The sequence below is a fragment of the Streptomyces sp. NPDC002573 genome (genome assembly GCF_042889625.1).
Classification (GTDB): domain Bacteria; phylum Actinomycetota; class Actinomycetes; order Streptomycetales; family Streptomycetaceae; genus Streptomyces; species Streptomyces gibsoniae.
Window position 1 is genome coordinate 1 of the sequence record NZ_JBIARC010000014.1, and the last position, 56,503, is coordinate 56,503.

Consider the following 56,503-nt stretch of genomic DNA (forward strand, 5'->3'; position numbering starts at 1 on the left):
GCCCGCTCCACAGGCAGGGAGCGCAACCCGCGTGAGCACACGTCCCGGCGCACGCCCTCACAGTGATCGGCTGCACCAACCAGCGGGACACCATCGCTCGAAGTGCGGTTACGCACTCACTCCCGCTCTGGCAGCGCTCCCCGGCGTCCCACGCGGCGGCGCGGGATGCCGACGATCGGACGGCGCTGAAGACCGAGGGCATCTGCGATTTGTTCGAGCGGTTCCCCCAGGTGAAGGCCAAGGTGGACGCCGGCTACCGGGGCCTGGCCAAGCAGTTCCCCGACCAGGTCGAAGCCCCGCCGCAGAAGCCGAAGAAGGACGCCTCACCGGAGGAAATGGCCCACTGGGAGGCAGCCCGCACGAAACAGTCCTCCGAACGGATCCCAGTCGAGCACGCCAACGCCGAGCACAAGCAGTGGCGGCCCCTCCAGCGGTGGATCGGACGCCGCGAGTACTACGACGAGACCCACCTTGCCATCGCCGCTCTGCTCTCCGACCGCACAGCCATGCGGTAATCACCCACCAGCCAACCCTCCAGGCCAGCACGCCCCACCCTCAATCGCGCACCAAGTCGTAAGCCGTTTGCCTCCGAGGATGCGAGGGAGGCGACGCTCTCCCCGGAGGTGTCCACGTATCGATCGAATGCCTGAGCGGCGGCATCGGCCGCGTGGAAGGCGTGGACCCAGTCAGGGCTGATCCTTTTGGGGTGCCACCCTTCCGGGCCGCCTCGTTGCACCTCGACGCTGTACACCGACCGCTGTGTACGTGGACCTTCCACGGCTCCCTCTTCCGTTCAATGGCTGAGTGGTGCGGCGGCGTCATGAGAACTCCGAACAGTCTGCTGGAAGGGGCGTTGGGCTGTCTTGGGTACATCCGAGGCCGTCCGAGGCTGCCCGTCGTAGCTGCGCGACCCCTGACGGCCGGCCCTGGCTGAGGCGTCGACGGACGGCCGGTCCGTGACCGCCTATCATGACCGAATGTTCGTTCGGTGATGGGGTGGTGGAGTGTCATGACGCAGGTGCAGGGCTCCGGGATGTCCCCGGCGGAGGCCATGTTCGTTGAGGACAAGGCGTCCCGGCGGCTCGGGATGGAACTGGTGGAGCACGGGGTCGGGGTCGCCGTGTTGCGGATGACCGTGACCGAGGACATGGTCAACGGGCACGGGATCGCTCACGGTGGCTATCTGTTTCTGCTCGCGGACACCGCCTTCGCCTGTGCCTGCAACAGTCATGGACCCGTGACGGTCGCCGCTGCCGCAGATATCGACTTTGTGGCGCCGGCCCGGGAGGGGGACGTTCTCGTGGCCACGGCGCGGGAACGCACCAGGTACGGGCGTAGTGGCATCTACGACGTCAGCGTTCTGCGGGGTGGCGAGGTGATCGCCGAGTTTCGGGGGCGCAGTCGCGTCCTACGCACGGTGGAGGGGGCAGACAATTGACGGCTCGTCAGGTCTGCTGAGTCGGCAACGGTGGGGTGGTGCGCTGGTGCTGGGCCTCTGACCACTCGCGGAGTTCGTTCGTGCCGACCTCCTCGATCGCCGCGTGCAGGGTCGCCCGCGCCGTCGTGTCGCGTTCGGACGGGGGGAGCAGGAGATAGCGGTCGACGGACCGGCGCAGGGTCTCGCGTGACTGTGACGCGAGCACCCAGCGGGGCGCGGGGTTGAACAACTGGCGCATCCCGGTGAAGAAGACGGCGCTGCCGGCGATCAGTGCGGTGAGCCAGGCCGGTGCGTGCAGGCCCGCAGCCACGACCGTGGAGGACGTGGCGAGCAGGGCACCGATCTCCGTGACGTAGTGCTGCAGCCGGGCCCGGTCCCGCTGGCGGCCGTAGAACCCCAGGTCCTTCTGCGCCAGGGCCAGCAGGGGGTCCGCTTGTGAGGCCCAGTCCTCTTCGGCGTTCGCCTGTCGTCTCATCGGGCCATCATCGGATCTCGCTGCCTCGGCAGGGAAGTGATCCTGGGCAATGCCCGTCTTCGGACGAGGCGGTCAGTGGTGGCCCTCGTGCGCCCCGGTGTGTTCCCCGTGTCCGGTGTGGTCGGGGGCGCCGCCCATCATCTTCAGCATCGCGGGGCCGCCGGTGCGCAGGAAGCGTACGAGCAGGGCGGCGGCCAGCAGCAGGAACGCGATGTTGAGCCAGGTCGTGTAGTTCCAGCTGAGACCCTCCTCGGGGATCCTGGCGCGGGACTGGTCGGGGACCAGGCCGAGGCCGCCGAAGAGGAACTCGACCACGTACCCCGCGACCACCATCGCCGCGTAGAAGGTGACGAGGAGGAATCCGGCCATACGGGCCCCGTAGTACTTCCGGTAGATGTTCAGGATGGGCAGGATCAGCAGGTCGGCGTAGATGAAGGCGATCACCCCGCCGAAACTGATGCCGCCCTTCCACAGCACCACCGCGAGCGGGACGTTGCCGATCGAGCACACGAAGCTCGCGATCGCCACGAGCGGCCCGATGAGCGGTCCGATCAGCCGGGCCGTGAGCGGATGGTCCGTCAGGAAGAAGGCGCGCCAGAAGTCGTCGGGCACCCAGGCGGCGATCGCGCCGGCGATCAGCAGTCCGACCACCAGGTCCCGCAGGATCGCCGCCCACTCCATGACGAAGATGTGCGACACGGAGGTGAGGCCCCGGCGGGAGAGCAGCCGGCGCAGGAAGCCGCCCTGGCCACCCACCGACATGTCCATCGCCGCGTGCCCCTCCATCGACCCCGCCAGCCCCCGCTCGGCCTGCTCATGGGCCCCCCGCAACAGCCGTTCGCGCAGCAGGACGCGGAAGAGCACGGCGAGGACGACGATCATCACCGGTCCGCCGACGAACTCCGCGACCGTGAACTGCCAGCCCATCAACAGGGCCAGGATGACGCCGAGTTCGACCACGAGATTGGTGGAGGCGATCTCGAAGGCCATCGCCGCCGTGAAGTCGGCGCCCTTGCGGAACAGGGAGCGCGCCAGGGCGACCGCCGCGTACGAACACGAGGACGAGGCCGCGCCGAGCCCCGCGGCGAGGGTCAGTGTGCGGGGTCGGTCGTCACCCAGCAGCCGTACGACCGTCGAACGGCGCACCACCGCCTGCACCACGGCGGACAGGGTGAAGCCGAGGATCAGCGCCCAGGTGATCTCCCAGGTCATCGAACCGGTGATGGACAGCGCGTGCCTGATCGCGTCCCACATGCGGTGCCCTCTCCCTGGCGATCCGGAATGCGGGCACTATACCCCTAGGGGGTATTGAGCGCGAGGGGGCGCGCCACTGCGGACCGACGGTCTCTGTTCGAAACTGTGGCTTCCCGGTGAACCGGTCGGCATGCCGTCACGTATCACTCCCCGGGGATGGGCCCACGGCCGCGGGGACGGAAGGAGAGCAGTGTGTCGACACCGCCCGAACAGGTCCAGCCGGTGCGGCGCCCGGTACTGGAACCCACGTATGTGATGCGTCGTCGCCGCACGGAGGCGCTGGCCGAGTTGGTCAGACAGCTCCGCGAGGGCGACGCCCGTCCACCGGAGCCCGCATACGAACCGATCGTCGTCCATGTCGAGCCGAAACACACCGAGGACGCGACGGAAGAACTGCCCCCGGTGCCGGCCGCTCCCCGTCGGCAGACCCGGCCCCGGCGTGAGAGACCCGTGGACGACGGGCTCACCCTGCGCCGCGCGGCCATCACGGTCGGGGTGACCGCGGCCGCCCTGATCGGCTTCGGCGCCGCGCTTCTGCTGCCCGGAGCGGTGAACGACGGTGCCTCGGGCCGGGCGGCCGCCCCGGCCGCCCGGCCGCCCGGCACCGGCGCGTCCGCCTCGGCCTCCGCTCCCGTCCAGCAGCAGGGCACCGACCCCGACGGCGCCGGCACCCTGCGCGAGGGCGACAGCGGGCCCCAGGTGACCGATCTGCAGAAGCGCCTGCTGCGCATCCCCGACGTCTACAAGAACGGCTCCACCGACGGCCGCTACGACGCCACGCTCGCCGCGGCGGTCGCCCGCTTCCAGCTCTGGTACGGCATTCGCGGCGACGAGACGGGCGTCTACGGCAACGACACCCGCCGCGACCTCGAGTCCCGCACCCCGCTCTAGCGGGTGCGGCGGCGGGCACGGCAGGCGTACGGCGGCCGCTCACCCTTGAGCCGTACGCTTCCGTGCCCGCACACGCGGTACGGGCGTGTCGTGCGCTCCCCTCGCGCGACACGTCCGTCACCGTGCGGGGCCCGCCTACCGCTCGAGCAGCCGTACGGCCAACCCGTGGGCCGTGTACACCGGCACGGCCCGGTAGCAGTCCGACGCGACCGTCACGCGTCCGAACTGGCCCCGCAGCGACCGGGCCGCGATCACCGGGACCATGGCTCCCGGTGCCGGCGGCCGCTCCTCGTCCAGCCGGAGCGACAGCACGCTGCCGCGGTCGAGCACCACACGCCGCTCCACCGTCAGCGGAGCCGTGTGACCCGCTCGCAGCGTCACGTCGGCGGCCGCTGCCGCCTGCGTGTAGGAACCGCACACCCGGACGGCGCCGCTCGTCCGCAGCGTCCCGCCCGTCACCCGGACATCGCCGTGTCCCAGGGCGCCCGGCGAGGCGGCGACCAGGGTGCCGTCCTCGACCACGGTCCCGCCCGTGTAGCGGTTCGCCCCGGTCAGGGTCAGGGTTCCGGTGCCCCGCTTGGCCAGGGAGCCGCAGCCGTCGATGTCGTTGCGCCAGCTGTCGTGCGCGCCGAAGCCGCCGGAGCGCGCGTCGAGCGTGACGCACACGTCCGAGTCGAAGGAGCCGTAGCCGTCCGCCGCCGCGAACAGGTCGAGGCGCCCCCACTGCTCGAACCCGTCCAGCAGCACATAACCCGAGGGCAGGGCGGTCGTCCGCAGCACCTCGCGCCGCTGCGCCGCGTCGAGGTAGGGCAGGCGCGTCTCCAGCAGCACCTCCGCCCCCCTGGGCACGGTCAGGGCAGTGTCGCGACCGTGCCGGGTCAGCACATACGTCAACCTGGGCTGCACGGCACGGGCGTTGGCGGCCCGGTCGGCGTACGGGTCGGTGGCGGTGCCCGCCGAGTGCGCGAACGCGTACAGCGTGTCGGCCGTCGTCCCGGTCCGCGCCTCGAAGTAGGCGAGGGCCTGGGCGCGCGCCGCGGCCTTGAGCTCCGCGTTGGCCGGGTCGGCGAGGGTGGCGGCGGCCAGCGCGGTGGCCATGACGCGCCCGCCGATCACATCGACGGGGGAGTGCATGCCCGCCATGATCCGGGTGTGGCTGAGCTCCAGGGCACGGGTCACCAGCTCCTGGAAGCGCTCGGGTACGGCGTAGGCGTAGGCGAGGGCGGCCAGGTGGAAGGCGTTGGTGTGGCCGCTCGGGAAACCGCCGTCGTCGACCGGGGAGGTGCCGCGCTGTCGCAGCAGTTGCGGGACGACGACCACGTCGGACTCGTAGACCGGGTAGCCGAGCGTGTCGGTCCGACCGGTGTCGACGACCTCGCTGTCCTCGTTCATACGCCACGGACGCGGGTACTTGTAGGCGTACTTGGCCGGGTTGCCCGAGGCGAACGGACCGCGCACGGTGTCGACCAGTTCGGCCACCTTGCCGAGCGCGGAGTCGTGCGCGCCCGCGCCGAGCACGGACCCGGCGGGGGCGTCGGCGGGCACCGCGTCGTTGACGGTCGTCGCGGGTGTCCCGTCGGGCGCCTGGGTAATCGACGTGACCGCCTTGGCGCCCTCCCGGTAGTAGCCGGCGAGCGGACCCAGACCAGCGATCAGCGCGTAACTCTGGTGCTGCCGGTCGTAGATGAACGCCTCCTTCGCCTGCGCGTCGGAGCGGGCGGAGGTGATGTGCGCGCAGTAGCGCATGTTGGCGCGCAGCACCTCGGGCCGGAGCGGGGTGCCGGTGTTCCAGGCACCGCCCGTCTTCCACACCTGGCTCATACCGCCGAGCACCCGGACCACGGCGTTGGTCTCGGGCGTCAGGTTCGCCAGGACGTTGGTCCGGTAGTCGTCGACGAACGCGGGGGGCGCGGTGGCCGCCTTCGCGTCGGCGGCGGCGAGCCAGGTGACGAAGGCGGGCGCGGCCAGCACGCCCGCCGAGGCGCCGAGGGAGGTCCTGAAGAACCCTCGTCTGTTCACGGCGAGTCGGCCGGTGGTGCGGTGCCCGGCGGGTGACGGCATGGGGGGTACCTCTCTGGAGTTCTTCGGCCGTGCGGCCAAGGGGGGAGGCCGTGCGATCGGCGCTGACACGCGGCGAGTTCGGTGACCCATGAGTCAGGGGATCGCCCGTCGAGTCATGTGATGCCTACGTGAAGATGTACGGCCGTGCCGTGTCCCCTCGGCCAGGGCCGGGCGACCGGGACATGTCCTCGGGGTGAAGGCGGTCGGCCCGGCTCACAGGAACGGACGCGCGGGTAACCGCATCGAGGGCCGGATCGGCCTCGTACGGTGCGAAGTTCGCCCTGGCGACGCCCGCGCTCCTTCCGGCGCTCATCTGTCCTCCCGTCCTCCCGGAGAAGCTGACGGAGGGACCGGCGACCTCCGGCAAGGAAGGGCTGACCGACGTGCATCTCCCTTACCAGCGTGGACCGTTGCACGATCTGGCGAACACCCCGGAGGCCTACGACGCCGTCCTCGCCGACGTCGCGGAGCAGGCTCTCGCGCGCATGACCCCCGAGGGCAGTCTCGAACACCCCGGCGCCCTTCTGGACATAGGCGACACCTCACTGGGCGTCACCTCGCTGCTGGCGCTCGCATGGCAGCGGACCGGGGACCCGAGGCAGGCCGAAGCGGTCCACCGCAGCCTCGCCTTCCATCTGCGCGAGCGGGTGTTCACCGAGGACAACCCCGGCTATCCCAATCTGACCGTGCGCAACTCGGGCCTGCCATACGCCCGTTACGTGCTTGCGCCGGGGGCCCACCCCATCGGCGACTGGCCGAGCACGGTGTGGGGGCTGCTCCAGGCGGTCAACGTCCTCGACGCGGCCGACGGACTCCTCGACGGCGAACAGCGGGCCGCGCTCACGGCGGTGGCGCACGGCTACTGGCGTCGGCTCACCGAGGCGACCTTCTTCAATCCGCAGGAGGCGGGCAACCAGGCCATCGGCTGTGTGGTCGGCGGGCTGATGCTGGCGCCCCATCTCCCCGGGCCCGAGGGCGAGCAGGTCCGGGAGCGGGCGCTACGTCTGTACGCCGACGAGATCCACACCCGCCGGGTACCGGACCGGGGCGCGCTGCTGCCGCCCGAGCACAAGGGCGCCTACGACAACAACTACGGCCCGATCTCGCTCTCCTTCCTCGCCCAGGCACACCGGGTGAGCGGCGAGGACGTCTTCGCCGAGGACGGCGACGCACTCGCCCGCTACATCGACGCGCGCCTGACCAACGGTGGCTTCGACATCGGCGGTCCGCGCTACAGCGAACAGCACTGCGGTTTCGAGGCCGTGCTGGGTCTGCGCTACTTCAGCGGGCGCATCCGTGCCGACCTGGGGCGTTACCGGGGCGACACACGCTGGGGGCGGCACGCGACCCAGCCCGACGGGGGCGTCGACGGGCACTTCGCCTTCATGCTGGTCTGGCAGATCCAGGACCCCACCCGCTGGCACCGGGCGCCGTCGGCGGCGGTGGCCCGCCACCAACTCCGGGCCGGCACGGTCTCGGTGGCCTTCGACGGCCGGATGACCCCGGCCCTGGTCGAGGCGGCGGGCACGTACTATCTGCCGGCCGCGGTCGACCGCCGACACGGCTTCGGCCCGGTCGTCGACGGCTTTCTGCTGTGCCGGCCGATGGGCGCGGTCCGGGTACGGGACGTCCGTACGGACGGGCTGGCGGCCAAACTCGTCACCCAGCCCGTCGTGGACCGCGACCACGTCCTGCGCCATGTGCGGTCCCTGTACGTCACCGACGGCACCCGCCTGTGGGTCACGGTCGCCGTGGAACGCCTCGGCGGGACGCCGTATCTGCTGGCCGGGATGCCGTACGCCACGGACGACGGCGACCGGGTGCGCAGGACCGCAGAGGGCGAGACGGCGTCGGCGGGCACCCTGCGTCTGACGCACCCCGAGGGCGCCGGCACCTTCGACGCGCGCTCACATCTCACCCAGGAGGAGGCGGCGTTCGCCCTGGCGGCCGACCCGCGCGTGTACGGCGACCCGGACGAGGGCTGGCGCCATCTGGTCGCGTCCACCGCGCTGGAGGCCGGACCGGTTCCGGGCGCCCCGGAGGAACTGCATCTCTTCGCCGTGCGCTACGGCCCCGGCGGCCCGTTCAACCCGGCCTTCGACCACTACGAGCAGGGTCTGACCGTGCGCACGGAGGCCTTCACGGCCACGATCGGCGATCCGGCGGGCGACGCGCACGGCGAGCCGCGGCTCACCCTGCACGGATGACCCCGGGGGCCGGGCCGGTCGGGGTGAGGTCAGCAGCGCAGGCCGACGACACCCCACCCGCGCCGGTCCGCCTCGACGACCACCTCGCCCCATCCGCGCAGCAGCGACGCGAACTCGGCATGGTCCGACATCCACTTCTCCGGACCGCGCGCCGCATGGGCGTCGAAAGACTCCCGCACCCCGTCCACCAGCGGCTCCGCCAGCGCCCAGAGCCGGGCCAGGGCCGACACCTCGGCCGGCGCGCGGCACAGCAGCAGGTCCGACCGCCAGGCCTCCGAGTCGTGCGGGGCGTCCTCCTCCTCGGGGTCCCACCGGATCCCCAGCCCGACGAGGAAGCCGTCCAGCGCGTCGCGCAGCTCGGGCACGGCGTGCTCGCGTACGTCGTCCCAGACCTCGCCGGCCCAGAAGTGGGCCTTGTACGAACCGAGGGTGTCGCGGAACTCGTGGACACCCCACCATGGCTGCTGCTGCTCGCTCCGGGACGTCGGCCAGAACCAGCCGGCGTCCACGACCGCCGCGACCGACTCCTCGTACAGCCGCTCCAGCCGCTCCCCGGCCGGAATCGCTTGCAGACGCGTCCAGTCGACCGCCATGACGGTGATGCCCAGACCCATGGCGGCAGCCTACGGCCGACCCGCGGAACCGCTCGCCGTGGGCAGCGCGGTCTCGGGCACCACCAGGTCGGCGCGGTGGCGGGTCGTCGCCACCAGATCCGCGTTGCGCTGGTCCGTGCCGGCCACCCACGCCACCGCGGTCTCATGGTCCTTGCCGAACTCCTCATGGCGGGCCACCAGCCGCCGGACGCGCTCGGTCTCGGCGATCGCGCAGAACCACACCTCGTCCACCAGCGTCCGGACCCGCGCCCAGGAGCCCGTCTCCAGCAGCAGGTAGTTGCCCTCCGTCACGATCAGACGCGCCGATGGCGGCACCGGAATCGCTCCCGCGAGCGGCTGTTCCAGCACCCGCTCGAACCCCGGCGCGTACACGATCTCGCCGGCTGTCTCCTCGTGCTCCTCGCGCAGCCGCCGCAGCAGCGCCGCGTATCCGGCCGCGTCGAAGGTGTCCGGCGCGCCCTTGCGGTCACGGCGGCCCAGGCGGTCCAGCTCGACGTCCGCGAGGTGGAAGCCGTCCATCGGGACGTGCGCCACCCATGCGGGCCCGTCGCCGTTCAGCTCCCGGACCAGTCGTTCGGCGAGCGTCGTCTTGCCCGCGCCCGGGCTGCCGGTGATGCCGAGGATCGCACGGCGACCGGGGCGCCCGAGGGACGCGGCCCGCTTCAGAAGGTCGTCGAAGGTCATAGGTGTCCGCGCTCGCTGCCGGGTCGAGAGGAGCCCGCCGGTGCGGCGGGCCGGATCAGCACATTGGACCACCCGGGCGCACGGGAACGCGAGAGGGGCGAACCGGCCGGGCGCCCCTGCGCCGACCCCGGTGCACGCCAGGCGGAATGTGGGGTTCACCACCCCCTGAGCGGCGCTCATGGGGGAAGGTGACTTCTATGACAGAGCTCGGTCTTCCGGACGGCATCCAAGCCTGCCTCTTCGACCTCGACGGGGTCATCACCAAGACCGCCGTCGTCCACGCGGCCGCGTGGAAACAGACGTTCGACGACTTTCTGCGCCGAAGGGACGGGGAATCCTACCGTCCCTTCGGCGAGGTCTCCGACTACGACGAGTACGTCGACGGGCGGCCCCGTGCCGACGGTGTCCGCACCTTCCTCGCCTCCCGCGACATCCGGCTGCCCGAGGGCGCCCCCGACGACCCGCCCGACCGGGACACCGTCCACGGCCTCGGCAACCGCAAGAACGAACTCCTCCTGGAACTGATCCGCACCCGCGGTGTGGAGGCGTACGAGGGCACCATCCGCTACATCGAGGCCGCACGCGCCGCCGGGCTGCGCACGGCCGTCGTCTCCTCCAGCGCCAACTGCCGTGAGGTCCTGCGGTCCATCGGCGCCGAGGGCCTCTTCGACGTGCGCATCGACGGGATCGTGGCCGCCGAGCGGCAGCTGCCGGGCAAGCCGCACCCCGACACCTTCCTCGCCGCCGCCCAGGACCTCGGTGTCGAGGCGAAGGCCGCCGCCGTCTTCGAGGACGCGCTGGCCGGCATGGACGCCGGGCGCTCGGGGCACTTCGGGTACGTCGTGGGCGTGGACCGCGTCGGCCAGGCGGACGCGCTGCGGGCGCACGGCGCCGATGTCGTCGTACGGGATCTCGCGGAACTGGGGGAGCGGTCGTGATCACGCACGCCTCGTACGCCACCGAACCCTGGGTGCTGCGCGAGCGGGGATTCCATCCGGAGGTCCTGCCGCAGAGCGAGTCGGTGTTCGCGCTGTCCAACGGGCATGTCGGCTGGCGCGGCAACCTCGACGAGGGGGAGCCGCACGGACTGCCGGGCTCCTATCTCAACGGTGTCCACGAGCGGCATCCGCTGCCGTACGCGGAGGCGGGGTACGGCTACCCGGAGTCCGGGCAGACCGTCATCGACGTCACCAATGGCAAGATCATCCGCCTGCTTGTGGACGACGAGCCCTTCGACCTGCGCTACGGCCGGCTGCACACCCACGAGCGCGTCCTCGATCTGCGGGCCGGCACCCTCACCCGGACCTGCGAGTGGACCTCACCCGCCGGTACGACGGTCCGGGTGCGCTCCACCCGGCTCGTCTCCTTCACGCAGCGTGCGATCGCCGCCGTCGCCTACGAGGTCGAGGCCGTCGACGCCCGGGCCCGGATCGTGGTGCAGTCGGAACTGGTCGCCAACGAGCAACTGCCGGGCCACGACGGCGACCCACGGGCCGCCATGGTCCTCGAGTCGCCGCTGGAGGCGGAGGATCACTTCGCGAAGAGCGGGCGGCTGCGGCTGGTGCACCGCACCCGCAGGAGCGGTCTGAGGGTCGGAGCCGCCGCCGACCACCTCGTCAGCGGCCCCGACCCGACCACCACCGACAGCGAGGCGAACGAGGACCTCGCCCGCCTCACCATCGCCACCGTGCTGGACCCGGGCGAACGGCTGCGCGTGGAGAAGTTCGTCTCCTACGGCTGGTCGGGCACCCGCTCGCTGCCCGCGATCAGCGACCAGGTGGACGCGGCACTGGCCGCCGCCACGAGCGGGGGATGGTCCGCCCTCCTCGACGAACAGCGCGGCTACCTCGATGAGTTCTGGGCGCGCTCCGACGTCGAGATCGACGGCGACGAACAGATCCAGCAGGCCGTGCGCTTCGCCCTGTTCCATGTGCTGCAGGCCGGGGCCCGGGCCGAGCAGCGGGCGATCCCCGCCAAGGGACTGACCGGCTCCGGCTACGACGGTCACGCCTTCTGGGACACCGAGATGTTCGTGCTGCCCCTGCTCACCTACACCTCGCCGGACGCGGTCGCGGAGGCGCTGCGCTGGCGGCAGAACACCCTGCCCGCCGCCCGGGAGCGGGCCGTCCAACTGGGCCTGCGGGGCGCGGCGTTCCCCTGGCGAACCATCGAGGGCTCGGAGGGATCGGCGTACTGGCCCGCCGGCACCGCCGCGTTCCATGTGAACGCCGACATCGCCGACGCGGTCGTCCGCTACACCTCCGCCACCGGCGACGAGCGCTTCGACCGGGACACCGGGGTCGAACTCCTGGTGGAGACCGCCCGGTTGTGGCGCTCGCTCGGTCACCACGACCACCACGGCACGTTCCACATCGACGGGGTGACCGGCCCCGACGAGTACAGCGCCGTCGCCGACGACAACACGTACACCAACCTGATGGCCCGCGCGAACCTGTTCGCCGCGGCGGACGCCGTCGAACGCCATCCACGCCGGGCCGCGGAGCTGGACGTCGACGAGGAGGAGAGCGCCGCCTGGCGGGAGGCCGCCGAGGCGATGCACATCCCCTACAACGACGAACTGGGCGTGCACGAGCAGCACACCGGGTTCACCCGCTACCAGCGCTGGGACTTCGCCTCGACGCGCCCCGACCAGTACCCGCTGCTGCTGCACTTCCCCTACTTCGACCTGTACCGCAAGCAGGTGGTCAAGCAGGCGGACCTGGTCCTGGCGATGTACACGTGCAGTCCCGCCTTCGACGCGGAGCACAAGGCGCGCAACTTCGCGTACTACGAACCCCTCACCGTGCGGGACTCGTCCCTGTCCGCCTGCTGCCAGGCGGTCGTCGCGGCCGAGACGGGCCATCTGCGGCTCGCCTACGACTATCTGCACGAGGCCGCGCTGATGGATCTGCAGGACCTGGAGCACAACACCCGCGACGGCCTGCACATCGCGTCTCTGGCGGGTACCTGGATGGCGCTCGTCGCGGGCTTCGGCGGACTGCGCCATCACGGGGAGAGGTTCGCGTTCGCGCCGCGGCTGCCGGAGCAGTTCGGCCGGCTCGCGTTCACGCTCGAACTGCGGGGCTGCCGACTGCGGGTGGATATCGGCCGCACTACGGCCACGTACACCCTGCTGAGCGGTGGTCCGCTGGCGATCCACCACCACGGTGAACCGATCACCCTGGACGCGGACAAGCCGCAGACCCGCGACATCCCGCCGGTCAAGCCGCGCCCGGCCCCGGAGCAGCCGCTGCACCGGCGGCCGAACCACCAGCCCGGCAGGGAGGAGTGACGGCGCCCTCCGGGACCGCGCATGCCGCCTGATGTCCGGTAGGGGCGCCGGGCATGTGCCGTGGGGGGGGGGGGGGGGGGGGGGGCGCGCCCCGCCGGCCGGGGGGGGGGGGGGGGGGGGGGGGGGTTTGGGGGGGGGGGGGGGGGGGGGCCCCCCGCCCCCACGCAGCTGTCAGTGCAGGGTGATGGCCGGTGCGATGTCCTCGTGCCGCTCGGTCGGCGCCGCGCTCCGGGTAGCGGCCGTGGTCGCCGATGCACCGCAGAAGGCGGCTTCGAGTGTACGGGCCATGGTGTTGAGGACCGACCCGTTGTTGGAGGTGTTGGCGAGCGCCGTGACGGTGCGTCTGCCGTCCTGCGAGGTGAACGCGTAGGTGTAGTAGCCCTGGACGGTGCCCGTGTGGCCCACCACGGAGATGCCGCACGACAGATCACGGCGCCGCAGCCCGAGCCCGTAGCCCTGGGTGCTGGTGACCGGCTCCCACTGCTCCATCTGCGTCAACTGCGCGGCGGGGAGCAGCTTGCCCTGCACCAGCGCCGAGAAGAACGTGTCCAGATCGCGGGTGCTGGAGATCATCGCGCCCGCGCTCTGCGCCCAGGACACGGTCTGCTCGGTGGAGTCCACCAGGGCCGAGCCGGCCTCGTCCGGCGTGAGGTAGCCGTTCGCGTGCTGCCCCGGGATCGCGGTGTCCGGGTGGACGTAGAACGTGTCGTGCAGCCCCAGCGGCTCGATGATCCGATGGGTGTACTCCGTCCGCACGGAGTGCCCCGTCAGCTTCTCGATGAGCATGCCGGCGACGACGAAGTTGGTGTTCGAGTACGAGTACGCCGCGCCCGGGGCGTTGGTGCGCGGCTTCGCCAGCGACAGCTTCACCAGGTCCTCGTAGGAGAAGACCTTGTTGCGCACCGCCTCGAAGCCCGGCACGGTCTGCGCGAACATGTCGTTGGTGTAGTCGTACAGACCGCTGCGGTGGCTGAGCACATGCCGCACCGTGATCCGGTCGTCGGGCAGCAGCCCCGGCAGATACGTGTTCACCGAGGCGTCCAGGTCCAGCTTGCCCTCGCCGGCGAGTTGTAGCAGGACGACCGTGGAGAAGGTCTTGGTGACGCTGCCGATCCGGAAGCGGTCCGTCGCGCTGATGCCCCGCCCGGTGGACCGGTCGGCGACACCCTCCGCCGCCGTGTACTGCGTGCCGTCGTCGTCGACGCGGGCCATCGCGCCCGGGGCGCCCTGCGCCAGCGCCGTACGCAGCACATCGTCCAGCGCGGCCATGTCGGGCGCCGCCGGCGGCTTGGCCGTGGCCGTCCTGATGGCGTGGCCGGGGGCGGCCGTCGTGGTGGCGGCGTGCGCGGGGACCGCCAGGAGGGACAGCAGGACCGCGCCGAGCGCCGTGCCCTTGCCCACCGTTGCTGAGACCATCAGCTCTTCTCTCCCAGTCTCCTTCTCCCGGTGCCGGTTCCCGGCCCGGACCGCGCCCCGGATACGGGCGCCGGCATCATCTGTACGCGCCGCAGGAGCAGGCGGGTTGCACCCACGCGGAGAAAGTCGCCAGGGAGAGTGAGGAGGCGGGAGAGGGAGCCGCCGAACGACCGTGCAGGGCACGGTCGTTCGGGCCGTCGCCCGTCAGTCGGGCAACGCGCCGTCGCCGCGGCGGAGTTCCTGCACCGGCATGGCGGCCCGCATCGACCTCAGGGCCAGCAGCAGCACGGCGATGTCGTCGAGATATACGGGATCGGGAAGCAGATCGGTCGGCAGCACCAGATACAGGACCGCGCCCCAGAACACCCAGCGGGGCCCCGTCGGCAGTCCGGCACGGCGCAGGTCGCGGCGGGTACGGACCAGTCGTAGCAGCAGCGCGATCGCCACGCCGAGCAGGGTGGCCGCGAGGACCGCGATGACGGCGATCACGGTCCAGCTCATGGAGTCCATGCACAGCTCCGGGCATCCGTAGGAGTCGTCCTCTCCTACGGATGCCCGGCTTTGCGGCGGACAGTGCCCGTCCCGGGCCGAATGCCCCGGACGGTCGCGGCGGGAACGGGCTTGCGGGGAACGGTCAGTGGCCGCGCGTGGCGCTGCTGTCCACCAGGGCCTGGGTGACGGCGCGCACGCTGCGCGCGATGTGCTGGAGCTGCATCAGCTCGGCGGCGTAGAGCCGGATCGTGTGCTCGATGACCGACTCGGGCAGACCGAGTGCGGGCAGTTCCGCCCGCGCCGTCTGCAGTGCGGTCCGGGCGACCCGGACCTCGTGGTGCACCTGGATCTGCGCATGCCGGGCGAGCAGGACCGGATGGCGGATCAGGGCCGGGTAGGTGCCGTAGCGGGCGGGCACGAGTTCGCGCAGCCATCTGGTGGCCGATCGCTCCCAGTCGTAGCTGCCGGGTGTTTTGACCTGGCACGGCCAGTCCGAGCTGATCGGCGAGTACGTCGTCAAGGCCATGGTCTTCGCTTCCGGGTCACGTCGGCTCAGGATGTACGGCAACTTGGGGGCGGCTCCGACCAGGGGAGGGCCGGAGCCGCCGCCATGGACGCCCGCGCAGGCAGGGCCCGGCCGGACACCCGGCGCCCGTGGGTAGGAGCGGACGGCCCCGGTGGTCCGGTCGGCGTGGCCGGGAGGGGAAGCCCGGGTCACGATCCGCGAGCAGTATTTATATATACCGGTGGTTACGCAAGGACATGAAAAAATTCATCAGAGGTTTGGTGCGATTGATCCCGTCTTGTGCGCGCGGTCCCCGTGAACCCTTGAGGAAGACTTGAGGTTGGGGGGACGGGGTCAGTCCTTCAGGAAGAACTGATGCTGGTCGGCGATCTGCTCGTACTCCTCGAGCCGGGCCTGTGTCCGCTCCGGGTCGGCGTCGGTCATGGCCTGCAGCAGCGCGGCGGCGATCAGTCCGGGAGCGGCGTAGGAGTCGAAGACCAGGCGCGAGCCGGTACCGGTGGTGAAGACGACGTCGGCCTCGTCGGCCAGCGGCCCCAGTGCCAGATCGGTGATCAGGGCGACCTTGAGCCCCGCACTGCGTGCCACCCGCAGCGCGGTCAGGCTCTCCTGGGCGTGCCGGGGCATACCGAACGCCAGCACCCAGGTGCCGCCCGCCTCCCGCGACTGGAGCAGCGCGTCATAGGCGACCGTGCCGCCACGGGTCACCAGCCGTACATCGGGGTGGACCCGCCGGGCCCCGTAGGCGAAGTACTCGGCGAGGGAACCGGAGATCCTCAGTCCCATCACGGTCAGCGGCGTCGACTCCGACAGCGCCCGCCCCACCCGGATCACCCGGTCCGGGTCGGCGAAGTCGCGGCGCAGGTTCTCCAGGTTCTCGATCTCCGCGTCCACGGCCGCCTGCAGCTCGTTGCTGCGCGACTCCGCCGGGGGGCTCGGGGTGCCGAGCGTGCTCAGGGCGATGGCCTGCAGTTTCTCCCGCAGCGCCGGATAGCCGCTGAAGCCGACGGCCGCCGCGAAACGCGTCACCGAGGGCTGGCTGACGCCCACCCGCTCGGCCAGGTCCGTGATCGACAGGAACGCCGCCTCGGTGATGTTCTCGATCAGATACTGGGCGATCCGGCGGTGCCCCGGAGACAGACGCGGACCGTCGAACAGCTCTCTGAGCTGGGACGTCGAGCTGGCGCCCGCCTCAGGGGCCGTCTTCCCCGCAGTGATCGCAGATGCCTGCGCGCGTGTCTGCTGCGGCGATGGCACCGGACCGCCTCCTTCATGTCCCTCGGACCTTCAACATAGCTCACGGACAGCGCTGACCAGGGACCTTACGGCTCACTTCACAACCTGCTCCCCGACAGGCGCACCCGCCGCCACGGCCGTACCGTCGTGCATGGGGAGCCGGGGGAGGGGTACCCGCGTCGCCCCGCGAAGGACGCGCCGGCCATGAAGGAGAGGAGCGGCCGTGAACTCGCCCGTAGCGCACGTACCACAGGTCGAGGTGGTGGTCAGCGACTGCTCGGCGACGGACGCCGGGAGCCTGTTCGCCGAACTGTGCCGGCATTTCGGCTCCGACCGCTGCGCCACCGACACACCGCACGAGACCTCCGGATCCCGGCCCACGATGTGGACCGGCACGTTCGACACCTCGGCGTCCCCCGGCGAGTCCCCGGGGACGGCGTCGGCCCAGCCCCTGTCCGGTTCCGTGAAGGCCGAACTGCAGGGTGAGCCCCGGGCGGTGGAGCGTCTGCGCCAGGCTCTGGACGAGACGTTCGTCGTCCAGCAGCTGGGCGTGGTGGCGGGCGACCAGGAGGTCGATGTCGAGCTGCGGCTGGAGAGCCGCCGGCCGGCCTGAGCCCACCGCCTCACCGGCGACACCGGCAGAGGGCGCGGCCGTCCGCGCCCTCTCGCTCGTACGCGGCCACGGCTGCCCGGAGCCGACCGGGCGACGGGCCGGGGCTCACCCGTGGGGCGCCGGCTCCAGGCAGCGGTGGAGCGAGGCCGTCAGCGCGGCGACGAAGGCGTCCCGGGTACGGCCGGGCACCAGGTCGAGGGAGAGATAGGGGTTGAGGTCCTCCAGCTCGACCAGCAGCAGATCCCCGTCCCGGGTGCGGCAGGCGTCCACGCGCTGGATCCCCCGGTCCAGCGTGTTCCAGTCGATGAAGCGCCGGGCGAAGGCCAGATCGGCGTCCGTGGCCTCGTAGGGTTCGAGGACCCAGCGGCGCTCGGGGTCCGGGGCGTGCAGCGCGTACTGGAAGGCGTCGTCGACGTAGTAGAAGGACACCTCGTAGCGGAAGTCGATGCGCGGCTGGACCAGGATGTCGCCCCAGGTCAGCTCCGCCAGCCGGGAACGGGGCACGAAGTCCAGGCCGATGGAGTCCGCCCCGGCCTTCGGCTTCACGGCGTACCGGGCCGTCTCGGGCAGCCGGCCGAGGTCCTCGGGGCGGTCCACCGTGGGTATGACCGGAAGGCCCGCTTCGGTCAGATCGAGCAGGTACCCCTTGCCCGCCATGTCCGCCCGCCCGGTCAGCGGGTTGTACACCCGGGTGCTCTGCGCGGCGGCGCGTGCGCGGAAGGCTTCGTAGGCCTCCTGGTAGTGCAGCACCGGTCCGCTGTTGCGTACGACGACGGCGTCGAAGCCGTCCATCAGCGCGGTGGCGTCCAGCGGATGGCACAGGGCGATGTCGAAGTCCGCGCGCAGCCGGGACGAGAGGTCGATGTCCTCGTCGCAGTAGCGCCGCCCGCTCGCCGGATACGTCAGGTCGGTCACGTACAGCAGACGGGGGCGGGCGGGCATGGGCGTCTCCTCGGTCGGTGCGCCCCAATCTAGTGCCCTGCTCGGCGGCCGCTCCGGGCGGTGCCCGTCACTCGTGGGAGCGCGCCCCGGCGGCGCGCTGGACGGTGCGTCCCGTGCACGGGCGGGCCCGGGTGACACACTGGCCGCATGGAGGAACGAGAATTCCGCAGGTCGGGGCAGCACGCGTCGGTCATCGGCCTCGGCACCTGGCAACTGGGCGCGGACTGGGGCGATGTCGACGACAAGACCGCCCACGAGGTGCTGGAGGCGGCGGCCGAGTCCGGCGTGACGTTCTTCGACACCGCCGATGTCTACGGCGACGGGCGCAGCGAGCAGACCATCGCCGCCGTCCTGCTCGGCAGGCCCGACCTGCATGTGCTGGTGGCGACCAAGATGGGGCGCCGCGTGGACCAGATCCCGCAGAACTACGTCATGGACAACTTCCGTGTCTGGATCGACCGTTCGCGCCGTAATCTCGGCGTGGACCGGATCGACCTGGTGCAGCTCCACTGCCCGCCGACACCCGTCTACTCTTCCGACGAGGTCTACGACGCCCTCGACACGCTCGTCGAGGAGGGCTGTGTCGCCGCGTACGGCGTGAGCGTCGAGACGTGCGCCGAGGCGCTGACCGCCATCGCCCGCCCGAATGTGGCGAGCGTGCAGATCATCCTCAACCCGTTCCGGATGAAGCCGCTGCGCGAGGTCCTCCCGGCCGCGCGGGAGGCAGGTGTGGGCGTCATCGCCCGGGTGCCGCTCGCCTCCGGCCTGCTGTCGGGGAAGTACACCAAGGACACGGTCTTCGCCGCCAACGACCACCGCTCGTTCAACCGGCACGGCGAGGCCTTCGACCAGGGCGAGACCTTCTCCGGCGTGGACTACGCGACGGGCGTGGAGGCGGCGGCGGAGTTCGCCGCGCTGGCCCCGGAGGGCTTCACCCCGGCCCAGCTGGCGCTCGCCTGGATCATCCGGCAGCCGGGTGTGACGACCGTGATCCCGGGTGCCCGTTCGGCGGACCAGGCCCGCGCCAACGCGGCGGTCGCGAGGCTTCCCGCACTGCCTCAGGAGACGCTCGACGCGATCGAGGACCTGTACGACCGGCGCATCAAGGAGCAGGTGGAGGACCGCTGGTAGAACCGGGTCCGGCCGGGAGTCAAGCCGTCAGGGCCGAGCGGCCGGCGCGGGTCGTGCCCCGCGTCGCGGCCCGTACCCGGTAGATGGTCTTGGCCCGGTCCACCAACGGGTCCCCGAGCACGATCCGACCGGCCACGAGCAGCGCCTCGCACTCGTCGGTGGGCAGTGCCGTATGACGGCCGCCGGCCTCCCAACAGCCGTAGCGGCGGCGGCCGTTGGCGTGCACGGTGAGGAAGACCGGTATGCGCTGGTCCATGATCAGGCGCAGCACTTCGGCAGCACGGGCACTGAGCCGAGGGCGCGTCATGGTCGGTCAGCCTTTCGAGGGCGCGGGCGGGCGGTCGTCCCGCCCCGGGGCGAGATGATCTTTACCCCGCATTGTTGCCGAGTGCACCGACAGTGCGCATCCGGCGTGCCGGAGAGCTCCCCGGAGGGCGACGGCCAGGTCCTGACAATGTGATGACCTTCACCCTGATGTGGCGGAAAGTGATGAATTCCTTACGGGTTGAGGACGTAAAGGGCTGAGAAGAGTCAACTTTGGACCGTGGAGGTTTTTCGTGCGACCGTTCACCCTCAACTACGCCGTGCCCCGCGGGGTTCCGGTCACGGTGACGCCGTACCGCTTCGACGCCTCCCGGCAGTTGAACGTGCTGCCCGACGGCCGACCCGCCGTGAGCGACCGGGCGCTGCTCCACGCGGCCGGTACGACGACGTCCACCGCCGGCTCCCAGACGCACTTCGACGACTGACGGCCCGCGCCCGGATGACGGTTCTCATCCTCACGTCGGAGCAGGACGTGACCGCGGACCTGGCGGTGGCCGTGCTGCTGCAACGGGGAGTCCCCGTGATGCGGCTGGATCCCGCAGACCTCCCCGGCAAGGCGGTGCTGGCCGCCGACTACGCCCACGGCGACTTCGACGGCCATCTCTCGGTCAACGGGCATGTGCTGAGCATGGGCGGGCTGCGCTCGGTGTGGGTGCGCAGGCCGGGCGAGCCCGCCGCCCACGCGGCGCACGCCTCCCGCTGGCTGACCGCCGAGACCCGGCAGGCCCTGTACGGCATGCTCTTCTCGGCGCCGACCCGCTGGATGAACCATCCCCGCAACGCCGACCAGGCCCGCTACAAGCCGTGGCAGCTGCGGATCGCCCATCTCAGCGGCTTCGCCGTGCCGCCCACCGTCATCACCACCGCCCCGCGCGTTGCCGCGCAGTTCGCCGAGGAGTACCGCGAGGTGGTGGTGAAGGCCGCCTCGGGGCCGCCGCCGGACGACCCGGAACTCGCGCTGCCCACCACGCTCATCGGGCCCGACACCGACTTCTCCGCCGTGGCGGCGGGCCCCGTCCTGCTCCAGCGCTACGTCCCCAAGCGGGCCGACATCCGGCTGACCTGTGTCGGCACCCGTCTGTTCGGCGCGCGCAAGAGGGCCGCGCCGGAGCAGATCGACGGCCGCTACGGCGACACCGGGTACTCCTGGGAGGCCTCGGCGGTGCCGGAGCGCATCGCGAAGTCGGTGCACGAGTATCTGGCGCTGTCCGGACTCGCCTACGCGGCCTTCGACTTCGCCGAGGACGAGGACGGGCTGTGGTGGTTCCTCGAGTGCAATCAGGGCGGTCAGTTCGGCTTCATCGAACTGGAGACCGGGCAGGCGATCGCGGAGGCGGTCGCCGACTGGCTCGCCCAGCGGGCGTCGGACCGCCGTGTCCCCGAGGGCCGTTGGTGACCCGCCCCGCCGGTGCGCGGGAGCGGGCGCGCGGCCCCGGGGGCGGCGGCCCCGTCGTCACCCCGATGTCGTCCGGAAGCTGTGCAGGATCGCGTCCAGGGTCTGCTGGTCGGCCTCGCTGTCCGCGTCGGCGGCGGGGGTCGTCCAGCGCAGCGAGAAGCCACGGCCGCCGCCGGTGAGGAAGCCACGGCCGTAGGTACGCAGCCGGACGCCGTCCACCGTGGACAGCCACACCATGTCGGCGCCCGGGTAGCCCTGGTAGGTCACGGCGCGGATGGTGCCCACGCGCGCGAAGTCCTCGTCCGTGCTCTTCAGGGACGTCTCCAGGTTCTGCCAGACCGCGACCGGGTCGTCGCCGAGGTTCACGCCGGCGGTGACCGTCAGGGTGCGCGGGTCCTTGCTCGCGCCGAAGGTCACCCGGTAGGTGTCCTGGGCGGCCCGGGTCGTGCCGAGGCGCTTCCATCCCCGTGGCAGGTCGACGGAGAAGCCCTCGTCGGCGACGAAGCGTTCGAGGTCCGGCTGCGGAGCACTGGGGGCGCTCGACGACGGGGAGGCGGACGGTGGCGCGGACGGGGAGGCGGTGCCCGTTCTGCTCGCCTCCGTGGGGAGTGTCCGTCCGGTGCCCTCGCCGGACGGGGCCGCCGAGACGGCGGGCGGGCCGGAACGGGCCGGCTCCGCACCGGCCGTGGGGGCGCCGCCGTGGTGGCCCGCCGTGGCCAGGACGGCGACGGACGAGGCCACGACCACCAGTCCCGCTCCCGCGAGCACCGACCGGCGCACGGCCGGCCTGCTCCAGGCCCGTCCCGCCCGGTGTGCGACGAGCAGGGCGGCGTTGGGGCCGCTCGCCGGCGCCTGCTCGGCGGACTCCTCGAGGTCCCCGTTCAGGATGCGTTCCAGGGAGGCCCGCACCACCGGTTCCGGCACCCTCTCCAGGGCGCTGCGGCGCAGCAGTCCCGTCACGGCCGGCGTCAGCGGGCCGGACTTCACCGGGGTGCGCAGCGGCAGCCGGTCCACGGCGCGCAGGGTGGCTTCGGCGTCACCCCGGTCCTTGACCGGCGGACGGCCCTCCGTCAGCGCGTACAGGAGCGCGCCGAGCGCCCACTGGTCGGCCGCGGGACCGGCGCTCGACCCGCGTGCCTGTTCGGGGGAGGCGTACGCGGGCGCGGTGATCCGCTGGGTGACGGACGCGCCGACCAGCCCGAAGCCGGTCACCACGACCCCGCCGTCCTCCCGCACGAACACCTGGCCGGGGCTCAGGTCGCCATGGGTCATGCCCCTGCGGTGGGCGGGCTCCAGCACATCGAGGATGCCGACGGCGATCCGGGCGGCCCGCACATAGTTGAGGGGCCCTCGGGCCAGGAGCTCACCCAGGGGCGTGCCCTCGATCCGCTCCGTCACGGTCCACAGGACACCGTTGTCCTCGATCACGTCGAGGACGCCGGCGGCCCCGTCGGGGCACAGCAGTTGCATCGCCTCCGAGTCGCGCAGGATCCGGGCGACCGTGCGGCGTATGCCGGCCTCGGGCGTCAGCGGGGCGAGCCGCGACCCGATCAGCGTGACCGGCCGCCCGAACTCGACGTCCCAGCCGAGCCCGACGGTCCGTCCCTCCTCCTGCTGGACGACTTCGAGCGTCCGGTACCGACCGGCAATCAGCTCCTCGGTGGAGGCCTGCCCGTGGTCCATCGTCACCCCTTGCTGCGCACCAGACTCTCCGGTTTCCCGGATGTACGGCGGACGTGACGGTGGGTGTTCAAAGAAAGGAGATTTCTTCGCGCCGGATTTCTCGCGGGCCGTGTGGGCGGCTTGAACATCCACTCACACGTGCGGAAACGCGCCCCCTCGACTACTGGCCAGTAGGTTACTTTGGGTTACGGGCAGGGGGTGCGCCGATGTACGACTCGGCGAAGGCGGCCGCCGCGGCGGGGGAGTGGAACAGCCGCCGCAGCCGGGCCGTCGCATTGCCCGCGCGGAACGGATCGCCGGACGAAGGGCCGTGCAGCAGCTCGGAGAACCACTCCGAGAACTCCTGGTACTCCCACACCCGGCGCAGACAGGCCGCCGAGTAGCCGCGCAGCGCCTCGCTCTCGCCCGTGCGGTGGTACGCGATCAGCGCGTCGGCGAGCAGCAGCGCGTCGTGCAGGGCGAGGTTCATGCCCTTCGCCGCGATCGGGGCGACGAGGTGCGCGGCGTCGCCCGTGAGGAACAGCCTCCCGTACGCCATCGGCTGCACCACGTAGTTGTGCATGTCGAGCACCCGCTTCTCGACCAGCGGGCCCTCCGTCAGCGGGGGTGAACCCGTCACGGCCAGCCGTGTGTGCAGCTCCGACCAGACGCGTTCGTCCGGCCAGTTCTCCGGGTCGTCGCCAGGCGGGCACTGGAGGTAGTAGCGGGTGACCTGCGGGCCACGGGCCATATGGGCGGCGAAACCGCGCGGATGGATCCCGAAGACGACACAGTCCGAAGACGGCGGTGCCTGCGCGAGCAGCGCCAGCCAGCCCACCCCGTAGTCCAGCCGGGCGAGGTGGGAGCGCCCCGCGGGCAGCGCGGCCCGGGTCACCCCGCGCGCCCCGTCGCACCCGGCGACGAAAGCGCACGAGATCCGGTGGCGGGTGCCCGAGCCGGGATCGGTGTACGACACAGACGGCCGCCCGGTGTCGATGTGGTGCAGCTCGACCTCGCGCACCCCGAACCGGATGTCCCCGCCCCTGACGTCCGCGTACTCCCGTACCAGGTCGGTCACCAGCAGCGGCTGGGGATAGACGAAGTGGTGGTGGCCGGAGATCTCCGTGTACGGGAAGCGGTGCAGTTCGCCGTCGATGCGGAACTCGCAGGAACTGTGCGTGGGCGCCTGTTCCAGCAGCCCCCCGGCGAGCCCGTGCCGCTCCAGGGCCCGCACCGCCCACTCCTCCAGGAACCCCGCCCGGGGCCGCTGTTCGATGAACTCCCGGCTCTCGGCCTCCAGTACGACACAGTCGACGGAGGCGTCCCGCAGGATGTTGGCAAGGGTCAGTCCGGCCGGTCCGGCGCCGACGATGACGACGGGGACGTGCTGTTCGGACGGTGGGAAAGAGGTGGTGGGGGGAGAGTCGATCACCCGCTCATTATGGCGGCGTTCCAGCAACGCGGCTCCGACGCACCCCTGTTGTGCGCTTCAGCGCAGTGACGCCCGCAGCGCGGGCAGCAGTTCCTCAGCCGACCACTCGATGAACCCGGGCTGTGAGTCGCCGCCGATCTGTACGAGGGCGATCTCCGTGAACCCGGCCTCGGCGTAGGGCCGTACGGCCTCGGTGAAGTCCGCCGGGTCGTCGCCGCACGGGATCGAGGAGGCCACGTCCTCGGGCCTGACGTACTGCGTGGCCGACGCGAAGGAATCCGGGTGCGGCAGCTCGGAGTTGACCTTCCAGCCGCCGCCGAACCAGCGGAACTGCTCGTGCGCCCGCCGTACCGCGGCGTCCCGGTCGCGGTCGTAGCACACCGGCAGCTGTCCCACCCGGGGCTTGCCCTCGCCGCCGTGCCGGTCGAAGGAGGCGAGGAGTTCCCGCTTCGGCTCGGTGGCGATGACGAGGTCGGCGAGCCGGCCCGCCAGGGCGCAGGACCGCTCGCCGGAGACGGCGACGCCGATCGGTGGCGGCTCGTCCGGCAGGTCCCACAGCCGGGCCGAGTCCACGGCGAAGTGCCTGCCGCGGCGGCTGACATGGCCGCCGTCGAACAGCTCGCGGATGATACCGACCGCCTCCTCCAGCATCTCCTGGCGGACCTCGATCGAGGGCCAGCCCCGGCCCACCACATGCTCGTTGAGGTTCTCACCGGAACCGAGACCCAGCCGGAACCTGCCCTGTGACAGCAGTTGCACGGTGGCGGCCTTCTGGGCCACCACCGCCGGGTGGTAGCGCACGCTGGGGCAGGTCACATACGTCATCAGCGGGATCCGCGAGGTGGCCTGCGCGGCGGCGCCCAGCACGCTCCACGCGTACGGCGAGTGCCCCTGCTCCCGCAGCCACGGGAAGTAGTGGTCGGAGATCACGGAGAAGTCGAAACCGGCCTCCTCGGCACGCACCACATGGTCGACGAGCGCACGCGGGCCCGCCTGCTCGGTCATCATCGTGTATCCGATGTGCACCATAACGTCGCGGGTTCCCGGTCGGCGGACACGAAAACGGGACAGCGCAACCGCCTCCCCCGAGGTCGCTTTCCGTCGGGGTCATGGACATGCCCCGACCGGACGGTCAGGATGGCGGACAGAGCAAGGATGGCGGATACACCGAACCGCAGCCGTGCCCGCCACCCGCGACCGCCAGGAGGCCCGTCGGATGAGCACCCGTCCGTTGCCCGTCAGCACGCCCGCCGAGCAGGGCGTCGACGCCCGCGGGATCCATGCGTTCCTCGACGCGGTGGAGGCGGACCCGGACATCGAGCCGCACAGCGTCATGATCCTGCGCCATGGCCGACTGGTGGCCTCCGGCTGGTGGGCGCCGTACACCGCCGACCGCCTCCATCTGCTGTACTCGCTCAGCAAGAGCTTCACCTCCACGGCCGCAGGGGTGGCCGTCGCCGAGGGGCTCCTCGACCTCGACGCGCCCGTGATCTCGTACTTCCCGGAGTTCGAGGCGGACATCACCGACCCGCGCAGCCGCGCCATGCTGGTCCGGCACGTCGCGTCCATGGCGAGCGGGCACCTCGCCGAGACCAACGACCAGGCGTTCGGCACCGACCGGGCCGAACCCGTGCGCGGCTTTCTGCTGATCCCGCCGGACCGGGACCCCGGCACCGTCTTCGCCTACAACCAGCCCGCGACCTACACCCTGGCCGCTATCGTCCAGCGCTGCTCCGGCCAGTCCCTCACCGAGTATCTGCGCCCCCGGATCCTGGATCCGCTCGGCATCGGCGAGGTCGCCTGGATCCAGCATCCGCGCGGCCGCGACCTCGGCTTCAGCGGACTGCACGCCACCACGGACGCCATCGCCCGCCTGGGCCTGCTGTACCTCCAGGACGGCGTCTGGGAGGGCAAGCGCCTGCTGCCGTCCTCCTGGGTCGCCGAGGCGACCCGCCCGCACATCCCCACCGCCGACGGCACTCTCAAGGACATCGGCTCCGACTGGCAGCACGGCTACGGCTTCCAGTTCTGGATGTCGCGGCACGGATACCGCGGCGACGGGGCCTACGGCCAGTTCTGCGTCGTCCTGCCGCAGCACGACGCCGTGATCGCCACGACCGCGGCCACCGGGCAGATGCAGCAGCTGCTCGACGCGGTGTGGCGCCATCTGCTGCCCGCGTTCGGCCCCGACCCGCTCCCGGACCGCGCCGACGAGGACAAGGCGCTCCAGCACCGTCTCGACGGGCTTGCCCTGCCCCCGGTCGCCGCCCGTCCCGCGCCCACGACGGCCTCCGACCTCTGGTCGGGGGCCCGGCTCACGCCCGAGGGCGGCCGCTGCGCCGGCCAGCCCGGACTGACCGCGGTCGAGATCTCCGGCCCGGACGGCGGCTGGACGGTGACCCTGGTGGAGGGCGACGACCGCCTCGTGCTGCGCGTCCCCGACCCCGGCTGGGCCGTCGAGGAGGGGCGCGTCCCCACAGCCGTGAGCGGCGGCTGGACGGACCCGGACACCCTGCGGCTCGACGTCGTGTTCCTGCAGACACCGCACCGGCTCACCGTGACCGGCACCCTCGACGCGGACAACCCCGGCGCCGGCACCTTCACCGCCCGCTGGCATACCGCGCCCCTGCACGGCGGCCCGATGCGCCGCAACCGGGCACCCCTCAGTTCCCGAGAGGAGCCGGTACCACGCGGATGACCGCGGCGGTGACATTGTCCTCGCCGCCCGCGTCCAAGGCGCGGCTCACCAGTGCCCGCGCGTCGGCCAGTACGTTCCGCCCCTGCCGCCCGAGCAGCCTCAGCAGCCCGGCGGCGTCCGGCAGATGCCGCCACAGACCGTCCGTGCACAGCAGCAGCCGGCCGGGCACCCGGGGCCGATGGCCCCGCACCCGTGCGGTCACCGGCCCGGCGTCGGCGCCCAGCCAGGCGGTGAGAACGTCGTGGTCGCCCGTGTCGTCCTCGGACATGAGCAGACCCGGCCCCTCGCCGGGCAGCCAGTAGGCACGGCTGTCACCGATCCAGGCGCTCCAGATCCCCTCCGGACCGGCGACGCCCGCGACGAACGTACAGGCGGGCGCGCCGTCCCGCACGGCCGCCAGAGCGCTCACCGCCCGGCCCGCGCGCCCGGCCGCCTCGGCCAGCGCCACCTCCGGCAACTGCCCCTCCCGCAACCGGGCGATCAGGGCGGCCGCCGCGGCCTTGACGGCGACCCGGGCCGCACGCTCCGGCCGCGGTGACAGGGACACCCCGTCACAGACCACCCCGACCGTCCACAGTCCGGTGGCGGCCAGCGTCAGGGCGTCCGCGTTGACCTCCTGCCCGTGGCCCCGGTCGCTGACCCCGGCCGCGTCGGAGCCCACCGTGATCTCCACATGCGCACGGAAGGCCGGCTGCGCCACGCCGCAGTGCCGGCAGACACCGTCGGGCGCGACCGTGCCGCCGCATCGGACACATTCCATGGTTTCGGCCATCAGTCGGGCACCTCGACTCGCCCCGGCCTGCCGCGGCCCGGGACCAGTGGCTGCCGACGGGCCGTCGGACTCGCGCCCGGTGCCGTGCCGGGCGTCGCGAGCCGGTGAACCTTGCCGGTCACGGCACTAGCGGAGCGTGTCCGCCCAGTTCGCCGGGACACGGCCGGTCGGCCCCGGCACCGGCTGGTCGAGCGGATGAGAGATCGGGGGAGCCAGCTCGGGCCCCGACTCGTACAACTCGGAGGTGGTGTAGTCCCAGAACCAGTCCTCCTCCGGCTCGAAGCTGCGGATCACCGGGTGCCCGGTGGCTTGGTAGTGCGCCGTCGCGTGCTTGGAAGGGGAGTCGTCGCAGCAGCCGATGTGCCCGCACTGCGCGCAGCGCCGCAGATGGACCCACCACCCGCCCGCCGCGTCGCACTCCGCGCAGCCCGTGCCGCCGGGCGGGACGCTGGGATCGATCCCGCTGGCTGTCGTCATGATGCCTCCACTGGTGTCTCGGAACCGGGCTGCGTGCCGGAGTTCTGCCGAGGGACGTCGGAGTCCGCGGCGGTGAGCGGCAGCCATACCTGGAACCGGGTGTCCCCCGGCTCCGAGCGGACGTCGATGCTGCCGTGGTGCTTGTTGACGACGATGCGCCAGGAGATGTCCAGGCCCAGTCCGGTGCCCTGGCCGACCGGCTTCGTGGTGAAGAACGGGTCGAAGATACGGCCGCGGATCTCCGGCGGCACGCCGGGTCCCGTGTCACCGAACTCGACCAGCAGCTGGTCCCGGTCGAGCGCCGTCCGCACGGTCAGCGTCCCGTCCCCGTCCACCTCGTTCATGGCCGACACCGCGTTGTCGACGAGGTTGGTCCACACCTGGTTCAGCTCGCCGGGGTAGGCGGGGATGTTCGGCAGGGTGCGGTCGTAGTCCTTGACCACGGTGATCCGGGGGCCGAGCTTGGCGGAGAGCATCAGCAGGGTGCTGTCCAGAAGTTCGTGCACATCCACGACCTGGTACGGGGCCCGGTCGAGCTGCGAGTACTGCCGCGCCGCGTCGACGAGGGTGGAGACCCGCGTCGTGGAGTCCTCGATCTCGATCATCAGCAGCTCGGTCTCGACCGTGTAGTTGAGCCAGCGGATCGCGCCCTCCAGGGTCCCCTCGTCCACGGCCGCCGCGATCTGGTCCAGCCAGTCGGTGTCGAGACCGGCCTGCACGAAGGCCGGCGCGAGCTGCCAGGCGCCCGGGATGCCGTGGTCGTCCAGCCAGTCGCCGAGCGCGTCCTCCCGGTCGGACGCCTCAAGAGGACTGAGCGGGGCGGCCTTCGCGACCTGCTCCGCCGTCCGCTCCTGGATGTCCACCAGCGTCCGCAGCGTGTCCGGCTCGTACCGCCCGGCCGCGATCACCCCTAGCTTGTGCCGCATCCCGGCCACCCGCTCGCGCAGCGCCGACGTGGCCCGCACCGCCGCGGCCGCCGGGTTGTTGAGCTCATGGGTGAGCCCCGCGGACAGCGAGCCCAGCGCCAGCAGCCGTTCCCGCTGGTTGACGACCTCCTGGATGCTCTTGGTGCCGAAGAACAGCCCCTCCAGCAGATGCACCGCCATCGGGAACCAGTCCCGCATCACGGCGGCGAACGTGTGCGCGGGCAGGATGAAGAACCGCGACGGCTCGGTGACCCGCATCGACCCGTTGTACTGCACGGCCTGCGCCCGGTCGCCCAGGTACGCCTGGAAGGCGCCCGAGTACACGCCGCGTTGCGAGGTCCGGGTGACCTCCACATCGTCGATGCCGACCCGCCGCGAGAGCACCAGCGTGCCTTCGAGGAGCACGAAGAAGCAGGTGGCGGGGTCGCCCTCGGTGTACACCGGGCCGGGCTCGAACTCCTCCACCCGCCCTTCCCGGCACAGCCGCGCCAACTGCTCGTCGCTCAGCTTCTCGAACAGGAAGAGCGTCTTCAGCTCCGCCCTGTCGCACGCCAGCGGCCGGCCGCTCATGTCCACTCCCCGGGCTGCGGGTTCATGACTGCTCCAGATACCGGTGGACGAGCATCACGGCCATCGCCCCCTCGCCCACCGCGGAGGCGACCCGCTTGGCGGACTCGGCGCGTGCGTCACCCGCCACGAACACACCGGGGACGTTGGTCTCCAGGTGGTACGGGGGCCGGTCCAGCTCCCAGCCCGGCGGCGGCTGCCCGTCGCACGTCATGTCGGGGCCGGTCAGGATGAAGCCGTGGTCGTCGCGCAGCACGGTCCCCTCCAGCCAATCCGTCAGCGGAGCAGCCCCGATGAACACGAACAGCCATGGTGTGCCGACGAGTTCGGTCTCTCCCGTCGACACGTCCCGCAGCGTCAGCTGCTCCAGGTGCTGGGTGCCGTGCGCCGCGTCCACCACGGTGTTGGTGCGCACGACGATGTTCGGCGTCTCGGCGATCTGCTGGACCAGATAGTGAGACATCGACGCCGACAGCGACTTGCCGCGTACGAGCAGGGTGACCGACTTGCAGTTGCGGGACAGGAACATGGCCGCCTGGCCCGCGGAGTTGGCACCGCCGACGATGTACACGTTCTGGTCCGTACAGGCCGGTGCCTCCGTGAGCGCCGCGCCGTAGAAGACCCCGCGCCCCGTCAGGTCCCGCAGGCCCGGGGCCGCGAGTTGCCGGTAGGACACACCGGTCGCCAGGATCACGCTGTGCGCGGAGATGGCGGGCCCGTCCGAGAACCGCACGATCCGCGCGGCCCCGTTGACCTCCAGGGCGGACACCTCCCGCGCGGTGAGGATCTCCGCGCCGAACTTCTTGGCCTGCCGTCGCGCCCGGTCGGTCAACTGCGCGCCCGACACCCCGTCGGGGAAGCCGAGATAGTTCTCGATCCGAGAGCTCTGCCCGGCCTGTCCGCCGGTGGCGGACCGCTCCACGAGAAGCGTCCGCAGCCCCTCCGACGCCCCGTACAGCGCGGCCCCGAGTCCGGCGGGCCCGCCGCCGATCACCACGAGATCGTAGAACTCGGCGGTCGGGTTCGTCGCCAGCCCCACGTGCTCGGCGAGCTCCGCGTCCTCCGGCTCGACCAGCGGGGTGGCGTCAGGGGTGACGACGAGGGGCAGCCGCTCCCCGTCCTCCCCGGCCGCCGCCAGCAGCCGCCTGCCCTCCGGGGTGTCGACCGAGTACCAGCGGTAGGGCACCTGGTTGCGGGCGAGGAAGTCGCGGACCTGCGCGGACCGTGCCGACCAGCGGTGCCCGACCACCTTGGTGGTGGGAACCGGCCGGTAGTCCGAGGTCCGCCAGGCCTCCAGCAGATCGTCCAGGACCGGGTAGAGCTTCTCTTCCGGCGGGTCCCACGGCTTGAGGAGATAGTGGTCGAGGTCGATCACATTGATCGCGTCGATGGCCGCGTTGGTGTCCGCGTACGCGGTCAGCAGCACCCGCCGGGCACCCGGGTAGACGTCCAGGGCCAGTTCCAGGAACTCGATGCCGTTCATCTCCGGCATCCGGTAGTCGGCCATGATCACGGCCACCAGATCGCCGCGCAGCTTCAGTTCCCGCAGCGCGTCCAGCGCGCTCTGGCCGGACTCGGCCCGCACGATGCGGTACGACTCGCCGTACCGGCGCCGAAGATCACGGGCCACGGCGCGCGACACCCCGGGATCGTCGTCCACGGTCAGGATGACGGTCCGTGCAGCTGCACCGGCAGCCTGTGTCATAGAGTCTCCCGCCCCGAACTCTTCGCGTCTCGCCCATCGTATGTTCGATCGACCGGTTTCGCCTCGGAACCCGGCGAGCACCGGAACCGGTAGCGTGTGATCAACGGAGAGCGAACGAGGAGGCAGCCGTATGACCCGCCCCGTCACCGTGGGAGTGGACGGATCACCGGAGAGCGCCGCCGCAGCGGCCTGGGCGGGACGCGAGGCGGTGCGCCGTGACCTCCCGCTGCGGATCGTGCACGCCTGGCAGTGGCAGTCGTACGACCTCGCCCCCACCGCCGACCGGGACGCCCAGGCCGCGTGGGCGGAACAGCTCGCGCAGGAGACCCGGGCCACGATCGCCGAACGGCACCCGGGGCTGACCGTGAACGCCGAGGCCGTGGAGGGCGGGTCCGTGGACACGCTGACGGCGGAGGCGGCGGCGGCCGAACTGCTGGTGCTGGGCTCGCGCGGGCACGGCGCCCTCGTGGGCTTCCTGCTGGGCTCGGTGGGCCGGCAGGTGATCGCCGAGTCCGCCGCGCCCGTGGTGCTCGTGCGCTCGGACGACCGGGCCACGGCCGAGGCGGCGGGCCGGGAGATCATCGTCGGCCAGCACGGGGATCCGGAGGACGGCGCGGCCGCTCTCGGGTTCGCCTTCGCGACCGCCGCGGCCCGGGGAGCGGCCGTGCGCGTCGTACGGGCCTGGAGCCTGCCGCCCGTGTTCGCCTACAGCCCGGCCTCGCTGAAGCTGCTCGACGAGGCCGGCGGTCTGGAGCCGTACGAGCGCAAGGCGCTGGACGAGGCGCTGCGGCCCTGGCGGGAACGCTTCCCGGACGTACCGGTGACCGAGCACGTGGAGATGGGCAGCGCGGGCCAGGTCCTGCTGGAGGCGGCCGCCGGCGCCCAGCTCGTGGTGGTGGGACGGCACGCGAGCCTGCCCGTCGGACCGCGCATCGGCTCGGTGGCGCACGCGCTGCTGCACCACGCGCCCTGCCCCGTCGCGGTCGTACCCCCCGCCTGATCCGGCCGGGCGCACCGGTCCTCGGACCGCGGGCGCCCGCCCCGGCACGGCTCGAAGACCTGCCCGGGCGGTCGCATCACTTCGTCGCGCGGACCGCGCCTACAGCGTGCGGTCCAGGAGGGCCAGCAGCTCCGTCCAGTGGCGCTCCGCCGCCTCGGCGTCGTAGTGCGAGGTGTCGGCCTGGGTGAAGCCGTGCGGGGCGTCGGGATAGACCTCGCACCGGTGGCGCACCCCCGCTTCCGTCAGTGCCTTCTCCAGCCGCTCGATCTGCTCCGGCGGCAGTGAGGAGTCGTGGTCCGCGTGGCCGAAGTAGGCCTCCGCGGTGATGCGGTCGGCCACCAGGTGCGGGCTGTCGGGGGAGTCGGTGGCCAGCCGTCCGCCGTGGAAGCCGGCCACGGCGGCGATCCGCTCCGGGTAGGTGCCGGCGGCACGCAGGGAGAGCCGGGCGCCCATGCAGTAACCGGTGACCCCGACCGGCCCGTCGGCAGCCTGCGGGCAGTCGGCCAGCCAGCGCAGATAGGCGTCGGCATCGCGGTCGGCGACCTCGGGCGTCAGCTCCTGGACGAGCGGCATGAGCTGCTGGAAGAGCTCCGGGCGCTCGGACGTGTCGATGAACTCGGGCAGCTCCACGAGGGGAGCGCGCCCGTGCCGGTAGTAGAGATTGGGGACGAGGACGGTGTAGCCGTTCCCGGCCAGGCGGTCGGCCATCGCCTTCAGACCGGGACGCAGTCCGAAGGCGTCCATGTAGAGCAGGACCGCGGGGTGGGGGCTGTGGTCGGCCGGGTAGGCCAGATAGGCATCGGCCGTACCGTCCGGGGTGGGGATGTCCACGGACGTTCCACGAACGGCGGTCATAGGGGGTTCTCCTGCCTCTCGACGTCAGGTCGGCTGCGGTACGGCCGGGCCTGCGGACAACATCATCGCAACGCCGTCCGGCGCCCTGCGCCCGGGATCACCTCGGTGCGGCCCGCACCCGGGAACGTTCATGCGGATGGCGTGATGTACGTCGGCGGCGCCCGCCACCACGGGCCGGAACTCGCGCCGCGCGCGGCGGCGTTCGCGCTACGCCTCACCGAGGCCGTCGGCGTGCTCGGTGCCCAGGACGTCGTCGATGCCCTCCGTGCCGTGGAGGCGGGTCGCGAGAAGGATCGCGATGTCGTCGGGGCGGTCCGCCGTGTGCCGGGCCCGCTCGGTGAGCCGGTCCGCGATCCCCGTCAACGACAGGCCGCCCCGGCGGTGGGTGCCGTACTTCGTGCGGGACAACTCGGCGCGCAGCGCCTCGACCCCCTCGTCGATGTCGGCTCCCGGCCGCTCCACCAGGCCGTCGGTGTACAGCGCGAGCACGGCACCCGGTTCCAGTCGCAGATGGGTCACCGGGTAGTTGGCCTTGGGGTCCACCCCGAGCACCAGTCCGCCGGGCAGGTCGAGGACGTCGGTGCGACCGTCGGGATGGCGCAGCAGCGGCTGCGGATGGCCGGCCCGCGCGGCCCGGGCGTGCCCCGTGACCGGGTCCAGCCGGACATAGCAGCAGCTGGCGAACTGGCCCGGATCGAGGTCGATCAGCAGCCGGTTGGTGCCGCTCATCACCTGGTGCGGGGCGTGGTCGCCGAAGGCGAACGCCCGGACGGCGCTGCGCAGTTGCCCCATGGTGGCCGCGGCCTGCACCCCGTGCCCCTGGACGTCGCCGATGACCAGGGCGAGTCCGTCGCCGGCCTCGATGACGTCGTACCAGTCGCCGCCCACGTCCATGCCCTGGGTGCCGGGCAGATAGGTGCCCGCCGTCTCCACCTGGGGGTGGGTGGACAGCCGGTGCGGCAGCAGGGCCTCCTGCAGTCCGCGGGCGAGGGCGGCCTCGGAGTCGTAGCGCCGTGCCCGCTCCAGCGCCTGCGCGATCAGCCCGGCCAGCGCGGTGAGCACCGTGCGCTCCTCGTCGCTGAAGACACGCGGGCGCTCGAAGCCGAGGGTGCAGGCGCCCACCGGCCGTCCGGAGGCGATCAGCGGCAGGAAGGCCCGGGAGCCCTCGGTGGTGTCCAGCGGGAGGTCCGGGTAGGCGGCCGCGAACTGCTGCATCGACTCGAAGAACAGGGGGCGGCCCGTGGTGAGTGTGTCCACCCCCGGCAGCTTGGAATCCAGCCCGACTCCCTCGAACTGCGCGAGGTACCCGGCCGGGAAGCCCGTCTCCCAGGCCAGATACAGATGCCGCTCCTGCAGCAGATGGATGGCCAGCCGGTGGCCGCCGAACGCGGGCAGCAGTTCGCGCATCACCACTTCGGACACCTGGCGCGCGGTCACGGCCTCGGACAGCGCGATCGCGAGGATGACGGGGCGGTACACCGGCGCCGCCGCGTCCCAGGGGCTCAGCTGGTCCGCCGTTCTGTTCGACGCCTCGCTCAGCGAAGCCGTGTCGGCGGTGTGTCCGAACGGCATCACCCGGCAGGTGAGGACATCCGTGCCCGGATAGACCGAAAGGGTGAGCCAGTCGCCGTCCCCCTCCCGGTCGGCGCCCTCCACGGGACGGCGTACCTGGAAGTGCACCGGCTCCGGAGCCAGCAGCGCCGCCCGCAGATGGTCCTCGTACGCGGGCCGGTCCAGCCAGGGCAGCGCGTACCAGAGGTGCCGGCCCACCAGGTCCTGCGGCGAACTGCCGAGCAGGTCACCGGCGCGCGGGTTGACGTAGGTGATCAGGCCCATCCGGTCGAAGGCGAACACGCCGTCGGGCAGCAGGTCGGTGGCTCCCTGTGCGGCGGGGCCGGTTCCCGGATCGACCACGAGACCCCCGACCCGGTGCGGGCCTCCCGGCGCCGGGTTCTCCGCCCAGAACTCCATCAGACGCTGCCCGCCGTCCTTGGCCCGCACGCGCAGCGGGCGGGTCGGCGGGAAGCCCCCCGCGGTCTCACGCAGTGCCGACAGCACCAGGCGCGCGTCGTCCGGCGAGACCGCCTCGGCGAGCGCCTCGGGCGACCCGGCCAGGTCCTGCACGGCGCCCCCCGACAGTTCCTGGAAGGTGTCGTCCCCGGTCACCGTCTCCTTGGCCGGGTCCCAGACGAAGTGCCCGATACGGCTGCGGAGCCGGGCGGCGGCCGGGGGGCGCACACACAGCGGTGGGCCGTCCCAGACCACCGGGTCGCCGGCCTTCTCCAGGGCACCGAGGGCCTCGGCGAGACGTTCCGCGGTCGCCATCATCCGGTCCAGATCGGGCAGTGCCTCGATGGCCTGCGGTCCGGAGGGGCGCAGCACCATGAGGACGCCGTACGTCGTCGTGGCGCCCACCACGGGCACGTACACCGAGCCGAAGCGGAACGGCAGTCCGGCCGCCAGCTGCGGGTAGCGCCGCATCGTCTCCGTGGCGTCGTTGAGCACCACCGGGACCCCGAGCCGGAACGCGTCCGCGACGGGGAACGGCCGGTCCAGATGCAGCCGTGACCACGGCCGGAACAGGCTCGCGGGCAGCCCGGCGAGCACGGCCAGACGCAACACCTCTGGCGTGCTCGAGCGCAGGTACATGCCGCCCACCAGGCCGCCGGCGGCGTGGATCGCGTCTGCCACGGCGCCGGTCAGCACGGCGATGGTCGTCCCGGGCGCGCTGTCCGCGCTCTCGGCGCTCCCTTGCATCGGTCTGCCCTCGTCACGGGCTGTCGGGTCGGGTAACACAGCAAGAATGCGCCGTATCGCCCCGCATGCGCATCCGGACGACCGGGGGCGGCGCACTCTCCGGCCGCGGTCCGGAACGGGACGGCGCTGCCGTGGACGGCCCGTGCGGGACCGCCGGCGCCGGAACGAACGCCCCACCCGCCCGGGTGTGCCGTCGGCGGGCCTCGCGGTGAGCGTGCGCTGTCGCGCCGGAACGCGGGGCCTGCCCTACCTCACCCGGCGGAACACATCGTCGGAGGCGTCGTCCCAGGCGGGCGGGTCCTCCCCCCTCCGCTCCCGGGGGAGGCGCGACGAGGACTGGTACATGGCCTCGATCTCGGCCGCGTACCGGTGTACGACGGCGTCCCGGCGCAGCTTCATCGAGGGCGTCAGCAGTCCGCTCGCGACATCGAAGGGCTCCGGCAGGATCCGGAAGACCCGGATCGACTCGGACCGGGACACCGTGGTGTTGGCCGCGGCCACCGCCCGGGTGATCTCCTGCCGCAGGGCGTTCTCCTCCCGGGCCTCCCGACCCGCCGTGTCGCCCTGGGTGAACAGACCGCCGCGCCAGTGCGCCACGAACTCCGGGTCCAGGGTGATCAGGGCGCCCACACAGGGCCGGTTGTCGCCCACGACCACGGCCTGGTGAATGAGCGGATGCGCGCGCAGCCGCTCCTCGAGCGCGGCCGGAGCCACGCTCTTGCCGCCGCTCGTGACGATGATCTCCTTCTTGCGGCCCGTGATGGACAGATAGCCGTCGGAGTCCAGCTGCCCGAGATCGCCGGTGGCCAGCCAGCCGTCCCGCAGCACCGCACGGGTGCCGGCGTGGTCGTTGACGTACCCCTGGAACACCGACGCCCCGCGCACCAGGATCTCCCCGTCCTCGGCCACCCGTACCTGGACTCCCGGCAGGGGGCGCCCCACGGTGCCGGACTTCTCCCGCCCGACGGGCTGCACGGTGATGCCCCCGCCCGTCTCGGTGAGTCCGTAGCCGTCATGGACGGAGATGCCGATACCGGCGTAGAACAGGGCGAGTTCACGGTTCAGCGGCGATCCGCCGGAGACGGCGCCGTACACCCGGCCGCCCAGTGCGGCGCGCAGCTTGCGGTACACCGCCTTCTCGTACAGGGCGTGCTGAAGCTTCAGATCGATGCCGGGGCCGGACCCCGCTCCCATCCGCTGCCGCTCCACGGCCAGGGCGTAGTCCTGGGCCGTGCGCACGGCCCGCTCGAACAGGGCGCCGCGGCCCGCCTGCTGGGAGACGCGCAGGAAGTTCTTGTAGAGCTTCTCGAAGACGAACGGGACCGCGTACAGATAAGTGGGGCGGAAGGTCTGGAACGCGGATGCCAGGACGTCCGCGTTGAGCTCGGGCTCATGGCCCATGAGTAGTCCGCCGCGCAGACACAGTCCCTGGATCATCAGCCCGTACACATGGGAGAACGGCAGGAAGGCGAGAATGGCGGGCTGCTGGCCCGGCGGTGCTCCGGTGTGTCCCCAGCCGGCCAGGATCGTGTCGCAGGGGGCCGCCAGATTGCGGTGGCTCAGGGCGCAGCCGCGGGGGCGGCCGGTGGTGCCGGAGGTGTAGGCGACGACCGCGGTGGAGTCCGGCAGCACGATCCGGCGGAGCGAGTCGACGGTGGTGGCGGGCACCGGACGGCCGCGCACTACGAGTGCCTCCACGGCGCCGGAGTCCAGCTGCCACACGTGCCGCAGCTGGGGCAGCGAGGCGCAGACCGAGCCGACGGTCATGACGCCCTGCTCGTCCTCGACGACGACCGCGACGCAGTGCGCGTCCCTGAGGATCCACTCGACCTGTTCGTGCGAGGACGTCGGGTAGATCGGTACGACCTCGGCCCCGATCGCCCAGAGCGCACAGCTGAACAGGGTCCATTCGTAACGGGTGCGCGCCATGACGGCGACCCGGTTGCCGGGGCGGATGCCCGAGGCGACGAGTCCCCGGGCCAGATCGACCACCTCGTCGCGGAGTTCGCTCGCCGTCATCTGGATCCAGGGCGCTTCGGGGGGACCGATGCGGCGGGCGACCAGCGGCAGGCCGGGGTCCCGGTTCGCCGTGTCGAAGACGCTGTCCGCAAGTCCCCCCGACATGACCGGTACTGACGCCGTCATTGGGGCGGCCGCCCGGGCGTTCCCGAAGTCGCGCATGCGCCGTTCACGAGCCCTTCCTGCGACGCCCCCGACGCGTGCGGCATCGGCGGAGCTCGAATCTAGCCGAGGTTGCCGCCCGACGTGGAGGGAACCGACAAGGAACCCACAGCAATCGGGAGTACGGGCGCCACGGGGCCGAGGGGCGCCCGTCCGGGGGCGCCCCGTGCGGGCCGCCGGCTCACCAGCGGCCGGGCTCCGTACCGGTGACGGGCTCCGAGGGCCGGCCGTCCGGACCCACCGGGACCTCGCCCGCGAGCATCACCCGGTGCATGGTGCGGGGGTGCTCCGGGGTGACGAGATCGCCGGGGGCGAGATGGATGGTGGCGCGGTTGTCCCAGAAAGCGACGCTGCCGGGCTCCCAGCGGAACCGGACCGTGTACTCGGGGCGGGTGGCCTGTTCCAGCAGCATCTGCAGCACATGACCGCTCTCGGCGCGCGAGAGCCCGCGGATCTGCTCCACGTAGTAGCCGTTGACGAACAGCAACCGCTCGCCGGACTCCGGGTGCACACGGACGAGCGGGTGCTCGGAGGCCACCTGGTGGTCCAGCAGATGACGCAGATACGCGTCCTCGCCGGGCCGCGCCTGGTAGCCGACGCCGAGCCGGTGCTCGGCCCGCAGACCGTCCACGAAACGCCGTACGGGCTCCGAGAGGCCCGCGTAGGCGGCGGCCAGATTCGACCACTGGGTGTCCCCGCCGTACGGCGGCACGGTCTCGGCCCGCAGGATGGTCGCCGCGGGCGGATCGACACGGGCGCCGTGGTCGCAGTGCCAGCCCCGCAGCAGGGAGTGGCGCCGGCGCCGTAGCCACTCGTCGTGCTCCATGCCGTAGCGGCCGCCCAGTTCCAGCCGGTCGGCCGTCGTCTCGACCTCCGGGAAGTCCGCGGGCGAGGCGCTGCCGCGCCGGCCCAGGACGACGGGGTCGCCGAACCGCCGCGCGAGCGCGACGTGCGCGGCATGGTCCAGCCTCTGGTCCCGGAAGAACACCACCTTCCAGCGGAGTACGGCCGACCGGATCGCGGCCACCGTCGCGTCGTCCAGGTCGCCGGCCAGATCGACCCCGCTGATCTCGGCACCGATGCGGCCCGCGACGGGCCTCACCGAGATCCCGGTTGCGCCGTCCGTCGTCATACGGCCTCCGTCGGTCGTGCGGGCGGATGTGACGGGCCCAGCATGGCCCGTCCCGGAGTCGTGCGAAAGATCACACGGACCCCGAGCACCCCGCCTCGCGTGGGTCCTTTTGCCGTCCCATTGCCTTCCCATGGGCGATTGACGACACGCCGGTAGCCATGATGGTTCGGCACAAGTAAGGCATGCCTTCGCTAACCTGCACGACCGTCGGCGGGGGGTGTGTCGGGGAGGGTCGTATGTGGGATGACGGGTTTCCGAGCTTTCTCATCGGACTGAGAGAAGGGCTCGAAGCGGGACTTATCGTCTCCCTCCTGATCGCGACCCTTGTGCGGGCGGGCGCCAAGTCCCGGCTGCCCCAGGTGTGGACGGGAGTCCTGGCGGCGATCGCGCTCGCCCTGAGCTTCGGCGCGGTGCTGACGTTCACCGCCGCGTCCCTGTCGGCAACCGCCCAGGAGGCGTTCGGCGGCACCCTCAGCGTGATCTCCGTCGCGTTCGTCACCGCGATGGTGTTCTGGATGCGCCGCTCGGCCCGCAGTCTGTCCGGCGAGATCAAGCAGAAGGTCACCCAGGCGCTCGCGATGGGCGCGGGCATGCTGATCGTCACCTCGTTCCTCGCGGTGGGCCGCGAGGGCCTGGAGACGGCGCTGTTCCTGTGGACCACGGCCCGTGCGGCGGGCGAGTCCGCCGGTCCGCTGACCGGGGCCGGTATCGGCCTGGTCCTCGCGGCAGGCCTGTGCTGGGGCCTGTACCGCCGGGTCCTGAAGATCAACCTGACCAAGTTCTTCACCGCGACCGGCGCGGTCCTCGTCGTGATCGCGGCGGGTGTGCTCGGCTACGGTCTGCGCGATCTGCAGGAGGGCGGAGTGCTGCCCGGCAAGAGCGCGTACGCCGTCGACCTGAGCGGCAGCATCGACGCGGGCTCCTGGTACAGCACCCTCGTCCAGGGCGTGTTCAACCTGACGCCGACGATGACGTGGTTGCAGGTCGCGGGCTATGTCGCCTATCTGGCCACGGTGATGACGCTGTTCGTGCGAGGCGTACGCACCGCCCCGTCCGCCAAGCCCGAGCCCGCGGGGAAGGCGCCGGAGAAGCCCGAGACCGCCGTGAAGGCCGACGAGAAGCCCGAGACCGCCGTAAAGGCCGACGAGAAGCCCGAGACCGCCGTGAAGGCCGACGAGAAGCCCGAGACCGCCGTAAAGGCCGACGAGAAGCCCGAGACCGCCGTAAAGGCCGACGAGAAGCCCGACGCCGCGCAGCCGTCCGGGTCGCGGCCCGCCCGGCGCGCCCCCGAGCCGGTCGCCCCCGAACGTCGCCGTCCCGTCTGGGTGGTGCCCGTCGCCGTCGTCGCCGTGCCCTCCGTGCTCGCCGGGCTCACCGTCGCCCTCAGCGGCTCGAAGCCCGCGGGCGCCCAGACCGTCGCCGTCTCGGAGACCGACTGCGGCAAGGGCTTCAGCGCGCCCCGGCCCGGCCGGCAGACCTTCCAGATGCACAACACCGGGAACAAGACCTCGGAGGTCTACCTCGTCGACCCCGCCAGCAACGCGGTCTACGGCGAGATCGAGGGACTGGCCCCCGGGACCACCCGCGACCTCGTCGCCACGGTCGCCGGCGGCAGCTACGCCTGGCGCTGTGTGCCCACCGGCGGCAAGGCCGTCACCTCCCAGGCCGTCCGCGTCACCGGCGGCGGCGGAGCCAAGGCCGTCGTACCCGTCTCCGAGAACGACCTCGCCGCGCCCCTGAAGGCGTACAAGGCGTACGTCGGCCAGGGCCTGGCCACCCTCGTCACCCAGACCCGGAAGCTGAGCGACGACATCGCCGGCAACCATCTCGACACCGCGCGCACCGACTGGCTGACCGCCCACCGCACCTACTCCTCGCTCGGCGCCGCCTACGGCACCTTCGAGGACTTCGACAAGAAGATCAACGGTCGGGCCGACGGTCTCCCCGGCGGGGTGAACGACCCGGACTTCACCGGCTTCCACCGAGTCGAGTACGGCCTGTGGCACGGCCAGTCCGCCGACCAGCTGAAGGGCCCGGCCCAGCAGCTCGCCGACGCGGCCGCGGGACTGCAGAAGGCGTTCCCCACTCAGACCTTCGACCCCGGAGACCTGCCGCTGCGCGCCCACGAGATCCTGGAGAACACCCTTCAGTTCGAGCTCACCGGCGACACCGACCAGGGCAGCGGCACCGAACTGGCCACCGCGGACGCCAACCTGTCCGGCACCCGTGAACTCCTCACCGTGCTCACGCCCCTGCTCACCAGCCGCGCCCCGCATCTGCTCCCCACCGTCGGCACGGACATCGACCGGGTGCGGAAGCTGCTCGACGGCGCCCATCAGGGCGACTCCTGGACCCCCGTGGACCACCTCGACGCGACCACCCGCGACCGGCTGAACGGGGCCACCGGACAGCTCCTCGAGGACCTCGCCCCCGTTCCGGACCTGCTGGAGATCCGGAAGTCCGCCTGATGGCCGATCCGCGCACGAAGCTCATGACCACCGAAGGGAACCTCCGCATGCCGTCCGCCGAAACGCCCGCCCACCCGGGCGGCTGCCCTGCCGGTGCCGGCCGTCGCTCCTTCGTGAAGACGGCCCTGGGTGCGGGCGCCGCCGGCGCCGCCCTGGCGGGCGGCGGGTTCGCTCTGAGCCAGGCCGGCGCCGGCGAGGCCCGCGCCGCGGACGACACCGCGAAGGTCGCCTTCCACGGCATCCACCAGGCGGGCATCATCACCCCTGCCCCGGCCGCGGCCACCTTTGTGTCCCTCGACGTCATCGCCGACAGCCGCCAGGAACTCACCGACCTGTTCCGGACCATCACCGAGCGGGCCCGCTTCCTCACCGCCGGCGGCACCCCGGAGGACCTTGGCGTCGGTGCCCCGCCCTCCGACAACGGCATCCTCGGGCCGGAGGTCCCCGCAGACGCGCTGACCGTCACCGTCGGCGTCGGCGCCTCCCTCTTCGACGACCGCTACGGTCTCGCCGCGGCCAAGCCCCGGCGGCTCACCCCGATGCGCACGTTCCCCAACGACAACCTCCGGCCGGCCGAGTGCCACGGCGACCTTTCCCTCCAGATCTGCGCCGCCCGCCAGGACACCGTGCTGCACGCGCTGCGCGACATCGCGCGGCACACCCGGGGCGCGATGCAGATCAAGTGGCGCATCGACGGCTTCCAGAACACGCCCCGCCCCTCCGGCGCCCAGCGCAATCTGCTCGGCTTCAAGGACGGCATCGCCAACCCCGACGTCAGCTCCGCCCGTGAGACGAACCGTCTGATCTGGGTGGGCGAGGGACAGGGCGAACCCGCCTGGGCCACCGGCGGCAGCTACCAGGTCATCCGGATCATCCGGATGCTGGTGGAGTTCTGGGACCGGGTCTCGCTGACCGAGCAGGAGAAGATGTTCGGCCGCCGCAAGGACACGGGCGCACCGCTGGACGGTGCCGCGGAGACCGACACGCCCAACTACGCCAAGGACCCGCAGGGCACGGCCATCCCGCTCGACGCCCACATACGCCTCGCCAACCCCCGCACCGAGCGCACGGACAGCTCCCGCATCCTGCGGCGCGGCTACAACTACGACCGGGGCATCGACAACGTCGGCAACCTCGACATGGGACTGGCCTTCTGCTGCTACCAGCAGGATGTGCAGCGCCAGTTCGAGGCCACCCAGAAGCGGCTGATCGACGAGCCCCTCGTCGACTACATCTCCCCGACCGGGGGCGGCTACTTCTTCGCCCTCCCCGGCGTGAAGAACGCCTCGGACTGGCTGGGGCGCGGACTGCTGACGGCCTGAGGACCCTCGACCGTCACCGGCCCGAGCACCCCGGCCGTCACCGGCCCCTCAGCCGGCCGGCCGCCAGCCGAGGGCCGGGCCCAGCCGGGTCGCGATGTCGGTGAGGATCTGCACATAGTCCTCGTGCTCGAAGGTGAACGGCAGGGCGAACGCCACCTCCGTCACCTCCCGGAACGCGGCGTGCGTGTACAGCTGTTCGGCGATCCGCTCGGACGGCCCGACGAGGTCCGGCGCGAACATCATCCGTGCCGGGCCCTGCGGGGCCGCCGTGCGCGGCATCCGCTGCGCCGCGTACGCCTCGTACTTGGCGCGCTGTTCCGGCGAGGCGCTGTCGGTGGGGATGACGACGAGGCCCTGCGAGACCCGGGCGCGGTCGCCGTCGGGGTGCTGGGCGCGGAACGCGCGGATGTGCGAGAGCTGCACCTCGGCGAAGTCCTCCGACTCCTCCGCCTTCACGACGCTGCTGGTCAGCAGGTTCATCCCGTGCTCGCCCGCCCACCGGGCCGAGCGCAGGCTGCCACCGCCGTACCACATGCGCCTGCCGAGGCCGGGGGACACGGGCTGCACCCGGTCGGAGAACACCTCGATGCCCTCCACGCCGCTGAAGTCGGTGGCGGGCTTTCCGCGGACGAAGTCCAGCAGTCGCTGCACGCGCTCGTAGCCGAAGTCCTCGGTCTCGGCGGTGCGCGGGTAGAGCGCCTGCTTCACATGGTCGTAGTGCATCGGGGGGCCCACGCTGACCCCGGGGTTGAGCCGGCCTCCGGAGAGGATGTCGACGGTCGCCAGATCCTCGGCCAGCCGCAGCGGGTTCTCCCAGCCCAGGGGGATCACCGCCGTGCCCAGCTCGATCCGGCTCGTACGCTGGGAGGCGGCGGCGAGCACGGCGACGGGCGAGGAGATCCCGTACTGCAGATGGCGGTGGCGCACCCAGGCGCTGTCGAAGCCGAGCCGCTCGCCCAGCTCGACGATCTCCAGCGTCGACTCGTGCCCGCGGCGGGGATCGGCCTCTTCGAACAGGCCGATGGTGAGGAAGCCGAGCTTCTCCAGCGGTGTCGAGGTCGGCGGCACAGGGCTCCTCCAGGGTCCATGGCAGCTGCGGCGTACGCCGTTGCCTCGTTCGATTCTCTCAGGTGATCGTTGCGCGAGTGTGACGAGGCGCGTGCCGACCCCGCTGCCCGAGGAAGATCTCTTCCCGTGGCCGGGGCAGATGTCCCTTCGAACAGGCGGAGGATGAGGGCAGCCCGTCCGTGACGGTGAGGCGACGGGACGGCCGGACCCGAGGGGGCCCCGTGGAACACGAACACATCGCCCGGGACTTCGCCCGGTTACGCCCCGAAGAGTTCGGCCGTCTCGACGCCGGCGGACACATCTACCTCGACCACACCGGAGCCGCACTGCCCCGCGCTCCCTGGTCACGGGCAGCGCGGAGCGGATCACCGGCGGTGTGTTCGGCAACCCCCGCGGCGGCACGGTCGCGCTGAACGTGCTGGGCGCGGACGGCCGTGTCGTCGACGAGCGGATCGTCAGCCGGGACAGCGCCGCACGCGGCATCTCCCTGCGCACGGGCTGCTTCTGCAACCCGGGCGCCGGTGAGGCGGCCTTCGCGCTGCCCCTGCCCCGGCTGCGCGCGGCCGCCCACGGCCGGCCGGGCTCGCTGGAGGACTAACTGGAGGTGCTGGGCCTGCCGTCGGCGGGTGCGGTCCGCGTCTCGCTGGGGGTGTCGTCGCAGCCGGGGGACGTGGACGCGTTCCTGCGCCTCCTGCGTGAGACCTACCGCGACCGAACCCCGGCCCCCGACGGCCTGCCGGCGCGGGCGGGCTGCTGAACACGCCGGTGGGGGCGGAGCGTCGTGGCGGCGCCGGGGCCGCGGGATCAGGCGTCCCGTCGTCTGAGGGCCACCCCCGCCCCGGCCAGCGCGAGCAGTGCGTACAGGCAGAACACCGCGAACCCCGTCCAGGGCGCCAGGGTGTGGGGCTGTTGCTGCACATGGACGAGGCCCTGGCCGGCCGTGCTCGGCAGATACGGGTTGATGGTGTCGAGCCATGACGAGGGGAGCGCCTGGGCGAGCAACGGCAGCACCAGCAGCAGACCGAACAGGGTGGCGATGCCGCCCGCCGTGCTGCGGATCAGCGCGCCCAGGGCCACTCCGATCACACCCACCACGGTCAGGTACAGACCCGCGCCGAGGACCGCGCGCAGCACGCCGGGGGAGTTCAGCGAGGTTCCCCGGTGCGCGCCGGAAAGGGCGAACTGCCCCAGCAGGAAGGCCCCGAGGGCCGCTGTCGTCATCGCCACCCAGGCGAGCGCCGCGTACACCAGGGCCTTGGCCCACAGCACGGGAAGGCGGCGCGGCACCGCGGAGAGCGAGGCCCGGATCATCCCGGTCGCGTACTCGCCGCTGACCACCAGCACCCCCAGGACGCCCACGGCCAACTGGGCGAGGAAGAATCCGCGCAGACTGACCAGCGTCGGATCGAAGGCGAGTCTCTCCTCGGGCGGCAGCCGGTCCCAGCGCACGGCGGTGAAGTAGCTGAACAGAAAGCCCAGGCCCGTCATCGCGACGACGGCCGCGAGCAGCGTGAACAGCGTGGAGCGCAGCGACCGCAGCTTGATCCACTCGGAGCGGATCACCCGCAGCTGGGTGACGTGGCCCCGCTCCGCCTCGGGAATCGCCGTGGCCGTCGTCATACCGCACGCCCTTTCCCGGTCGCGCCGACGAGTTGTGCCGCCGGTGCCTGGTACTCCACGGCATCCCGGGTCAGTTCCATGAACGCCTCCTCCAACGACGCCCGCTGCGGCGTCAGTTCGGCCAGGGCGATGCCGTTGTCGGCGGCGATCCGCCCGATCCGCTCGCCGGCGAGACCCGTGACCTGCAGCACCCCCGGTTCCTCGGACACGATGGACACGTCCGGGCGGGCGAGCAGGGTGGCCAGCCGCCCCACCTCGTCCGTGCGCACCCGCACCACGTCCCCGGCGGCCCGGGCGACGAACTCCGTGACTGACGTGTCCGCGATCAGCCGCCCCCGCCCGATCACGATCAGATGCTCGGCCGTCAGCGCCATCTCCGACATCAGATGCGAGGACACCAGGACCGTACGCCCCTCGGCGGCCAGCTTCTTCAGCAGAGTGCGGATCCAGACGATGCCCTCGGGGTCGAGGCCGTTGACCGGCTCGTCGAGCAGTACCGTCGCCGGGTCGCCGAGCAGCGCGCCGGCGATGCCCAGCCGCTGCCCCATGCCCAGCGAGAAGGCGCCGACCCGTTTTCTCGCCACCTCGCGCAGCCCGACCAGGTCGATCACCTCGTTCACCCGGCGCCGGGTGATGCCGGTGGTCGCGGCGAGCGCGAGCAGATGGTGATAGGCGCTGCGCCCGGTGTGGACCGAGCGCGCCTCCAGCATCGCCCCCACCTCGTGCAGCGGCGCCCGGTGATCGGCGTAGCGCCTGCCGTTGACGAGGGCCAGGCCCGAGGTGGGGGCGTCCAGCCCGAGGAGCAGCCGCATCGTGGTGGACTTGCCGGCCCCGTTGGGCCCGAGGAACCCGGTCACGACGCCGGGGCGCACGGTGAAACTCAGGTCGTCGACGGCCGTCCGCGCTCCGTACCGCTTGGTGAGGGAGTGGGCCTCGATCATGACGTGTCCTCGGTCATGCTCTCCACCCTCGTACGCGCTCGGCCGCCTGTCGCGCGGGACTGCTCCGCCCGGAGGCGACACCGCCCTTCCCTGCGCCACCGCTCGTCGACCGGCCCTCAACGGCCCGACCTCCGGCGTCCCCCGTGTCGCAAGGGTTCCGCAGTGTTGTTCGGGTGCCTGTCTATTGTTCCGTGCACGCCAATGGCAGGTGCAGCCGGCCTACGGCTGCGACACGGACGACTGCCACCCGGCACCTGCCACCATGCGCCGGTGATTCCACGAGCCAACTAGTGGTCCGGACCAGGGACTTGACACTCCATTAGTTCACTCCTTAAATCGCGGTTTGAAGTAACTCTCACCTCACCCCCCACGTGAAGAAAGGGAGAGTCATGCGTTCCCCTACCGCCGTTCGGGCCGCTTTGGCCGTGTCCCTGCTGGCCCTGTCCGCCACCGCCCTGTCCGCTTCCCCCGCTGCCGCCGCGACCGGAGCCATCACCGGTCTCGCCGGCAAGTGTCTCGACGTCGCCGGGGCCAATTCGGCCGACGGAACGCCCGTCCAGCTCTACGACTGCAACGGCACCGCGGCCCAGCAGTGGACCGTCGGCACCGATGGAACCCTCCGCGCCCTCGGCAAGTGCCTGGACGTGACCGGCAATTCGACCGCCGACGGCGCCCGCGCCCAGCTGTGGTCGTGCACCGGCGGCGCGAACCAGACGTGGACCGTCACCGCCGCCCACGACATCGTCAACCCGCAGGCGAACAAGTGCCTGGACGTCACGGGCAACAACTCCGCCAACGGCACCCCCACCCAGATCTGGAGCTGCACGGGCGGCGCCAACCAGAAGTGGACGGCCCCCGCGGCCGGGGGCACCACCCCCGCCGCACCGATGGCCGTGGCCCCGTACCTCTACAACGGCTGGGGGAGCCCGCCGAACCCGACCACGATCACCAACGCCACGGGCGTCAAGTGGTTCACCCTGGCCTTCGTCCTCAGCAACGGCTACTGCAATCCCCAGTGGGACGGCAGTCGCCCGCTCACCGGCGGTGTGGACCAGCAGACGGTCAACACGGTCCGGGCCAACGGCGGCGACGTGATCCCCTCCTTCGGCGGTTACAGCGGCAACAAGCTGGAGAGCTCCTGCTCCAGCGCGGGCGAACTCTCGACCGCGTACCAGAAGGTGATCAACACCTACGGGCTGAAGGCGATCGACATCGACATCGAGGCCGACGCCTACAGCAACCCGACCGTCCAGCAGCGCACGGTCGATGCGCTGAAGACCGTGGAGGCGAACAACCCCGGCCTGAAGGTGTACGTCACCATCGGCACCGACCAGAGCGGCCCCGACACCAGCCTGATCGACCGGGCCGCGGGATCGGGCCTCACGGTCGACAGCTGGACCATCATGCCGTTCGACTTCGGCGGCGCCGGCCAGAACATGGGCACGCTGACCCTGCGCGCGGCCGAGGGCCTGAAGTCGGCGCTGAAGAGCGCCTACGGCTACAGCGACGACCAGGCCTACCGGGACATGGGCATCTCCTCGATGAACGGCGTCACCGACCAGAACGAGACCGTCACCGTCGCCGACTTCCGCACCATCCTCGGCTACGCCCAGCAGCACCATCTGGCGCGGCTCACCTTCTGGTCCGCCAACCGCGACCGCCCGTGCACCGGCGGCCCCGCCGACAGCTGCTCCGGCGTGAGCCAGCAGAACTGGGACTACACCCGCGTCCTCGCCGCCTACACCGGCTGACCGAGGCCGTCCCACCCCCCACCCCGTCACGGCCGGCCGGCCACCGGCCGGCCGAGGAAGAACCGTGCCTCGCTCCCCCATCCATCCCCCGGCGGGCCGCCGCCGGGGCGCCCGGCCCCGTACGGCGGGCGTCCTGGCGCTGGTCACCGCCGCCTCGGCGCTGACCCTCGGCTCCCCGGCCGCCCCCGCCTCCGCCACCCCGGCCGGCCTGCCCGACGGCTATGCGACCGTCGTGAACAGCGGCAGCGGAAAGTGTCTCGACGCCCGCGCCGCGGCCACCGCCAACGGCACCGTCGTGCAGCAGTACAGCTGCAACAACAGCACGGCCCAGCAGTGGAGTTTCACCGCAACCGGCGACGGCTACGTCCGAATCAACAACCGCAACGACTCCGCGCAGGTCGTGGACGTGACCGATGTGTCCACCGCGGACAGCGCGCCCGTCCAGCTCTGGGCGTACGGCGGCGGCGCCAACCAGCAGTGGCAGCCGGTCGACGAGGGCGGTGGCGCCTACCACTTCGTCAACCGGCACAGCGGCTAGTGCCTCGACGTCCCGGCCGCCTCGGCCGCGGACAGCGTCCAACTCGCCCAGTACACCTGCAACGGCACCACCGCCCAGCGCTTCCAGGCGACCCCCGTGTCCTCCACTCCCGGGGACGTCGACCTCGGGCCGAACGTGGTCGTCTTCGACCCGTCCATGTCCTCGTCCACCATCCAGAGCCGGCTCGACTCCATATTCAAGCAGCAGGAGACGAACCAGTTCGGCTCCCAGCGCTACGCCGTGCTCTTCAAGCCCGGCACCTACAGCAACGACGTCAACGTCGGTTTCTACACCCAGGTCCTCGGGCTCGGTCTCTCACCCGACGCGGTCACCGTCAACGGCGCCGTGCACGCGGAGGCCGACTGGTTCCAGGGCAACGCCACCCAGAACTTCTGGCGCGGCGCCGAGAACCTCTCGGTCAACCCGGCCGGCGGCACCGACCGCTGGGCGGTGTCCCAGGCCGCCCCGTACCGCCGGATGCATCTGCGCGGCGATCTGGCGCTGGACGACGGCGGTTGGTCGAGCGGCGGCTATCTGGCGGACAGCAAGATCGACGGGCAGGTGCGCTCCGGCACCCAGCAGCAGTGGCTGACCCGCAACTCCCAGCTCGGCAGCTGGACCGGAGCCAACTGGAACATGTCTTCGTCGGCAGCCAGGGAGTTCCGTCGACGAGCTTCCCCAACCCGCCGTACACCACGGTCGACCGCAGCCCGGTCACCCGGGAGAAGCCGTTCCTCTATGTCGACGACGCGGGCGCCTACCGAGTGTTCGTACCGTCCGTGCGCACCGACTCGACGGCCACCAGCTGGGCCTCCGGGTCCCCCGCGGGCAGCTCGCTCTCCCTCGACCAGTTCTACGCCGTCAGACCCGGCGCGACCGCCGCGGAGCTGAACGCGGCCCTGGCCGCGGGCAAGAACCTCCTGGTCACACCCGGTGTCTACCATCTCGACCAGACACTGAAGGTCACCCGTCCCGACACCGTGGTGCTCGGTCTGGGCCTTGCCACCTTCGTCCCCGACAACGGCATCACCGCGATGACCGTCGCGGACGTGGACGGCGTCAACGTCGCGGGTCTGCTGTTCGACGCCGGAACCACCAACTCGCCGACCCTGATGGAGGTCGGGCCGTCCGGTGCCTCGGCCTCCCACGCCGGTGACCCGACGTCCCTGCACGACGTCTACTTCCGGGTCGGCGGCGCCGGGGTCGGCAAGGCCACCACCAGCCTGGTGGTCAACAGCCGCAACGTCATCGGCGACCACATGTGGATCTGGCGCGCCGACCACGGCAGCGGGGTGGGCTGGACGCAGAACACGGCGGACACGGGCCTGATCGTCAACGGCGACGACGTGACGATGTACGGCCTGTTCGTGGAGCACTTCCAGAAGTACCAGACGATCTGGAACGGCAACGGCGGCCGCACGTACTTCTACCAGAACGAGATGCCGTACGACCTGCCGAACCAGGCGGCCTGGATGAACGGCTCGACCCAGGGCTACGTGGCCTACGAGGTGGCGAACTCGGTCACCAGCCACCAGGCGTACGGGCTCGGCAGCTACTGCTACTTCAGCGCCGACCCGGGCGTCACGGCGGAGCACGCCTTCGAGGTGCCGAACACGCCGGGCGTCCGGTTCCATGACATGGTGACCGTCTCGCTGGGCGGCACCGGGACGATCCGGCACGTCATCAACGACCGGGGCGGACCGTCCAACGCGTCCACGAACGTGGCGAACCTGGTCTCCTACCCCTGACCGGTCCGCGCCGAGACCGCCGGCCGGGACGTCCCGGCCGGCGGTCACGCCGTCCCGCCGCGGCGGGACGGCGTCGTGCGCTCATGCTCCGCTCTCGCGGAGCATGTCCTCCCGCTCGACGAGCTTCACGCGCTCACGGCCCTGCGTCGCGCCGAGCGCCTTCTCCGCGGCGTCGAGGCGGTACCAGCCCTCCCAAGTGGTGAAGCGGATGTTCCGCTCGGCCAGGAACGCCTCCACCGCCTCGGGCGCCGGGGAGGCCGGCGTGGTCAGCCGCCCGTTGGCGTGGTCGTCCAGGAGATTGGCCACCGTCTCGTTGGCGTCGCCCTTGGTGTGCCCGATCAGGCCCACCGGACCGCGCCGGATCCATCCGGTGACATAGGTGGACTGAAGGTGCTCGCCGCTCTCCTCGATGACGCGCCCGCCCTCGTCCGGAACGGTGCCCGACGCGAGGTCCCAGGGCAGCTTGGGCAGCGCGTCGGACAGATAGCCGACCGCACGGTAGACCGCGGTCACGTCCCAGTCCCGGAACGTGCCCGTGCCCTTGACGTTGCCGGTGCCGTCCAGGGCCGTGCGCTCGGTGCGCAGACCGACGACCCGGCCGTCCTCGCCGAGGATCTCGGTGGGCGACTCGAAGAGGTGCAGGAACAGCTTGTGCGGCCGGTCGCCGGCGTCCCGGATCGCCCAGTTCTCCAGCGTCTTGGCGACCATGTCGGCCTGCTTGTTGCCGCGCCGGGTGGCGATCGAGCCCTCGTCGTAGTCGATGTCCTCGGGGTCCACGATGACCTCGATGCTGGGGGAGTGGTCCAGCTCCCGCAGCTCCATCGGGCTGAACTTCGCCTGCGCCGGGCCACGGCGGCCGAAGACATGGATCTCCAGGGCCTTGTTGGCCTTGAGACCGTCGTAGACGTTCGGCGGGATCTCGGTGGGCAGCAGCTCGTCCGCGGTCTTGGCCAGGATGCGGGCCACGTCGAGCGCGACGTTGCCCACGCCGAGGACGGCGACCTTCTCGGCCGTGAGGGGCCAGGTCCGCGGCACGTCCGGGTGTCCGTCGTACCAGGAGACGAAGTCGGCCGCGCCGTAGGAGCCCTCGAGGCCGATGCCGGGTATGTCGAGGGCCCGGTCGGCCGTCGCGCCCGTCGAGAAGATCACGGCGTCGTAGAACGCGCGCAGGTCGTCCAGGCTGATGTCGGTGGGGTAGTCGACGTTGCCGAACAGACGGATCTGCGGTTTGTCGAGCACCTGGTGCAGGGCCGTGATGATGCCCTTGATCCGCGGGTGGTCCGGGGCGACGCCGTAGCGGATGAGGCCGAACGGGGCCGGCATCCGCTCGAAGATGTCGATGGACACGCCGGGCTCGGCGGCCACCTCGGACTTGAGCAGGGCGTCGGCGGCGTAGATCCCGGCGGGGCCGGCTCCGACGATGGCTACCCGCAGGGGGCGCGGCATGATCAGGTTCCCTTCGAGCGGTGACAGACGGCTCGTCGGAAACCTTAAACTAAGGCAAACCTTACTTGGTACGCGGGTTGCCTCTATGACGTCATAAGGCGAACTTATGGGTCGCCTCGGGGCTCCGGGGTGAGGAGGAGCATCGTGGCGTCGTCGCGGACGGATCCGCAGAAGCTCAGAAGATCTTCCCACACTCGCTCGGTCGTCTCGGCGGGCTCGTCGTCGGCGAACCGCGGGAGCCGGTCGATCAGGGGATAGAACGCCCCGCTCGCGTTCCGTGCCTCCCAGATGCCGTCCGAGGCCAGGAACAGCCGGTCCCCGCCTTCCAACGTCCGGACGACCTCGTCGTACGTGCCCCCTTCGCTCAGCCCGATCCCGAGCGGCGTGCCGGACGGCACTTCCAGCTCGGTCGCCTTGCCGTCGTGGAGCAGTACGGGCGCCGGACTGCCGCAGGCGATGATCCGTACCGTCCGGGCGTCGGGGGAGAACTCCAGCAGCACCGCCGTCGCGAACAGCTCCGCGAGCCGGCAGTTCCTCGAGTCCACGAGCAGCCTGCGGTCGAGGCGGGAGGCGACCGAGGGCAGATCGGGCTGGTCGAGCACCGCCTCCCGGAAGGCCCCGAGCAGCGAGGCGACGGTCGAGACCGCCGACAGCCCGTGCCCCTGCACATCGCCCATGACCGCCCGTACCCCGGTAGGACCCTCGCGCACATCGAAGAAGTCGCCGCCGACGAGCGTCCCGCGCTGGGCCGCCCGGTACAGACCCGCGCAGTGGACCGGCCCCACCTGCTCGCGCAGCGGGGGGACCAGCGCGTTCTGGGCCGCCTCCGCGACCGTGCGTTCGACGTTGAGCTGGGCGTCGCGATGGCTGCGCACATACGACACGAACACGCTCAGCACGGCTACGAAGCTGATGGTGAGCAGGTCAGTGCTGCCCGGCCGGTCCAGGTGGAAGACGCGGGTGTGTTGCAGCCCGACGACGAGAAGGCCGAGTGTGGCGGTGGCGGCGGGCCCGTAGGACAGGACGGCGAGGGGCGGGATGGCTCCCAGAAGGAATCCGATGTCCAGCGGCGAGGGTGTGACCAGGCTGACGATGCCGACGATGATCAGCAGGACCACGGGCAGCACCTTCACCCACCAAGGGGGTGGCGCGCCGCTGAGCCAGCCTCGCCGGTCCCCGTTCCGGTGGATCCGCTCGAAACCCGGGCCTTTCACATCCCCTACGCTGCTACGCGAATCCGCCTGCCGCAATGCCGACGGCCGCCGCGTGACCGGTCCGAACGCGCAGGTGAAACGCTCGCGGCAGCCACCGGGACGCCCCTTCGGGCACACTCCGCCACCGGTGATCGACCAACGGTCGCCGACGAGCCCCCGGACGGGGTCCGGCTACGTCGCCGGGGGGCGAACCGAGCTCGCCCGCCCCCGGGTCGCGTCACACGGGACGCAGCACGCTGTGGATCGCCGCCTCACCCGCGTAGAGCACCGCCTCCTCGCGGATGAAGGCGCCCGGGCCCGGGGCGTGGATCATCATGCCGTTGCCGGTGCACAGGCCGACATGGCCCGCGTCCGGGTTGAAGAACACGAGGTCACCGGGCTGGATGTCGGTGAGGGGGACCACCGTGCCGACCACCGACTGGTCGCGGGCCGCACGCGGGAGAGTCACCCCGGCAGCCCTCCAGGCGGCCTGGATGAGACCGGCGGCGTCGTACGACTCGGGTCCGGCCGCGCCCCAGAGGCAGGGCCTGCCGAGCTGAGCACGGGCGAAGGCGACCGCCTTCGCGTACTTCGTGTCGTACCCCGGCTCCTGCGCCGCGCCCGTCCCCAGGGGGAGTCCGGCGCCGGGAACGGCCTCGGCGACGGGCAGCGGTTCGACGGTGAGGAAGGGCTGGGGAATGGCGAGGAACGGTTCGGGGACGGGGAGTTGAGGTGCGGCGGGCAGGGGTTCCGTGGTGGGGAACGGCTGCAGGGCGGCGAGGAACGGTTCCGGGGTGGGGAGGAAGGGTTCGGGGGTGGGGAGTTGGCCGACGGTGGCGGGCCAGGGTTCCATGGTCGGGAACGCCTGGGGGGCCGCGGGCAACGGCATGGTCCCCGTGGCGAATTGAGGGTCCGTCAGCGGATCCGGTGCGAGGGGAGCCGCCGGGACGGCGGCGGGAAGGCCTGTGCCGGGGGAGGCGGCCGGGAAGTCCATGCCGAGGCCGGCGGGCTGCTGCCGCTGCCAGGCCTCCTGGACCGCCAGGCCGTCCTGTGCGTCCGCAGGGCGCCAGGCGTCCGTCGCGGGCGGGGGTTCGACCGCCGGGGACGGCGTGCCCTGCCGCGCGGACCGCTGGGCCAGCAGGTCACGGGCCGCGGAGAGCCGCTGCCGCGTGTGCTCCTTGGCGGTCTCGGGGACGGACGACTCGGGCTCGGTTGCCAGGCCCGGCATGACCTGGGGAATCTCCGGCAGCCTCGCCGGGGCGGCGGGCAGCGCGGCCACGGGGCCGGCGGTCAGCTCCGCAGTGGGTCCCGCGGTCAGCTCCGCGGCGGGGCCCGCGGCCGGTTCCGCCACGGCAGCGGCGGTCAGCTCCGCCACGGGGCGCGCGGCCGGGCCGGCGGTGAGTTCGCGGTCGGGCCGGTCGGCCAGGCCCAGCTCGCGCAGGAGGACGACGAGGTCGCTCACCGGAAGACTCGCCGGCTCCGAGGTCCGGCCCGCGGACGGCCTGTCCGGCATCCTGTCGCGCGGCAGCGCGGCCGGAACGGTCGGGCCCAGCCTCAGGCGCGCCGACTCGAACCACTGCCGGGCCACGTCGTCGAGGGCGGGATCGGCGCGTCGGCGATCCCTGTCGAGTACCGGATCGGCGCGCCGCTGCGTCCCCGTCGCCACCGCGCGCGTCGCGTTGAAGGTTCCGCTGTCGGTCTCCGCCCGGTCGTACAGGCTGTGGATCCGCTGCTGGACCTCGGCGCGGCTCGGCGCGTCGTCCTCGGTGAACCTGCGCCTGCCGGGGAGGTCGAAGCCTCCTGGGCCCGGGGTTCGCTCCGGCGCCATGGGGTCGTACTCCTTCCGTGCTCCGCCTACCGGGTTAGCTGACGGGTTCGGGCGGACGAATCCGGAAGGTATGCCCTACGGCCCCTGCCTCGACGGCAGTTGGGCCGATTCACCCCGTGGTCGGTTGGGTCCCCGGTTCCGGTTGTGGTCAAGGTGCACCGGATTCGGCGGAGGCCGTGCAACCCGGCGAGGTTCGCCGGAGGGAGTCGCTTGGCCTAGTCGTCAACTTAGCCAACTTGTGTGGCTGGCGTGAAGATTGAAGCGCGAAATGTCCGATACCTAAGTGTGATTTTCGTCTGGGCGTTCCCATCGAGCTCCGCTTTTCGCTGATCGGCTCCTCGTCCGGGCGTCGCCTTTCGGGCGGAACGGAGCGCGAAGATGTTCCCGCGCCGGGTGGGCGGCACCGGGCGCCCCGGGCACCGGCAGGGTGGCTCGCTCGCGCCGCCGGGGACACCTGTGCCCGATGCGCGCCCTCACGTCGTATTTCTGATATTCCGTTATTCGGCTGCTTCGGCACGATGAGTCCGGTGCTTCGGCACGACGAGGTGGAGCGATCAGGAATGTCATCCCCCATGCGACGCAGGTCCAAGGCGGACGGCTCCGTCGCCCGGGCGCGCGTCGCCGAACGCCGGGCCCGTGCCGACTACACCGGCGGTGTCTACGGCTCCCTGCTCGCCGCCTCGGTGGTGGTCGGGGCCGGTGCCCACGGCCCGGTGCCGCGGGGCGAACTGATGCTGCTGCTGATGAGCACCGGCGTGGTGTTCTGGATCGCGCATGTGCACGCCCAGCTGTTCGGCGCCCGCCTGGCGCAGCCGCGTCTGGACCGCGCGACCGTTCTCCATGTGTGCCGTGACGAGTGGCCGATCGTCAAGGCCGCCGTCCCGCCGACCGCTGCGGTCGCCGTCAGCCCGCTGCTGGGCCTGGACCTGCGGGGCACGGTCTGGCTGGCGCTCTCCGTCTCCGTGGCCGGGCAGATGGGCTGGTCGGCCGCCGCCGCACGCCATGCCGGGGCCTCCTGGCGCCTGGTGGCCGTGTCCGCCACGATCAACCTGCTGATCGGTCTGCTGATCATCGTGTTCAAGATCGCGGTGAAGGACTGACGGCGGGACGGTTCACCTGCACCAGGTGAGGTGCGGGGGCGCATCGGAGCGGACCATCACGGGGAGAGGCGCACGTCGCCCGCCCCCAGGCCATCCGCGAGAGAGCAGCCCATGCGCTATGAGATCCGTGTCGACGGGCAGATGTCGGAGACGCTGGCCCAGGCGTTTCCCGAGCTGGAGCACGTCACGATGTCCGGCCAGACCCTTCTGTTCGGGCCCGTCCTCGACGATGCGCAGGTGTACGAGCTGCTGGCCCGCTGCCAGTCCCTCGGACTGCATGTCGTGGAGATGCGTCGGCTGCCGGAGTGGGGGTGACCGTGCCCGCTC

At 71.8% G+C, this 56,503-nt stretch carries 47 protein-coding genes, 1 pseudogene and 1 riboswitch; of the genes and pseudogenes, 20 read left to right on the top strand and 28 right to left on the bottom strand.

Going from position 1 to position 56,503, the window contains the following annotated elements; genetic code table 11:
* Positions 1-62 precede the first annotated feature (62 nt).
* The gene (locus ACFYX0_RS15670; protein WP_388970575.1) at positions 63-515 is read left to right on the top strand and encodes a transposase; all 453 of its coding nucleotides are present in this window, start codon (positions 63-65) and stop codon (positions 513-515) included.
* Positions 516-1,009: 494 nt separating this feature from the next.
* Positions 1,010-1,438: a hydroxyphenylacetyl-CoA thioesterase PaaI gene (gene paaI / locus ACFYX0_RS15675; protein WP_388970577.1), complete on the top strand. Its 429-nt coding sequence runs from the start codon at positions 1,010-1,012 to the stop codon at positions 1,436-1,438.
* Positions 1,439-1,445: 7 nt separating this feature from the next.
* Here the strand turns inward: paaI and ACFYX0_RS15680 are convergent, their stop codons facing one another.
* Both ACFYX0_RS15680 and ACFYX0_RS15685 read right to left on the bottom strand, forming a co-directional pair.
* Positions 1,446-1,913 carry an SLATT domain-containing protein gene (locus ACFYX0_RS15680; RefSeq protein WP_355915151.1) on the bottom strand — a complete coding sequence of 156 codons (468 nt, stop codon included), beginning with the start codon at positions 1,911-1,913 and terminating at the stop codon, positions 1,446-1,448.
* Between the two features lie 72 nt (positions 1,914-1,985).
* The gene (locus tag ACFYX0_RS15685; protein WP_388970579.1) at positions 1,986-3,167 is read right to left on the bottom strand and encodes a permease; all 1,182 of its coding nucleotides are present in this window, start codon (positions 3,165-3,167) and stop codon (positions 1,986-1,988) included.
* Positions 3,168-3,359: 192 nt separating this feature from the next.
* Here ACFYX0_RS15685 and ACFYX0_RS15690 point away from each other — a divergent pair, with 192 nt between their 5' ends.
* Positions 3,360-4,058 (top strand): peptidoglycan-binding protein, encoded by a 699-nt coding sequence (locus ACFYX0_RS15690; protein WP_388970581.1) that lies wholly within the window; start codon positions 3,360-3,362, stop codon positions 4,056-4,058.
* Between the two features lie 135 nt (positions 4,059-4,193).
* Here ACFYX0_RS15690 and ACFYX0_RS15695 read toward each other — a convergent pair whose 3' ends face one another.
* On the bottom strand, positions 4,194-6,119 hold the full coding sequence (locus ACFYX0_RS15695) for a phosphatase PAP2 family protein (RefSeq protein ID WP_388970583.1): 1,926 nt from the start codon (positions 6,117-6,119) through the stop codon (positions 4,194-4,196).
* A gap of 383 nt (positions 6,120-6,502) precedes the next feature.
* Here ACFYX0_RS15695 and ACFYX0_RS15700 point away from each other — a divergent pair, with 383 nt between their 5' ends.
* The gene (locus ACFYX0_RS15700) at positions 6,503-8,326 is read left to right on the top strand and encodes a hypothetical protein (protein ID WP_388970585.1); all 1,824 of its coding nucleotides are present in this window, start codon (positions 6,503-6,505) and stop codon (positions 8,324-8,326) included.
* A gap of 29 nt (positions 8,327-8,355) precedes the next feature.
* On the opposite strand, the gene ACFYX0_RS15705 is transcribed toward ACFYX0_RS15700, so the two are convergent.
* Together ACFYX0_RS15705 and ACFYX0_RS15710 are read right to left on the bottom strand one after the other, a co-directional pair.
* Entirely contained in the window at positions 8,356-8,940 is a 585-nt protein-coding gene (locus ACFYX0_RS15705; protein WP_388970587.1) for a hypothetical protein, read from the bottom strand.
* 9 nt (positions 8,941-8,949) lie between these two features.
* Positions 8,950-9,804, bottom strand: a complete 855-nt coding sequence (locus ACFYX0_RS15710) for a nucleoside/nucleotide kinase family protein (RefSeq protein ID WP_388970589.1) — start codon at positions 9,802-9,804, stop codon at positions 8,950-8,952.
* A gap of 17 nt (positions 9,805-9,821) precedes the next feature.
* Between ACFYX0_RS15710 and ACFYX0_RS15715 the strand changes: the two genes are divergently transcribed.
* Both ACFYX0_RS15715 and ACFYX0_RS15720 read left to right on the top strand, forming a co-directional pair.
* Entirely contained in the window at positions 9,822-10,562 is a 741-nt protein-coding gene (locus ACFYX0_RS15715; RefSeq protein ID WP_388970591.1) for an HAD family hydrolase, read from the top strand.
* Positions 10,559-12,916, top strand: a complete 2,358-nt coding sequence (locus ACFYX0_RS15720) for a glycosyl hydrolase family 65 protein (protein WP_355915127.1) — start codon at positions 10,559-10,561, stop codon at positions 12,914-12,916. Before ACFYX0_RS15715 ends, ACFYX0_RS15720 begins: the two co-directional genes overlap by 4 nt.
* Before the next feature lie 171 nt (positions 12,917-13,087).
* Here ACFYX0_RS15720 and ACFYX0_RS15725 read toward each other — a convergent pair whose 3' ends face one another.
* The 4 genes from ACFYX0_RS15725 to ACFYX0_RS15740 all read right to left on the bottom strand — a co-directional run bounded on the left by ACFYX0_RS15725 (position 13,088) and on the right by ACFYX0_RS15740 (position 16,604).
* Positions 13,088-14,332: a serine hydrolase domain-containing protein gene (locus tag ACFYX0_RS15725; protein WP_388970593.1), complete on the bottom strand. Its 1,245-nt coding sequence runs from the start codon at positions 14,330-14,332 to the stop codon at positions 13,088-13,090.
* Positions 14,333-14,536: 204 nt separating this feature from the next.
* On the bottom strand, positions 14,537-14,842 hold the full coding sequence (locus tag ACFYX0_RS15730; protein ID WP_311694616.1) for a DUF1232 domain-containing protein: 306 nt from the start codon (positions 14,840-14,842) through the stop codon (positions 14,537-14,539).
* A 124-nt stretch (positions 14,843-14,966) separates the two neighbouring features.
* Positions 14,967-15,350 carry a hypothetical protein gene (locus ACFYX0_RS15735; RefSeq protein WP_311694615.1) on the bottom strand — a complete coding sequence of 128 codons (384 nt, stop codon included), beginning with the start codon at positions 15,348-15,350 and terminating at the stop codon, positions 14,967-14,969.
* 333 nt (positions 15,351-15,683) lie between these two features.
* On the bottom strand, positions 15,684-16,604 hold the full coding sequence (locus ACFYX0_RS15740; protein WP_388970595.1) for a MurR/RpiR family transcriptional regulator: 921 nt from the start codon (positions 16,602-16,604) through the stop codon (positions 15,684-15,686).
* A 202-nt stretch (positions 16,605-16,806) separates the two neighbouring features.
* Between ACFYX0_RS15740 and ACFYX0_RS15745 the strand changes: the two genes are divergently transcribed.
* Complete coding sequence (locus ACFYX0_RS15745; protein WP_311694613.1) at positions 16,807-17,196, top strand: hypothetical protein; 390 nt, start codon at positions 16,807-16,809, stop codon at positions 17,194-17,196.
* A 105-nt stretch (positions 17,197-17,301) separates the two neighbouring features.
* Here the strand turns inward: ACFYX0_RS15745 and ACFYX0_RS15750 are convergent, their stop codons facing one another.
* Positions 17,302-18,138: a hypothetical protein gene (locus tag ACFYX0_RS15750; RefSeq protein ID WP_388970597.1), complete on the bottom strand. Its 837-nt coding sequence runs from the start codon at positions 18,136-18,138 to the stop codon at positions 17,302-17,304.
* A 147-nt stretch (positions 18,139-18,285) separates the two neighbouring features.
* Between ACFYX0_RS15750 and ACFYX0_RS15755 the strand changes: the two genes are divergently transcribed.
* Positions 18,286-19,269, top strand: coding sequence for an aldo/keto reductase (locus tag ACFYX0_RS15755; protein ID WP_388970599.1), 984 nt, complete (start codon positions 18,286-18,288; stop codon positions 19,267-19,269).
* Positions 19,270-19,288: 19 nt separating this feature from the next.
* Here ACFYX0_RS15755 and ACFYX0_RS15760 read toward each other — a convergent pair whose 3' ends face one another.
* Positions 19,289-19,576, bottom strand: a complete 288-nt coding sequence (locus tag ACFYX0_RS15760) for a hypothetical protein (RefSeq protein ID WP_388970601.1) — start codon at positions 19,574-19,576, stop codon at positions 19,289-19,291.
* A gap of 250 nt (positions 19,577-19,826) precedes the next feature.
* On the opposite strand from ACFYX0_RS15760, the gene tgmA reads away from it, so the two are divergent.
* Positions 19,827-20,018, top strand: a complete 192-nt coding sequence (tgmA, locus tag ACFYX0_RS15765) for a putative ATP-grasp-modified RiPP (protein ID WP_388970603.1) — start codon at positions 19,827-19,829, stop codon at positions 20,016-20,018.
* A gap of 14 nt (positions 20,019-20,032) precedes the next feature.
* Positions 20,033-20,989, top strand: coding sequence for an ATP-grasp ribosomal peptide maturase (tgmB, locus tag ACFYX0_RS15770; protein WP_388970605.1), 957 nt, complete (start codon positions 20,033-20,035; stop codon positions 20,987-20,989).
* 57 nt (positions 20,990-21,046) lie between these two features.
* On the opposite strand, the gene ACFYX0_RS15775 is transcribed toward tgmB, so the two are convergent.
* The 3 genes from ACFYX0_RS15775 to ACFYX0_RS15785 form a co-directional block, all read right to left on the bottom strand.
* Positions 21,047-22,672, bottom strand: a complete 1,626-nt coding sequence (locus tag ACFYX0_RS15775; protein WP_388970607.1) for a serine/threonine protein kinase — start codon at positions 22,670-22,672, stop codon at positions 21,047-21,049.
* Positions 22,673-22,847: 175 nt separating this feature from the next.
* Positions 22,848-24,080 carry a 4-hydroxybenzoate 3-monooxygenase gene (locus ACFYX0_RS15780; RefSeq protein ID WP_388970782.1) on the bottom strand — a complete coding sequence of 411 codons (1,233 nt, stop codon included), beginning with the start codon at positions 24,078-24,080 and terminating at the stop codon, positions 22,848-22,850.
* Between the two features lie 60 nt (positions 24,081-24,140).
* A complete protein-coding gene (locus ACFYX0_RS15785) occupies positions 24,141-25,112 on the bottom strand; it encodes an LLM class F420-dependent oxidoreductase (RefSeq protein ID WP_388970609.1) in 972 nt (323 codons plus the stop codon).
* A gap of 187 nt (positions 25,113-25,299) precedes the next feature.
* On the opposite strand from ACFYX0_RS15785, the gene ACFYX0_RS15790 reads away from it, so the two are divergent.
* The gene (locus ACFYX0_RS15790; protein ID WP_388970611.1) at positions 25,300-26,781 is read left to right on the top strand and encodes a serine hydrolase domain-containing protein; all 1,482 of its coding nucleotides are present in this window, start codon (positions 25,300-25,302) and stop codon (positions 26,779-26,781) included.
* Here ACFYX0_RS15790 and ACFYX0_RS15795 read toward each other — a convergent pair.
* From ACFYX0_RS15795 to ACFYX0_RS15810, 4 genes are all read right to left on the bottom strand, one after another.
* Positions 26,747-27,541: a PP2C family protein-serine/threonine phosphatase gene (locus ACFYX0_RS15795; protein ID WP_388970613.1), complete on the bottom strand. Its 795-nt coding sequence runs from the start codon at positions 27,539-27,541 to the stop codon at positions 26,747-26,749. The two genes, ACFYX0_RS15790 and ACFYX0_RS15795, sit on opposite strands and share 35 nt — an antisense overlap.
* Positions 27,542-27,679: 138 nt before the next feature.
* Entirely contained in the window at positions 27,680-28,030 is a 351-nt protein-coding gene (locus ACFYX0_RS15800) for a UBP-type zinc finger domain-containing protein (protein WP_388970615.1), read from the bottom strand.
* Positions 28,027-29,526: an ATP-binding protein gene (locus ACFYX0_RS15805; protein WP_388970617.1), complete on the bottom strand. Its 1,500-nt coding sequence runs from the start codon at positions 29,524-29,526 to the stop codon at positions 28,027-28,029. The genes ACFYX0_RS15800 and ACFYX0_RS15805 overlap by 4 nt, the downstream gene beginning before the upstream one ends.
* 22 nt (positions 29,527-29,548) lie before the next feature.
* On the bottom strand, positions 29,549-31,228 hold the full coding sequence (locus ACFYX0_RS15810) for an FAD-dependent oxidoreductase (protein WP_388970619.1): 1,680 nt from the start codon (positions 31,226-31,228) through the stop codon (positions 29,549-29,551).
* 130 nt (positions 31,229-31,358) lie between these two features.
* Here ACFYX0_RS15810 and ACFYX0_RS15815 point away from each other — a divergent pair, with 130 nt between their 5' ends.
* Entirely contained in the window at positions 31,359-32,228 is an 870-nt protein-coding gene (locus ACFYX0_RS15815; RefSeq protein ID WP_388970621.1) for a universal stress protein, read from the top strand.
* A gap of 99 nt (positions 32,229-32,327) precedes the next feature.
* Here the strand turns inward: ACFYX0_RS15815 and ACFYX0_RS15820 are convergent, their stop codons facing one another.
* The 4 genes from ACFYX0_RS15820 to ACFYX0_RS15835 form a co-directional block, all read right to left on the bottom strand.
* Positions 32,328-33,083 carry a dienelactone hydrolase family protein gene (locus ACFYX0_RS15820; protein ID WP_388970622.1) on the bottom strand — a complete coding sequence of 252 codons (756 nt, stop codon included), beginning with the start codon at positions 33,081-33,083 and terminating at the stop codon, positions 32,328-32,330.
* A 207-nt stretch (positions 33,084-33,290) separates the two neighbouring features.
* The gene (locus tag ACFYX0_RS15825) at positions 33,291-35,840 is read right to left on the bottom strand and encodes a SpoIIE family protein phosphatase (protein WP_388970624.1); all 2,550 of its coding nucleotides are present in this window, start codon (positions 35,838-35,840) and stop codon (positions 33,291-33,293) included.
* A 246-nt stretch (positions 35,841-36,086) separates the two neighbouring features.
* Positions 36,087-38,021 carry an AMP-dependent synthetase/ligase gene (locus tag ACFYX0_RS15830; RefSeq protein ID WP_388970626.1) on the bottom strand — a complete coding sequence of 645 codons (1,935 nt, stop codon included), beginning with the start codon at positions 38,019-38,021 and terminating at the stop codon, positions 36,087-36,089.
* 181 nt (positions 38,022-38,202) lie between these two features.
* A complete protein-coding gene (locus tag ACFYX0_RS15835; RefSeq protein ID WP_388970628.1) occupies positions 38,203-39,153 on the bottom strand; it encodes a TauD/TfdA dioxygenase family protein in 951 nt (316 codons plus the stop codon).
* Between the two features lie 236 nt (positions 39,154-39,389).
* Here ACFYX0_RS15835 and efeU point away from each other — a divergent pair, with 236 nt between their 5' ends.
* Both efeU and efeB read left to right on the top strand, forming a co-directional pair.
* Positions 39,390-41,621: an iron uptake transporter permease EfeU gene (gene efeU, locus ACFYX0_RS15840; RefSeq protein WP_388970630.1), complete on the top strand. Its 2,232-nt coding sequence runs from the start codon at positions 39,390-39,392 to the stop codon at positions 41,619-41,621.
* Positions 41,622-41,668: 47 nt separating this feature from the next.
* On the top strand, positions 41,669-42,943 hold the full coding sequence (gene efeB / locus ACFYX0_RS15845) for an iron uptake transporter deferrochelatase/peroxidase subunit (RefSeq protein WP_388970632.1): 1,275 nt from the start codon (positions 41,669-41,671) through the stop codon (positions 42,941-42,943).
* A 48-nt stretch (positions 42,944-42,991) separates the two neighbouring features.
* On the opposite strand, the gene ACFYX0_RS15850 is transcribed toward efeB, so the two are convergent.
* Positions 42,992-44,011 carry an LLM class flavin-dependent oxidoreductase gene (locus ACFYX0_RS15850; RefSeq protein WP_388970634.1) on the bottom strand — a complete coding sequence of 340 codons (1,020 nt, stop codon included), beginning with the start codon at positions 44,009-44,011 and terminating at the stop codon, positions 42,992-42,994.
* A gap of 376 nt (positions 44,012-44,387) precedes the next feature.
* Between ACFYX0_RS15850 and ACFYX0_RS15855 the strand changes: the two genes are divergently transcribed.
* Complete coding sequence (locus ACFYX0_RS15855; RefSeq protein WP_388970636.1) at positions 44,388-44,609, top strand: hypothetical protein; 222 nt, start codon at positions 44,388-44,390, stop codon at positions 44,607-44,609.
* A gap of 6 nt (positions 44,610-44,615) precedes the next feature.
* Positions 44,616-44,768 (top strand): hypothetical protein, encoded by a 153-nt coding sequence (locus tag ACFYX0_RS15860; protein WP_388970638.1) that lies wholly within the window; start codon positions 44,616-44,618, stop codon positions 44,766-44,768.
* A gap of 47 nt (positions 44,769-44,815) precedes the next feature.
* Here the strand turns inward: ACFYX0_RS15860 and ACFYX0_RS15865 are convergent, their stop codons facing one another.
* Together ACFYX0_RS15865 and ACFYX0_RS15870 are read right to left on the bottom strand one after the other, a co-directional pair.
* Positions 44,816-45,631, bottom strand: coding sequence for an ABC transporter permease subunit (locus ACFYX0_RS15865; protein ID WP_355915053.1), 816 nt, complete (start codon positions 45,629-45,631; stop codon positions 44,816-44,818).
* Complete coding sequence (locus ACFYX0_RS15870; protein WP_388970640.1) at positions 45,628-46,572, bottom strand: ABC transporter ATP-binding protein; 945 nt, start codon at positions 46,570-46,572, stop codon at positions 45,628-45,630. The genes ACFYX0_RS15865 and ACFYX0_RS15870 overlap by 4 nt, the downstream gene beginning before the upstream one ends.
* Before the next feature lie 389 nt (positions 46,573-46,961).
* Between ACFYX0_RS15870 and ACFYX0_RS15875 the strand changes: the two genes are divergently transcribed.
* Both ACFYX0_RS15875 and ACFYX0_RS15880 read left to right on the top strand, forming a co-directional pair.
* The gene (locus ACFYX0_RS15875; protein WP_388970641.1) at positions 46,962-48,323 is read left to right on the top strand and encodes a lectin; all 1,362 of its coding nucleotides are present in this window, start codon (positions 46,962-46,964) and stop codon (positions 48,321-48,323) included.
* 79 nt (positions 48,324-48,402) lie between these two features.
* A pseudogene (locus tag ACFYX0_RS15880) lies at positions 48,403-50,609 on the top strand (RICIN domain-containing protein).
* Positions 50,610-50,690: 81 nt separating this feature from the next.
* Here ACFYX0_RS15880 and ACFYX0_RS15885 read toward each other — a convergent pair.
* The 3 genes from ACFYX0_RS15885 to ACFYX0_RS15895 form a co-directional block, all read right to left on the bottom strand.
* Positions 50,691-52,055, bottom strand: a complete 1,365-nt coding sequence (locus ACFYX0_RS15885) for an FAD-dependent oxidoreductase (protein WP_388970643.1) — start codon at positions 52,053-52,055, stop codon at positions 50,691-50,693.
* A 104-nt stretch (positions 52,056-52,159) separates the two neighbouring features.
* Positions 52,160-53,269, bottom strand: a complete 1,110-nt coding sequence (locus ACFYX0_RS15890) for a PP2C family protein-serine/threonine phosphatase (RefSeq protein WP_388970645.1) — start codon at positions 53,267-53,269, stop codon at positions 52,160-52,162.
* A gap of 217 nt (positions 53,270-53,486) precedes the next feature.
* Positions 53,487-55,076, bottom strand: a complete 1,590-nt coding sequence (locus tag ACFYX0_RS15895; protein ID WP_388970648.1) for an NlpC/P60 family protein — start codon at positions 55,074-55,076, stop codon at positions 53,487-53,489.
* A gap of 7 nt (positions 55,077-55,083) precedes the next feature.
* A riboswitch (cyclic di-AMP (ydaO/yuaA leader) is annotated at positions 55,084-55,256 on the bottom strand.
* 392 nt (positions 55,257-55,648) lie between these two features.
* Here ACFYX0_RS15895 and ACFYX0_RS15900 point away from each other — a divergent pair.
* On the top strand, positions 55,649-56,176 hold the full coding sequence (locus ACFYX0_RS15900; RefSeq protein ID WP_388970650.1) for a hypothetical protein: 528 nt from the start codon (positions 55,649-55,651) through the stop codon (positions 56,174-56,176).
* 111 nt (positions 56,177-56,287) lie between these two features.
* Entirely contained in the window at positions 56,288-56,491 is a 204-nt protein-coding gene (locus tag ACFYX0_RS15905; protein ID WP_311697665.1) for a hypothetical protein, read from the top strand.
* Positions 56,492-56,503: the final 12 nt, after the last annotated feature.

Coding starts and splice junctions, on each gene's coding strand:
- paaI (WP_388970577.1), top strand. CDS start 1,010: ATGACGCAGGTGCAGGGCTCCGGGATGTCCCCGGCGGAGGCCATGTTC.
- ACFYX0_RS15680 (WP_355915151.1), bottom strand. CDS start 1,913: ATGAGACGACAGGCGAACGCCGAAGAGGACTGGGCCTCACAAGCGGAC.
- ACFYX0_RS15685 (WP_388970579.1), bottom strand. CDS start 3,167: ATGTGGGACGCGATCAGGCACGCGCTGTCCATCACCGGTTCGATGACC.
- ACFYX0_RS15695 (WP_388970583.1), bottom strand. CDS start 6,119: ATGCCGTCACCCGCCGGGCACCGCACCACCGGCCGACTCGCCGTGAAC.
- ACFYX0_RS15705 (WP_388970587.1), bottom strand. CDS start 8,940: ATGGGTCTGGGCATCACCGTCATGGCGGTCGACTGGACGCGTCTGCAA.
- ACFYX0_RS15710 (WP_388970589.1), bottom strand. CDS start 9,804: ATGAGCGCCGCTCAGGGGGTGGTGAACCCCACATTCCGCCTGGCGTGC.
- ACFYX0_RS15715 (WP_388970591.1), top strand. CDS start 9,822: ATGACAGAGCTCGGTCTTCCGGACGGCATCCAAGCCTGCCTCTTCGAC.
- ACFYX0_RS15725 (WP_388970593.1), bottom strand. CDS start 14,332: ATGGTCTCAGCAACGGTGGGCAAGGGCACGGCGCTCGGCGCGGTCCTG.
- ACFYX0_RS15730 (WP_311694616.1), bottom strand. CDS start 14,842: ATGGACTCCATGAGCTGGACCGTGATCGCCGTCATCGCGGTCCTCGCG.
- ACFYX0_RS15735 (WP_311694615.1), bottom strand. CDS start 15,350: ATGGCCTTGACGACGTACTCGCCGATCAGCTCGGACTGGCCGTGCCAG.
- ACFYX0_RS15750 (WP_388970597.1), bottom strand. CDS start 18,138: ATGCCCGCCCGCCCCCGTCTGCTGTACGTGACCGACCTGACGTATCCG.
- ACFYX0_RS15755 (WP_388970599.1), top strand. CDS start 18,286: ATGGAGGAACGAGAATTCCGCAGGTCGGGGCAGCACGCGTCGGTCATC.
- ACFYX0_RS15760 (WP_388970601.1), bottom strand. CDS start 19,576: ATGACGCGCCCTCGGCTCAGTGCCCGTGCTGCCGAAGTGCTGCGCCTG.
- tgmB (WP_388970605.1), top strand. CDS start 20,033: ATGACGGTTCTCATCCTCACGTCGGAGCAGGACGTGACCGCGGACCTG.
- ACFYX0_RS15775 (WP_388970607.1), bottom strand. CDS start 22,672: ATGGACCACGGGCAGGCCTCCACCGAGGAGCTGATTGCCGGTCGGTAC.
- ACFYX0_RS15785 (WP_388970609.1), bottom strand. CDS start 25,112: ATGGTGCACATCGGATACACGATGATGACCGAGCAGGCGGGCCCGCGT.
- ACFYX0_RS15790 (WP_388970611.1), top strand. CDS start 25,300: ATGAGCACCCGTCCGTTGCCCGTCAGCACGCCCGCCGAGCAGGGCGTC.
- ACFYX0_RS15795 (WP_388970613.1), bottom strand. CDS start 27,541: ATGGAATGTGTCCGATGCGGCGGCACGGTCGCGCCCGACGGTGTCTGC.
- ACFYX0_RS15800 (WP_388970615.1), bottom strand. CDS start 28,030: ATGACGACAGCCAGCGGGATCGATCCCAGCGTCCCGCCCGGCGGCACG.
- ACFYX0_RS15805 (WP_388970617.1), bottom strand. CDS start 29,526: ATGAGCGGCCGGCCGCTGGCGTGCGACAGGGCGGAGCTGAAGACGCTC.
- ACFYX0_RS15810 (WP_388970619.1), bottom strand. CDS start 31,228: ATGACACAGGCTGCCGGTGCAGCTGCACGGACCGTCATCCTGACCGTG.
- ACFYX0_RS15815 (WP_388970621.1), top strand. CDS start 31,359: ATGACCCGCCCCGTCACCGTGGGAGTGGACGGATCACCGGAGAGCGCC.
- ACFYX0_RS15820 (WP_388970622.1), bottom strand. CDS start 33,083: ATGACCGCCGTTCGTGGAACGTCCGTGGACATCCCCACCCCGGACGGT.
- ACFYX0_RS15825 (WP_388970624.1), bottom strand. CDS start 35,840: ATGCAAGGGAGCGCCGAGAGCGCGGACAGCGCGCCCGGGACGACCATC.
- ACFYX0_RS15830 (WP_388970626.1), bottom strand. CDS start 38,021: ATGCGCGACTTCGGGAACGCCCGGGCGGCCGCCCCAATGACGGCGTCA.
- ACFYX0_RS15835 (WP_388970628.1), bottom strand. CDS start 39,153: ATGACGACGGACGGCGCAACCGGGATCTCGGTGAGGCCCGTCGCGGGC.
- efeU (WP_388970630.1), top strand. CDS start 39,390: ATGTGGGATGACGGGTTTCCGAGCTTTCTCATCGGACTGAGAGAAGGG.
- efeB (WP_388970632.1), top strand. CDS start 41,669: ATGCCGTCCGCCGAAACGCCCGCCCACCCGGGCGGCTGCCCTGCCGGT.
- ACFYX0_RS15865 (WP_355915053.1), bottom strand. CDS start 45,631: ATGACGACGGCCACGGCGATTCCCGAGGCGGAGCGGGGCCACGTCACC.
- ACFYX0_RS15870 (WP_388970640.1), bottom strand. CDS start 46,572: ATGATCGAGGCCCACTCCCTCACCAAGCGGTACGGAGCGCGGACGGCC.
- ACFYX0_RS15875 (WP_388970641.1), top strand. CDS start 46,962: ATGCGTTCCCCTACCGCCGTTCGGGCCGCTTTGGCCGTGTCCCTGCTG.
- ACFYX0_RS15885 (WP_388970643.1), bottom strand. CDS start 52,055: ATGCCGCGCCCCCTGCGGGTAGCCATCGTCGGAGCCGGCCCCGCCGGG.
- ACFYX0_RS15895 (WP_388970648.1), bottom strand. CDS start 55,076: ATGGCGCCGGAGCGAACCCCGGGCCCAGGAGGCTTCGACCTCCCCGGC.
- ACFYX0_RS15900 (WP_388970650.1), top strand. CDS start 55,649: ATGCGACGCAGGTCCAAGGCGGACGGCTCCGTCGCCCGGGCGCGCGTC.
- ACFYX0_RS15905 (WP_311697665.1), top strand. CDS start 56,288: ATGCGCTATGAGATCCGTGTCGACGGGCAGATGTCGGAGACGCTGGCC.